Raw genomic sequence first — 51,903 nt, forward strand, 5'->3', positions numbered from 1 at the left:
TAAGGTTCTGAAGCACCAAGTGAATCGGTTCCGTACTATCTGTACTGTCTGCGGCTTCGTCTCCTTGTCCTGATTTAAATTTAATCCACTATAATAAAGCGGTTTGCATGGGGAAAGATTGTGTTACGGATGATGGGGAAAGAGGTCGTCTGAAAAGCTGGATTTTGGGTTTCAGACGACGTTTTTATTTGTTTTTTTAAGACAGGTTGGGCAGTGTTTTTCGTGGGCAAAGCCCACGCTACGGGAGGGGTGTGGATGGAACGTGTGGTTTGTTTGAACGCATGAAGAAAGGTCGTCTGAAAACGGGAAATCTGTTTTCAGACGACCTTGGTTACCATCTGTTTAACAAAAACTTATTCTGCCAATTCGGTTTGCTGGTGCGACATGAGTTCTTGTCCGACATCGGTCAGGAGGTTGAGGTAACGCTCGTACTGCTTGAGGATGTCGGCGATGAGTTCGCGGCGGTTCATGTATTGCACGTCGTAGCCGCTGCGGCCGTCGAAGAAGTAGGTGTAGGGCTCGTAGGTGACGTTGTGGCGGATGTGCGGGAGGTGGCCGTCTTTGATAAGCTGTTCGGACACTTCGCGCTTGATGGTTTTAATGCCGTACATGAAGTCGCGCAGGGACTCTTTGTGGATGGTGAATTCGACGGCAGGTTCTTCGCGGTCGAAGTGGGTTTGGATGTCGACGCTCAGGCCGTATTTGTCGGACAATTCCTCGCCCAGTTCGCGCATGGCGGGCAGGGCGGTGGTTTTGAGGAATTTGAGGATGTCTTGTTCCTGCGTTTGGTTCAGCATACGCTCAAGCCTGTCCTGCCAGTTGTCGCCGCTCCAATAGACGCTGGAGGGAGTGACGGCGGTCGTGAAGTATTTGTGGTCGGCGTTTAATCCGCGCCATAGGCTGAAACACATGATCAGCATGAGCAGGGCGAAAGGCAGGGCGACGATGAGGGTCATGGTTTGCAGGGTGGGCAGTCCGCCGAAGCGCAAAAGGACAATGGCGGCGGCGGACATCAACAGCCCCCACATCACTGCCTGCCAGCGCGGGGCGGCCACGCTTTTGTCGCGGGAGGCGATGTTGTTGAGAACGTAAATGCCGGAGTCTGCGGAGGTGATGAAGAAGAGGGCGATCACCATGAGGCTGACAAGCCCTGTGAGGGTCGGCAGGGGGAGGTATTCGAGGAAGCGGAAGAGGAGTTTTTCGGGCGTGCCGGTCAATTCGCCCAATGCGCCTGCTGCGGTGTGGTCGTTAATCCAGATGGCGGTATCGCCGAAGATGGTAAACCAGATGACGCAGAACAGGGAGGGAACCGCCAAAACGCCGAAAATAAATTCGCGTATGGTGCGTCCGCGCGAGATGCGGGCGATGAAGAGTCCGACGAAAGGCGCCCAAGAACACCACCATGCCCAGTATAAGATGGTCCAGCCGCCGAACCATTCGGTATGGTTTTGTTCGTAGCTGTACGTTTTGAAACTGAGTTGTACGAGGTTGCTCAGGTAAGTGCCGAGGTTGTCGTTGAAGGCGGAGAGCAGGTGGAGGGTCGGGCCGGTAGCGAGGACGAAAACCATCAGTACGAAGGCAAGGGTCAAGTTCATCTCGCTCAACATTTTGACGCCTTTGCCTATGCCGGAGGCGGCAGAGGCGACCGCCAAACCCATGACGGCGAAAATCACGATGGTTTGTACGGAAAAGGTGTTTTCGCTTATCCAGCCGATTTGTGCCAAGCCCGCACCCAACTGCGCCGCGCCGAAGCCGAGCGTGGTAATGATGCCGAACAGGGTGGCGACCAGCGCAAGTATGTCGATGATGTCGCCTGCCTTACCGTCGATTTTCTCTTTCAACAGCGGATAAAAGCAGGAGCGCAGGGAAAGCGGGAGTTTGTAGCGGAAGGCGAAATAGGCGAGCGCCAACGCCATGGCGGCGTAAACCGACCAGGCATGTACGCCCCAGTGGAAGAGGGTGTGGAGCAACGCATCCTGCTGCCTTGCGCCGCTGCCGCCTTCGGTGATGGGGGACAGATAGTGGGTAAGCGGTTCGGCGACACCGAAAAACATCAACCCGACGCCCATACCCGCCGCGAACAGCATGGCGAGCCAAGACCAAAAGCTAAATTCAGGCTCTTCTTCGTTGCTGCCCAGCTTGATGTTGCCGAAGCTGCTGACCGAAAGTGCGAGCAGGAAGAAGAAGAAGGCTGAAAACGCCAAGATGTAAAACCAACTGAAGTTTTTGAAAATGCCCGTTTTGGCGGCATTGAGGACGGTTTCTGCCTGCTGCGGAATCAAAAGCGCGATGCCGATGACCAGCAGCACGAAGGACAGCGTAACGGAAACGACGAAGGGATTGAACGAAGAGCGGTTGCGTAAGAAATGAAATAAAGACAAACCTTGACCTCCTTTGGGATGGTGAGGCAGGCGGATACGGGCGCAAGGCTGTATATGGTTGATTAACAAAAACTAGGAATAAAACATGGTCTGTCGGACAGGGTCCGAGACTTTCCCGATTTTTGGTAATCCACTATAAAACGCAGACAAAAAACGAATGGCGTTTAAACCGTCCTGCCGGATGAAAAACAAGGGAAAAAGAGAGTAAAAACGCACAGATGAATGAGCCGTAATGAGGGCCGGGTGAGACAAAATGGATGATGATTATTTCTTTTTTTGAAGGAATAATAACAAAATCAGGGGATTGTTTCAAATTGGGAAAGATTTGTGTGTATAGTGGATTAACTTTAAACCAGTACGGCGTTGCCTCGCCTTAGCTCAAAGAGAACGATTCTCTAAGGTGCTGAAGCACCAAGTGAATCGGTTCCGTACTATCTGTACTGTCTGCGGCTTCGTCGCCTTGTCCTGATTTAAATTTAATCCACTATATTTGGACAAGAAAGATGGCGGCGATAAAATGGGCAAAGGGGTCGTCTGAAAGGTATTTCAGACAACCCCTCATCAGTTTTATTAGCTATTGCCGCTATCTACTTTCTTAAACGACAACCAAATGCAGACGCCGACCGATATCAGCCAAGCCGCCAGCAGCCAATACGGGTTGAGCAAATGGGCGTAGGGATTCAAATTGGGATTCTTGATGGGCGGCAGATAAACCATAACGCCGAAGTAGGCAGACGATAGGGCAAGGCCGCTCAAAATGCCTTTTTGGTCTTTACGCAGACGCATCAGCATTGCCGTCAAACCGCTTGCCACCATGGCGGCAAAGCCAAAGAAAGTCATCGGGATAAAGTGTGCGCTCCAAGCTTGTGTGTCGGGGAAGGCGGAGTCCGGCTGCATCAGGAAGGCGCAAGTCAGAAAAATCGGCGTACCTGCCAAAGCAAAAGCAAGCGGAATCCACCAGCGGTAAGAAAAAACGCCTTTTTTTTCAGTTGCATGTTCAAAAATGACTTGCCCCGCATGAATGCCCGCCTTCACGGTTTTCACGGCAATTTCCCGCTCCCGTTTATACCCGCTTTCACTAGGTAAAAACACCAGCCCAAAGGGAATAACGGCAAACGCATTCAATAGGCTGAATATCGTTAATCCTTCGAAATAAAAATTAAACAGCATCTCTATATCTTTTGACAAAAACAGCGCAAACAATATCGTGCTTATGTAGGAACAGACAAAGCCGATGAGCATGGCGGTCAAGATATGCTTCAAGTTCCTACGCAAACGAAGCTGCGTCATCGCCATACCGGTCAGTATGCCCCAAACCAGCATATAGCCAAGCATATAGAGTAAACCGTTAATTATTGCAGCCACACTAGTCAGACTGCCGAACACCAGTCCGAAAATACCGAAATGGAGCATAGAGGCAAAAAAAGCTGCCACCCCGCCGGAAGCTACGGTAAGCTGAACGGTGAGAAACACGAGTAAAACGCCGTAACACAAGGCATAAACGGTAAAAAGCAGTGTAAGGTACGGCTTGCGCGGTTTCTTGTCCTTCAGGGCGGTGTTGTCCGACATTATGCTGGTTTCCTTTGGATGATTTATCGGAATTGAAGTAGTTTCAGACGACCTTTGAGCGCGGATACATCGAACCCAAAATCGTCGTATCGGATTGAGGTTAGGGCGTTATGGAAATTTGAATGATTATAATGGAATAGTTTGTGTCGATGATAGCCGTATAACGATATTGCATTTTCGTGAAACCGATAATAAGCAACAAGATTGTCCTTACAACAAAAGGTCGTCTGAAAACTGTTTTTCAGACGACCTTTTACCGTTTTATCACTCAAGAAAGCGACGGATTACTCCCGTACCTGCCCGTCGCCCAACACAATCCATTTCTGCGAAGTCAGTCCGTGCAGGCCGACGGGGCCGCGGACGTGGATTTTGTCGGTGGAAATGCCGATTTCCGCGCCGAGGCCGTACTCGAAGCCGTCGGCGAAGCGGGTGGAGGCATTGACCATGACGCTGGCGCTGTCGACTGTGCGCAGGAAGGTGCGGGCATCAGTGTAGGATTCGGTTACGATGCTGTCGGTGTGGTGGCTGCCGTGGGTGTTGATGTGGGCGACGGCTTCTTCGAGGCTGTCGACGATTTTGACGGAGAGGATGGGGGCGAGATATTCGGTGTCCCAGTCTTCTTCGGAGGCCGTCTGAATGTGGGGCAGGATGGAAAGAGTACGCGGGCAGCCGCGCAGCTCGACGTTGCGGGCGGCGTATTTTTCCGCCAATACGGGCAGAATTTCGGCGGCGCGGCTTTGGTGGACGAGCAGGGTTTCCATGGTGTTGCAGGTGCCGTAGCGCGAGGTTTTGGCGTTGAAGGCGATGTTGACGGCTTTTTCGGCATCGGCGGCGCGGTCGATATAGACGTGGCAGATGCCGTCGAGGTGTTTGATGACGGGCACGCGGGCTTCGGCGGCGATGCGGGAAACCAGCGATTTGCCGCCGCGCGGGATGACGACGTCGATAAACTCGGGGCCTTGCAGCATGGCGCCGACGCTTTCGCGGTCGGTGTTTTCAATCAGGCTGACGGCTGCTGCGGGCAGACCGTTTTCAACTAACGCCTGCGTAATCAGTTTGGAGAGCGCCATATTGCTGTTGAAGGCTTCGCTGCCGCCGCGCAGGACGCAGGCGTTGCCGGACTTGAGGCAGAGGGCAGCGGCATCGACGGTTACGTTGGGGCGGGATTCGTAAATGATACCGACAACGCCCAAAGGTACGCGCATTTTGCCGATTTGCAGGCCGTTTTCGCGGGTGCGGAATTCGTCCATTTCGCCGACGGGGTCGGGCAGGGCGGCAATCTGGCGCAAACCTTCGCACATGGCATCTATGGTTTTTTCGCTCAGTCGCAGGCGGTCGAGCAGGGCGTCGTTCAAACCTTTCTGCGCGGCCTGTTCCATGTCTTGGGCGTTCGCTGCGAGGATGGCGGTTTGATGGTGTTTGATGAGTTCGGCGGTGCGCAGGAGCGCGGCGTTTTTCTGCGCGGTCTCGGCGGCAGCGACAATATAGGAAGCCTGCTTGGCGGCGGACGCGGTGCGGCGGACGTAGTCTTGGATGTTTTGCATGATGTGCCTGCGGGGAAAGTGGGAATGGGTTGATGATAAGGTCGTCTGAACGGGAATTCAATAGGATGCAGGGAGACGGTTCAAATGATACTGGGGAAGGATAACTGAGAAAATCGCAGATAAAAAAAACCATCTATACTAAGGGGAAAAGTATAGATGGCCAAACACATTACGGGGAAAACGTCTTACTCACTTACTCACTTCTCTCGAAGCAAGTGTTACTCAGACACGCGAATTATATAATAGTTCACGAATGATGGCGTTAAGTTTGGTTAATGACATCTTAACACTTATATCATTATGTTTTTAAACAGATAAAAAAATCATAATGGTTAAATTTTTTTTGAAAAAAACTTCAAAATTTTCAAACTGTGATGAATTTCCACTCCCCTGAAGCTAAATTTTCTACCGTTCGTCCGTTGAATTCGTCCCGATGGAGATGTTCGACGCGATTGCCGGCGGCGGCGACCATGCGTTTGACTTGATGATATTTGCCTTCGGTAATGGTCATCAGCAGGGTGGTCGGGTTTTCCAAAACGGCTTCGGCGGCGCGGACGGTTTCGTTGTCGTCGTGCAGCAGGACGCCGTTTTTCAGCGTTGCACACAGGCTTTCGTCGGAAGGATGTTTCAGAGTAACGCGGTAGATTTTCGGGACTTTGTGTTTCGGCGAGGTAACGCAGTGGTTGAACTGCCCGTCGTTGGTAATCAGCAAAACGCCCGTCGTATCGGCATCCAGTCTGCCGACCGCCTGCATATCGATGTTGCGCATATGATCGGGAAAAAGGCTGAAAACGCTAGGGTATTGCTGCGGTTTGTGCGAGGTTTCGTAATCGGCAGGCTTGTTGAGCAGGATATAAAAATAGGGCATGGGGACGACGACGATGTCTTCGCCGTCTATGCGCAGCGTTTGGACTTCAGCGGGATCGATGTCGGCTTTGGCGTCGTTGTAGACCGTATCGTTGATTTCGACACAGTCGTTTTGAATCAACCACTGGCATTGTTTGCGGCTGCCTATGCCTTGGGATTGGAGGTATTTGATCAGTTGCATGGGAATGGCGGGAACGGGTTTCAGACGACCTGATTGTATATCAGGACTTTGTTTTCAAACGATAGAGGTATGTGGTTTCTTGATTGCGGGCGAAGGCGAGCGGGTCGGATTCGTCGGCGGCTTTGCGGTGGCGCGGTTTGGTTTTCAGAATATCGACCACTTCTAAAGAGGTCGTCTGAAAACATTGTTCTAGAAAATCTCGGTCGCGCAGGTGCAGATGTTCTGCCAAATCGGAAATGATTAACCACGCTTCGCCTTGCGGGTTTAAATGTTGCCGCACGCCGTTTAAGAAGGCGGTCAGCATGGCGTTGTCGGGATCGTAGAGGGCGGTTTCGACGGCGGAAGTCGGTTTGGCGGGCAGCCACGGCGGGTTGCAGACGATCAGGTCGGCGCACCCTTCAGGAAACAAATCAATGGCTTGGACGGCGACTTGTTTGTCCAGCCCCAAGCGGGCGAGGTTGGCGGTTGCGCAGGCGATGGCTTTGGGGTTGGTGTCGGTGGCGGTGATTTCAGGAATGCCGCGTTTGGCAAGGATGGCGGCGATAACGCCGGAACCTGTGCCGATGTCGAAGGCCGTCTGAATATGGGGATTCAACGGCGCTTGGGCGATTAAGTCCAAATATTCGCCGCGCAGTGGCGAGAATACGCTGAAGGGGACATGGATTTTGCTGTCAAGCTGCGGAATGTCTATGCCTTTTTTGTGCCATTCGTGTGCGCCGATAAAGCCCAAAAGCTGGTTGAGCGGCAGCAAAAATGGCGCGTCGTTCGGTTCGTCGTAGACATCGGCAAGGGCGGCGCGGACGTCGGGCGCGCGCGGGTTGTTTAATTGAAAACCCGCGCCGATTTCGACAGCAAGCATATTTAACACGCGGCTTTGCTGTGCCTGTTTCATGCGGTGGGCGTGGAAGGTCGTCTGAATATCGGCAGACGCGTTTTTTGTTTTTTCAGACGACCTGCGGACGCGCTTTTTCATCGCTGCCAACACTTGCTTGGCGTTGTGGAAATCGCCCGTCCAAACGGTTGCCGTTTGGGCGTGAGCGTTTTTCAGAATATCGGCGGCATTGCTTTCATGCACATAAACCGCCTGCTTGGGCGGCTTTTGCGTGCTTTCGTTGCGCCATTCGGCAGCGGCGCGGTCGGTGGGGATAATGGGAAACATGGCGGGAAGGAGGAAGGGAAACCGGCGGCAAGTTTACTATAGTGGATTAAAATTGCAATGATACGGCGTTGCCAACGCCCTTATGTACTACCCGTACACGGCGGGCGTTGCCGCCTTGTCTCATTTTTATTTTAATCCACTATATATTTCGGCTTGCGATGTATTGCCGTTATGGTGTGCTAGACAGTCAAAATAAGCGAGCGTAGTTTGGACTGTAATGCCTATTCATTATTTGACGGCAGGTATGTGTCGCCTGCCTTTTTGTACTCGGATATTGAAATAAAATTGGACAAAATGTATAAAATAATTCTGAATTTAAAAAGTAAATCCGTATTTTTAGAAAAATAGATTGTCGTTTTGTCTAAAATGCGTATAATCCCCTTCCAAAGCAAACCATAATTTCGATAAAGTTTGGACAAGGAACATCATGCAATTAGACATTGACCGCTTAGTTGCTTATTTCGGCGGCGTGAATGCACTTGCCGAAGCGTTGAAGCAGCACGATCCCGAAAATGCCGCAACAACCGCAGCCATCTATAAATGGCGCACGCGCGGGTCGCTGCCTTTGGCGCAACTGCAAAAGCTGACCGCGCTGGCGGAAGCGCAAGGCAGGCCGCTGGATTTGAATGCTTTTTTACAAAAAAACGAATCTCTGGAGAGAACAGAAATGACACAGACCAACCGCGTAATTATTTTCGATACCACCATGCGCGACGGCGAGCAGTCGCCCGGTGCATCCATGACCAAAGAGGAGAAAATCCGCATTGCCCGACAGTTGGAGAGAATGGGCGTGGATGTGATTGAGGCGGGTTTTGCCGCCGCCAGCCCGGGCGATTTCGAGTCGGTCAATGCGATTGCCAAAATCATCACCAAATCCACAGTCTGCTCGTTGGCGCGTGCCGTTGAAAACGATGTGCGCAAAGCGGGCGAAGCCGTTTCCCCCGCGCCGAAAAAACGCATCCATACCTTCATCGCCACCAGCCCCATTCATATGGAGCACAAACTGAAAATGAAGCCGCAGCAGGTCATCGATGCGGCGGTCAAAGCAGTGAAAATCGCCAAAGAATACACCGACGATGTGGAATTTTCCGCCGAAGACGCCGTGCGTTCGGATTTAGACTTCCTTGCCAAAATCTTTACGGCGGTTATCGAAGCGGGCGCGACCACCATCAATATTCCCGATACCGTCGGCTACTCCATCCCTTCCGTGTGGTACGAGCGTATCAGCAACATCATCAAAAGCGTGCCCAACGGCGACAAAGTAGTCTGGTCGACCCACTGCCACAACGACTTGGGGATGGCGGTTGCCAACTCGCTGGCCGCTGTTCAGGCAGGCGTGCGCCAGGTGGAATGTACCATCAACGGTTTGGGCGAACGCGCCGGCAATGCCAGCCTTGAAGAAATCGTGATGGCGTTGAAAGTGCGCCATGATTTGTTCGGCTTGGAAACCGGCATCGACACCACGCAAATCGTGCCGGTATCCAAACTGGTGTCCACCATTACCGGCTATCCGATTCAGCCCAACAAGGCGGTGGTCGGCGCAAACGCCTTTGCACACGAATCAGGCATCCATCAGGACGGCGTGTTGAAACACCCCGAAACCTATGAAATCATGACTGCCGAATCGGTCGGCTGGTCAACCAACCGCCTGACCTTGGGCAAATTGTCCGGCCGCAGCGCGTTCCGCAGCAAACTGGCGGATTTGGGCATCGAATTGGAAAGCGAAGAGGCGTTAAACGCCGCGTTTGCCCGCTTCAAAGAACTCGCCGACAAAAAACGCGAAATCTTCGACGAAGACCTGCACGCGCTGGTGTCCGACGAAATGGGTAGCATGGGCGCCGAAAGCTACAAATTCATTTCCCAAAAAATCAGCACCGAAACCGGCGAAGAACCGCGCGCCGACATCGTGTTCAGCATCAAAGGCGAAGAAAAACGCGCTTCCGCCAGCGGCTCCGGCCCTGTCGACGCGATTTTCAAAGCGATTGAGAGCGTGGCGCAAAGCGGCGCGACTTTGCAGATTTATTCCGTCAACGCCGTAACGCAAGGCACGGAAAGCCAAGGCGAAACCAGCGTCCGTTTGGCACGCGGCAACCGCGTCGTCAACGGACAAGGCGCAGATACCGACGTTTTGGTCGCCACCGCCAAAGCCTACCTCTCCGCCTTGAGTAAACTGGAATTCGGTGCCGCCAAACCGAAAGCGCAAGGCAGCGGTACGATTTGAGCTTAAATGGTTTGATTTGATTTTTAAAAGCAAAAAGGTCGTCTGAAAACCGAAGTTTGGGTTTTCAGACGACCTTTTTTATTTTTTCACAGAACTGAACAGGGGGAAAAGGTTAATCAAACACAGTAAAAAATACAAAACGAGTATTAAAATCAGCCATAAATTTTTAAGTTTTATACTTGAGTAAATGATATGAAACAATAAATCTAGGTCGCCTATTAAATGGACAAAAAAATACGCTGTAAGGATGAAACAGAAAATGCCAATAAACTTTCTTCCTAATAGAAAGAAAAGAATAGAAATATTGTTTATTATTAAAAATAATTTAATAATCATGGGGTTGTCGTTTATTTCGCCTTGTAAGTCAGATAAATTATAGACATCCCCATCAATTATATAGTCTATGATGTAAAATTCATCGGTATTAAGGAGAAATGAAAATGAAATAAGTAGCGATAAAATGAGGTAATTAATTGGTTTTATAAATTTTATACTGAAAATACGGTTTGCCATCATGCTCCCATTCGTTTTATTTTTTCTGTGTATTTTTTATAACGTATTCCTGCCTGAAAAGAAGGCAATAGGTAATATACATTGTAAACTAAAAAATCAGTCTATCATAAAAGCTTCAAACATAATCGGCTTCCAAAAGGTGTGCTGATTTAAGTGCTGACTCTTATTGAAGTTTCATCAGTCGGTCTTGTTCGACTGACAACACGCCGTTTACCTTTTGGAAATAAGCAATGGCATCTTGAATATTGGTTTTGGCTGATGGACGAATGGCAATTCCGTGCAGGTTTTTGTATTCGTAAACCAAGCTCGCGCCGGAATCGTTCACTGCCTTCATCAATGGACCTGAGCCGATGTCTTTATCGTAGAAAATAATCAGGTTGCCCGTTGTGTCTTGTGCTTGTCGGGTGAATATTGCTTCAGTCGCTTGGGTTGGTTTGCTCGGGCTTTGACAGGCGCAGAGTAGGGCGGAGAGTAGGATAAATGCAAAAGTTTTGTTCATTGTTGTTCAGAGGGTTGAGTGATTAAAAAAAGGTCGTCTGAAAATGGGGTAAACGAAATCAAATATTTTGTTTGCACCATTTTCAGACGACCTTTCAGATGAATTCGATGGTTATGCCTCGGGCAGCTCCATGTCTAAAACGGTTTGCTCCTGCTTGGCGCGGAAGTCGGCAAGCTTTTGTGCCAGCTCGGGGTTTTCGTTGGCAAGCAGTGAGATGGCGAACAGGGCGGCGTTGGCGGCACCTGCCTCGCCGATGGCGAAAGTGGCGACGGGAACGCCTTTGGGCATTTGCACGATGGAGAGCAGGGAGTCTTCGCCGCGCAGGTATTTGCTGGGTACGGGTACGCCCAATACGGGGACGGTGGTCTTGGCGGCAACCATGCCGGGCAGGTGTGCCGCGCCGCCTGCGCCCGCGATGATGGCTTTGATGCCACGTTCGCGGGCGGTTTCGGCGTATTCGAACATTAAATCGGGGGTGCGGTGTGCGGACACGACGCGGGCTTCGTATTCGACGCCGAACTCTTTGAGAAACTGCGCTGCCTGCTGCATGACGGGCCAGTCGCTGTTGCTGCCCATGATGATGCCGATTTTGGTCATATTTGCTCCTAGTGTATAAAACGTTATTCAATGAATGATTTCAGACGACCTTTGAATATGGGAGGTCGTCTGAAAAGTTATCGTTGCTTGATGCTGACGGCGGCGCGTTTGGCGGCGGCGCTGCCGGGGTAGCTCTGTATCAGTTTGCGCCATGTGTTGCGGGCGATGTCTTTCTGTTGCAGCTTGTATTGGCATTGCCCGATGCTGAAGAGCGCGTCGGGGGCTTGCGGGCTGTTGCGGAAGCGGTTGGCAAAGCGTCCGCCGATTTCGATGACGGATTCGCAATTGCCCATGCGCTGTTGGCTTTGCAGCAGTAGATACATATTGCGTCGGGCGCTTTCGCTGCCGTTGCCGCCGTCTGCTCCTTTTAAGACTGCGGCCGCTGCGGCGTAATTGTTGCGCTGATAGTATTTGAGGGCTTGGTTGTAGAGGCGAGTTTCGTTTTGGTCGGCAGAGTCGGCCTCAGAAGGCGCGGTGCCGCCGTTTGCCAGATAGGTGCTTTTGAGCTTTTGGTCGTCCAAACGCTGGGCGGATACTTTTCTATGGGCGTGGCGCGGGGTTTTGTTTTGTTTTTCGAGTTGTTGCAGGCGCTGGTTGGTGTTTTCCATCTCGCGCTCCAAACGTTCGACCTGCATACCCAAGCGTTCGATTTGAGTCATCGTGTTCAAATCGGGATAGGGAATGGCGGAGGATTCGGCTGCGGCGGTGGGAATATCGGGCAGCATGAAGGTGTCGCCGGATTTGGGTTTGGGGACGGTAGAGGCGCAGGCGTTGAGCAGGAGGATGCCGGCAAACAGGATGGGAAGGGTTTTGTTCATTTTATTTTTTAAGCAGCAAAGTCAGACCGTCGCCGACGGGCAGGGTAATGGGTACGATGCGGGAATCGTCGGGCAGGTTGCGGTTGAAGGACTGGAGTATGTTTAGGCTGGGCGGGGCATCGCGTTCTGCTTCACCCATAACGCGCCCGTTCAGCAGGACATTGTCGATGGCGATAACGCCGCCGCTGCGAACCAGTTGCAGGCAGCGTTCGAAATATTGCGGGGTGGGCGGTTTGTCGGCATCGATCAGCGCCAAGTCGTAGCTGCCTGATTCGCCTTGACTTATCAAGTCGTCCAGGGTCAGCAGGGCGGGCTGGAGGTGGAGGGTGATTTTATGGGCGACTTGCGCTGCCTGCCAGGTTTCGCGGGCGATATCGGTAAAGGTGACGTTGATGTCGCAGGCGGTAATTTTGCCGTGTTCGGGCAGGGCTAAGGCGACTGCAGTACTGCTGTAACCGGTAAACACGCCGATTTCCAGATATTTTTCGGCTTTGAGCAGGCGCGCGAGCCACGTCAGCAAGGCTGCCTGTTCGCGGGCAATCGCCATTTTCCCTAAACGGTGGGATTGCGTGCGCGAACGCAGGGCGGTCAGTACGGGATGCTCTTTTTCGCCGATGCTGTTGAGGTAGTCTTGCAGCGCCGGGTCGATATTGTGTGTCTGGGTGGTCATGCCGTTTGGCCGTCAGTCTTGGTAGTAGGTATAAGGTTTTTTGGCGACTTTGGCGGCTTCGAATTCTTTCTGTTCTTGAGGGTCCAGCTCGACATCCCACAACAGATGGCGGTTTTCAAGGCGTTGTGTTTCCAGCTGCGGATTGTCTTCGATGAGTTTGTCGAGGAATTGGGTGGCTTCGGATTTGTAGTGATACATGATACGGTTCCGTACAGGTTTGTGTCAGTCTTTTATTATAACTGATAACGCCGTTACGGTTTTTAGATATTCGACTATATAGTGGATTAACTAAATCAGGACAAGGCGACGAAGCCGCAGACAGTACAGATAGTACGGAACCGATTCACTTGGTGCTTCAGCACCTTAGAGAATCGTTCTCTTTGAGCTAAGGCGAGGCAACGCCGTACTGGTTTAAAGTTAATCCACTATATTTTCAGGGTTTATGGTGTTTCGGGTATAATGCCGCCTTGTTTTTTAATGCGATACGGCAGGTCGTCTGAAGCCTTTGCATAATATTTTGCCGTATTCCAGGCAGAATATTGTGCAAAGGCTTCGCCGCCGGTTTCAGACGACCTCTTTTTATTTTGGAAAGAGTTTTATGTTGAAAAAATGGTTGCATAAAGTTTTACCCGGAAAGCAGCCGAAGCAAGTGCCTGTGGCGAAGGAAATCCTTCCTTTCGACAGGCACCATATCAGCGCGGATATGTTGAGTTTTGCGGCGGAAAAAGTTGTCCGCCGTTTGCATGACGAAGGTTTTCAGGCTTATGTTGTCGGCGGGGCGGTTCGCGACCTGTTGCTGGGCGTCGAGCCTAAAGACTTCGATATCGCCACCGATGCGACGCCGGAGCAGGTTCATAAGATTTTCCGCAGAAGCCGCATTATCGGCAGACGCTTTCAAATCGTACACGTCATGGTCGGGCCGGAAACCATAGAGGTCACGACCTTTAGGGGTGGCGGTAAAGTGCAGCAGAACGCGCACGGCAGGATTATGAAGGACAACACTTACGGCAGTATGGAAGAAGATGCCATGCGCCGTGATTTCACCTGCAACGCGCTTTATTACGACCCGATTAAAGAAGAAATCATCGATTTTCACCACGGTGTCGGCGATATTGCCGACCGCAAGCTGGTGATGATCGGCAATGCGGCGGAGCGTTATCAGGAAGACCCTGTCCGCATCCTGAGGGCAGTGCGGTTGTCGGGCAAACTTGGGTTTGACGTGGAAGAAAACACCGCTGCACCGATTCCGGAACAGGCAGGTCGTCTGAAACACGAACCCGTAGCGCGCCTGTTTGATGAAATCATGAAGCTGCTGTTTTCCGGTTATGCCAGAGAATGTCTGAAACGATTGAATTCCCTAGGTGTTTCAGACGACGTCCATCCGCTTCTGACTGCGCTCAAATCGGCTGCAAAACCTGAAAACCGCATTATTTCTCTCGCCTTGAAAAATACGGACGAACGTTTGCGCGCAGACAAATCCGTGTCGGTGGGCTTTGTTCTTGCTGCTGTATTGTGGCCGGTTTTGAACCGTCATTGGCAGGACAACATCAAACGCGGTCAAAAGCCTGCGCACGCTTTATCCGAAGCGATGAACACCATGCGCGAAACGGTCGAAAAAGGCTGGGGCGTACCGCAGCGTTTTGCCGCGACCATGCGGGAAATTTGGCAGCTTCAGCCGCAATTCGACTACACACGCGGCGCGCGTCCGCACAAAATGCTGGCGCAAGCGCGTTTCCGTGCGGCTTACGATTTCCTTGTGTTGCGCGGAGAGGTCGGCGAAGTGGAGCGGGATTTGGTCGAATGGTGGACGAAGTTCCAGCATGCGGATGCGGAGGCCCGCGCGGAGATGACGCTTGCCACACAACAGCGTCGGCAACACGGGCAAGGCGATGGCGCGGATGGCAAGCCGAATCGCAAACGCCGCCGCTCGCGTAAGAAAAAACCGGCTGCGGATAAGCCGGAATCATGAATCGACGGATTGCAAACGGTTTTGTCTTATTTTTATAGTGGATTAACTTTAAATCAGGACAAGGCGACGAAGCCGCAGACAGTACAGATAGTACGGAACCGATTCACTTGGTGCTTCAGCACCTTAGAGAATCGTTCTCTTTGAGCTAAGGCGAGGCAACGCCGTACTGGTTTAAAGTTAATCCACTATATTAGTTTGTTGCAGGACTGAAGTGTTGGTTTGAATGCCAAATTGTTTCTGCCGTATCTATCTTAGTAATGAGGTCGTCTGAAAATTTTCAGACAACCTTTTTGAATGGTTTAAAGAATCAAGAGGGAAACATTCACCCTTTACAAACCCGCAAGCAAACGACGGATTTTGCCGATGGCAAGCTCGGTTTCCAAGCCGCATTCCGTCCCTTCCGCTCCGCTGCTGAGGCAGCGGATGTCGGTGATGCCACAGAAGTGGGCGTATTGGATGCCCAGTTCGCGGGCGAGGAAGGCTTCGGGCATTCCGGTCATGCCCAATACGTCCACGCCGTCGCGGCGGTAACGTTGGATTTCGGCGCGAGTCGGCCAGCGCGGGCCTTGCAGGCAGCCGTAAACGGCTTGGGTGTATAAGGGCATTTGGTGCTGTTGCGCGTGTTCGGCAATTTTTTCGCGCAGTCCGGCGGTGTAGGGTTCGAGAAAATCGGTGTGTACGACCGGTTCTTCCTGTCCTTCAAAAAAGGTGTCCTTGCGGCCGTAGGTGTAGTCGATCAAGTCGTCGGGCAGGACGAGCGCACCGTTTTCAAAGCGGTTGTTGATGCTGATGACGGAGGAAACGGCGACGATGTATTCCGCACCTATGGAATGCAACGCCCAGATGTTGGCGCGGTAGTTGATTTCATGTGGCGCGACGGTATGGCCGAAGCCGTGCCGCGCGAGGAAGAAAATGTCCTGACTGCCCAGTTTGCCGCTTAAGACGGGGCTGCTGGTCAGTCCGTAGGGGGTGCGGACGATTTTGCGGTCGGTGATGCTCAGTTCTGGCAGCTTGGTCAGGCTGCTGCCGCCGATGATGGCTAACATATGGTCCTTTGTGTAAGTGATTTCAGGGAGTGAGTGTCGGAAAGAAAAAGGTTTGCAAAACAGCCATGATGATGGAAAACAGGATTAACACCTTCATTGTTCAACATGGCTGTCGAAAAAGGGCTGGGAGGTCGTCTGAAAACCCATATCTGTTTTCAGACGACCTTTTTGTCCTTTTACTTGTGTTTGTAAAAACGGCTGTGGAAATAAGCATTCACGCCTTCGCGCAACAGGACTAAGGTTACGGCAGCAAGCGGCAGGCCGGCGAGCATGCCGACGAAGCCCATCAGTTGTCCGAACGCCATCAACGAGAAAATTACCCAGAACGGCGACAGGCCGATGCGGTCGCCGACGATTTTCGGGGTAACGATAAAGCTCTCGAGGAATTGTCCGATACCGAACACGACCCACACCATAACCAGACCATGCCATGTGCTAAATTGCAGCAAAGCGGCGACGGTCGCCAGCAAAAGTCCGGTAAATGCGCCTAAATACGGGATAAACACCAAAATACCGGCAATCATACCGATGGCGAAGCCCGAATCCAGTCCGACCAGCATCAGCCCGACCCCGTACACCAGCCCCATAATCAGCATCACCATCAACTGCCCGCGCAGGAACTCGCCCAAAACTTCATCCATATTGCTTGTGATGCGCGTATAAGTGTCGATAAAGCGACGCGGAACTAATGCGCTGATGCCGTAAGACCAGCGTTTCCAGTCCAAAAGGAAATAATACAGCAGTAGCGGCAGCAGTATCAGGTTGCTCATGCCGCTGATGACGTTGCCGCTCTGGCGCATCAGCGTCGGGACCCAAGCCTTGAGCGTGTTGCTCAATTCGCCCGTATGCGACTGCAACCATTTGACTACCGAATCCTGATCGATATGCACATAATTGCCCGCCACATGGTTCAGCCAAGGCAGCAGCCTGTTTTGCGTAAAATCGACGATTTGGGGAATGCGGCTGACCATATTGTTAAACTGGTTGATCAGCATAGGCACGATAATCAGCATCAGCGACAGCAGCAACAGCAAAGCGAATACCATCACCATCATGGACGCGGGGCCGCGTTTAATCTTTTTCTTCTGCAACCATTCCACCAGCGGATTCAACACATAAGCCAATACCGCCGCCACAATAAACGGCGTCAGGATGTCGCCCAGCGCGTACAGCAGCCAGACAAAAGCTGCAATCACGCAGCCCATAATGATCCACGGCTTCATGCCGCGCGTTTTTTTCTGATACATAAAGCCTTTCCATGTGTGTTTCAGCGGGAGCCGCCGCAATCGTTTTCAGACGACCCCTGACCGTCCAGTATAACAGAATAAACGGGGTCGTCTGAAACCTCAGATTGTTTACAAAATCACCGAAAAATCCAAGCCCGCGCCTGCAAAATAAGGTAAAATACGCCCCATCGTTTTTCCGTCCCAATCACGATAAGGAACCCATTCATGAGCACTTCACTGAGCTACCGCGACGCAGGCGTCGACATTGACGCAGGCGACCAACTGGTCGAAAACATCAAACCTTTTGCCAAACGCACCATGCGTCCCGAAGTGTTGGGTGATTTGGGCGGCTTCGGCGCATTGGTCGAAATCAGCAAAAAATACAAAAATCCCGTCCTCGTCAGCGGCACCGACGGCGTGGGCACCAAGCTCAAACTCGCCTTCGATTGGGACAAACACGACACCGTCGGTATCGACCTTGTCGCCATGAGCGTCAACGATATTTTGGTTCAAGGTGCTGAGCCTTTGTTTTTCCTCGACTATTTCGCCTGCGGCAAACTTGACGTCGCCCGCGCTACCGACGTGATTAAAGGCATCGCCCAAGGCTGCGAAGAATCCGGCTGCGCCCTCATCGGCGGCGAAACCGCCGAAATGCCCGGCATGTACCCCGAAGGCGAATACGACTTGGCAGGCTTTGCCGTCGGCGTGGTCGAAAAAGAGCGCGTCATCAACGGCCGCAGCATCAAAGCGGGCGACATCGTGTTGGGTCTGGCTTCCAACGGCGCCCATTCAAACGGCTACTCCCTCGTCCGCAAAATCATCGCCCGCGACAATCCCGATTTGGATGCCGAGTTCGACAACGGCAAAACCCTGCGCGAAACCATCATCGCCCCGACCCGCCTGTATGTGAAACCTATCCTCGCCGCTTTGGAAAAATTCACCGTCAAAGGCATGGCGCACATCACCGGCGGCGGCATTACCGAAAACGTGCCGCGCATCCTGCCTGAAAACACCGTCGCCCAAATCGACGCCAAAGCATGGGAATTGCCCAAGCTGTTCCAATGGCTGCAACAGGCAGGCAATGTGGAAACGCAAGAAATGTACCGCACCTTCAACTGCGGCATCGGCATGGTGGTCGTCATCGCCGAAGAAGATGCCGACGCGGTGCAGGCATTCTTAACTGAACAAGGCGAAACCGTTTACCGTTTGGGCAAAATCCGCGAACGCAACGGCGATGAGCATCAGACCCAAGTGGCTTAAATCACAAGCCTGAATCTAAATAAAAGGTCGTCTGAAAACTGAACTGCACCTTGGTGGTTGGATACCCCCCAACCACCAAGGTGCAGTTTTTTATAGTGGATTAACTTTAAACCAGTACAGCGTTACCTCGCCTTAGCTCAAAGAGAACGATTCTCTAAGGTGCTGAAGCACCAAGTGAATCGGTTCCGTACTATCTGTACTGTCTGCGGCTTCGTCGCCTTGTCTTGATTTAAATTTAATCCACTATAAGACCTAATCCACGATTACTGTTTTAAGGAATCGAAATAACATCTGCAATGCATCTTGGACCATCAAAAATTTTAAATTTCGTATCTAATGGTATTTTTTCGTTTTTTCTTATCAGGAACCAAGCGTTTGCATAACTGATGTTTTTATTTGGTATATACTCGTAAATGTCTAAAACTATACTTCTAGGAAAATTTTCTTGAAAAACACCATCTTCAAATTTACTTACGGGATAAAAGAGACCAATGGGAGGAATCGTCTGACAACCTCCGTCTTCTCGTAACTTCCAAAAAATTTGAATATTAGCAGTATTTTCAGCGTTTATCATTGAATCCTCCCAGTGTTCTAGTTTCAAAAGGTTTAGGTTATTTTATTAGGATTTTTAATTCATCCGGTAGCTTAGCACCATTTTCATATGCTTTTTTAGCCCAAAATGTGGCTTTTTCTTTATTTCCTTGTGCTAAAGATAAATCAGCTAAATTGGATTGGGCAATAGGATGTCCATTTTTTGCCGCTATCTCTAGCCATTTAAATTCTAAATTTTGATTTAGAGATACAAACATATGGTATTGATATAATTTGAATGATGAATTTTTATCTCCATGAGAGGCTTTTTCTTCCAGAGTATGAATTTCTTCATCCGAAATCCAATAAGTACTACCTGTTGATATGGAGTCAGCTATTTTTTCATTTATTTTCTTTGGGTGCTTTAAAAATTTTCTTAAGTTTGTAGATAAAATTATATAAAAGAAATATATTTATAAAAAAGCTAATTAACCCGTAAGTAAAGTGTATTATTCTTCGATAAAAGATATTATCAGCAGTAGGATTCAGGTTTAGTCCAAAATAAGTAATAATATCTTCTTCAATAATGGACCATGGAAGCGTTATGGTAATATTAATTAATTCTAAAATCCAAGGGTTTATTATAAATAAGATTATATATATAAATAAATATAATAAAAAATATTTACAGATTTTCATAAAATTACATATGGTTTGTAGATGTTTTTTAATGGTTTTATTGGTAGATAGTAGATTTTGGCAAGTTCAGGTCCCAACGCTTTATAGAAAAATCAGGATGAAGAATTAGGATCATGTTGGATATTTTTAGATGTATTCATAAGAGTGTCGTCGCACCTTACCATACAGTTATATTTTTCTAATTCTGAATATGAGAATTGTTCCCTACATTTAACATAGCAAATATCATGTTGTCTACAATCTATATCCAATACTCCCATTGGTTCGACATAATATCCATTATTTTCTCGAAGCTTACTGTATTGTTCTTCCCCCTTTGTCCAGTCTGGTCCACATCAATTCCCATAATGTCTAAACCAATCTAATATATCTATTTCGTAGTATCCGGTGCAAAAGCATAAAATTAATATCCCAAAATAACCCAATCAGATACTGCCCCAAAACCGGTCTGCATCAGGTTCGTAATACTTGAAGAAGTTGTAATATAGTCCTGATTCACGGTCGGCATACTGGTTTTGCAGGCGGAAGGGTTGATAAGTGATATCCGTTACCTTTGCTGCCTTGCTCAGGGGGGGATAATTCAACCTAAAGAATCAAGTTCGTAGTGGCTGACGAGTTTAGCTTGAATACGATAGATTTAGCGATGCAGTTTATCTCGTTCGGTGTCGGTGATAACGGGTGATTTGACTGTTTTCGTTGTAGTTGAAGTAGGAGGAGACATGGGGAAAGGTCGTCAGGCAATTTATTTCAGACGACCTTGGTGTTTATTGGGTCTCGACCCAATCTACGGCCACTATTAGGTTATAAAGAAGATTCTAAATATAAATAAACACGCTATTATATCTAAAAACAAGCAAATTATAACTAATAATAATAATTGAATAGTTTGACTTTTTGCTATCAATGATGCTAAGTATTTTGATAAAAAAATAATACTTAAACTTAAAAAGGAATAGAATAAAATCTCTACTATTCCTAAAATATAATTGCTTATATTTCCATTACAAATGTTTAGAATGAAGCTAATAAGTCCTTTCAGTTCTCTGGTTAAGTACAAAATAAATAATAGGTTTAAAAATGATGAGATAAATAATTTCAACATATTATTTTATAAGGAAACACAACGTTGTTCACACAACAGGTTGAGAAAAATAAGCCTGTAAGACCTCAAAAGGTGCAAACTCTTCTGTGGCTTTACCGTATTATAAAAATTCATAAAGCGGCACAACTCCTTTTTCCAATGTTCCGAATCTATAAAGGGAAATTTATCATACCAAATTTCCATCAAGATGAGAGCACTCGATCTAATCTACAGCTTAAATCAATATTTGCAACTTTCGAGATTAACTTAAGCGACAATATCTACGCTTACTTGGCAGTTAACCATCCCAACGAATATTACCGTAATTGCTTAATAAGACATTTATAAACTCCTCTCCAAACTCTCTTATTAATACCTTCTCCATAGCCTTAAATCTTTCAATGTCTACAAACCAATCTCGATCCATCATATGGAATAATCTTATAGATTCTTTTTTTGAACTTTGAAATGCAAAAACACCCCAATTAATAGGTATATCCTGAACCGCAACCCAATTTAAATCAGTATCTGCCATAATAACTCCACCGTCACCATAATCATTCGTACAGCTTATTATTCTTTGTATATTTTTTAGTGAATTATCATGTTCAAGAATCCAGTTTTCCAACATAATATTAAAATCACAATCTAAAACATTAACTTGCTTATTAAAGCCACCTAGATCTAACAAGTCAGAAAATTCTCCAAGAAACTTTAAATCCATTCCAAGCACAAAATCAAAGAACAAAAAAGTATCATAATTTGGTATTAAAAAATGGTTAGGTAAAGAAAAATTCTGCCCAATAAAAATATCATTTATGTTTTTCATAAATATTTCCTCTTGTGGGATAGGGTCGTCTGAAAGATGAATTTGGATTTTTTCAGACGGCCTTTCTGGGTTGTTGGGTATTGACCAAACCTAAGCGTTTCAATACATATGTTACAAAATTCGCTGTCTTACCCCATTGCGGAAAACCATTGCTGATGGCTGATCGACTTTCCCATCGACACCTATTCCGATATTTTTTGGATGAAAATTATAAGGAGAGGTCATCTAAAAATTAATTTCAGACGACCTTGATGTGTTTTGTCGGGGCTTGACATAATCTGCGCAGGCTAATCATCTTCTATATATAGACTTGCTATAATAGTAACAATCCTGCTATTTTTCTCCCAAACTTGCAACCCTATTGTTTCAAATTCATAAACAAATTGTGGTATGCCATCATCTTCAAAATCCAATTCATCTATTTTACCTATAAAATTACTCTCAGTAATTATTTTAAATTGCTCAATAGTTAATCCAATTAAATTAGTGTCTTTATAAAATAGTTCTTTATAGCAAAATATAGAATCAATTTTATTTTCTCTCACAGTAATAAAAAAACTACTATCTTGAGATTCATACTCACATACTCCAAATTCATCCGGTGAGCTGTATTTAAAAAATTGTAGGATAGAAATATATTTATCAACATTTTCTCCAAACTTAAATGGACCTACAGATTTAAACGGAGATAGATTTAATTTCATCGTTTTGATCCTTTGCTATGTTCTACACCTTTTGCTTTTTGTTCCGCAGTTTTCTTAATATTACTTATTTTTTTCTCTCAACTAAGCTTATCTCTTCTAGGCATTCTAGGTTTAATCTGCTCTTGTAATTCCTTAATCCGTTTTTCAGCTGCTTTAAATGATCTACACCATCTCCATGTTTCTCATTTTTAGAACTATCAGAATTTCTAGAACCTTTTTTCTGTTTCCTATTATCTTGCTACGCTTTATATTTTTTACACTTTATAAATAATTTGGAGTAAGAAACCGCGTATGAGCCTTGGGACACGCAGCCTACATATGGGCTACGGTTTACTAGAGGTTTAATTCACTTAAGGTTTGTTATTCATACCAAATACCATTTCCATCACTTCCATAGTCAGGATTGAGAAGCAAGAAATTAACAATATCCGATATTAGTAATGGAGAGGATAAGTCATCATATTTTTTTATTATATGTGTTGCTTTTCCATTGGAATAATCACAAATAACTCCTCCCTTTTTTACGATGTTAGTCATTACATCCTTTAATATTTCAATAATCTCGCAATTTGATAATTCAGGAAAATCATCTTGTATTCCGGCCTTGGTTCTCCATAGCCAAACTTCATCATCTAATATTTCGTTACTCCTTTTATCAATATAATCGTTTAAATCGCGGTATCCTTTAGCTTTTAACTTTTTATCAATATATATATGTTCTCTAGTATTATGCATAATAAAAATCTCCTAATGTTATATCATTTTTGATGGATTTTAAAATCTCGTGGAAGCCCTTTGACATTGAAATCCAGTGTTTCACCATGTCTTGACGAGTGCCTAATACCAAATTTATCTCCATTTGGTAATCCTGCCCAGTTTGTTGTACTCGAACTTGGTCGTGCCCGTCCGCTGGTCGGTGCTGTGGGTCAGGTTGCCGGTGCGGTCGTAGCCGTAGCTGCGTTTGACGGCGGTTTGGCCATAACCCGCCGCTACTTTGGTTTTGCCTTTGCCGCCTTCCGTCAGGTCATTGAGGGTGGCGATTTGCCTTTCAGACGACCTAAAGGGTCGAGTTCGTAGCGGCTGGCGAGTTTACCCTGTGTGCGGAAGATTTCGCGGTGCAGCTTGTCGCGTTCGATGTCGGTGATGACTTCGTCGTCGAGGCTGATTTGGTGCAGGTGGCCGCTGCCGTAGTACAGGTAGTTGATCTGTCTGCCGTCGGGCAGGACGGTGGCGGTGCGGTTGCCGTTGAAGTCGTAGTGGTAGCGGACGGTTTCGGTAACGGGCAGGTACAGCATGTCGTACTGCGCATCGCGCCAGTCGGTGTCGGGCAAGCCGTTTCGGGCGTTCTCTTCTTTGCTCGGCACCTTCCATTGGTGTTGGGCGATGAGTTGGCCGTTTCCGTTGTAGTCGAAGCAGGTGATGCTGTGGCAGTTGGCGGCGCGGACGAGGTTGCCGTTCAAGTCGTATTGGTAAGCGGTTTCCTGAACCTTGTCGTTATCGCGGGCAAGGGTGTGGATCAGCCGTCCCAATATATCGCGTTTGAACTCGGTAATCCGCAGCGGGGTTTGGCTGTCGAGGTCGTCTGAAAGCGGGGATACGTCTTTTTTGGGGACGGGCTGTCCGCCCAGTTGCGCCATCAGTTTGGCGGCGAGGGAGGCGTCGTCACCGAATTCGCGCTGCTCGACCAGCTCGTTGCCGGCGTTGTAGCGGTAGCCGGTCAGTTTATGGTCGAAGCCGCTTTCGGCAATCAGACGGTCGAGGACGTCGTAGGCAAAGCGGTAGCGCGCACCGTTTTCATTGGTGAGGCCGACCAAGCGGCGGGCTTTGTCGTAATGGTAGCCGAAGGTGTGTCCCAAGGCATTGGTGCGTCGGGTCGGCAGACCGTCTTGGCCGTATTCGTAGGAAGTGGTATGGCCTTCGCCGTCGGTATGGGTTTTCAGACGACCCGCGGCATCGTAGCCGAAGGTCTCTTTGCTGCCGTCGGGATAGAGGGCGAGGGTAAGGTTTTGGTCGGCGTCGTAATGGTATTCGGTGTGCTGTCCCAGCGCATCGGTAATGCGCGCCAGTTGCCCTTCGGGGGTGTAGGCCAGTTTGGTTTCGTAACCGGAACAGTCGGTAATGAGGTCGGGCTGGCGGTTTTCATTATAGTGATAAGCGGTACTGCTGCCGTTCGGATCGGTCACCGACAGCAACAGGCCGTTGTCGGCGTATTCGAAACGGGTGGTATGTTTCAGCGGGTCGGTATGGGTCAGCAGGTTGCCCGCTTCGTCGTAGGTATAGCCGTCATAACGGCCTTCCGCATCACTTTTACGGATCAGGCGGTAGCAGTCGTCATAGTCGAAATGCAGGATGGCGCCGTCGGGGCGGACGATGGCCTCTACCTGCCCTTCGTTGCTGTACTGATAACGGGTAACGCGCCCCATCGCATCGGTGTGGCTGAGCAGACGGCCCAAACCGTCGCGTTCCATCAACACAGCGCTGCCGTCGGCAAACACCCGCTTGGTCAACTCGTTGTTGTAATCGTAATGATATTGCTCGGTACGGCCCAACACGTCGGTCACCTCGGTATAACCGTCGTGATAGGTAAAACGCCATTCCTCGCCCAAAGACGTCCAGTTGCGCAACACCTTGCCGGTCGGGGTGTAATGGTCGTATTCGTATTCCGATACCAATCCTGCCGCATCCGTGTGCGACACCATCAGATTGTTTTTATAGCCGAAGCTGCGTTTGACGTTGCCGTCGCGGCCGATGACGCGGACCAAGTCGCCGCTGCCGTTGTATTCGTAGCGGACCAGCGGACTGCCAACCCGGACCGTTTCGCCGAAGACCGGCAAACCCTCCAACAGCGACACCGACATCAGCCGCATTTTGGGCGACTGTTCGTCCGCCACATTGCCGAAGTTCAGCGAGAACACTCGGCCGTTGCCGTCGATGACGTATTGCGGCAGACCGGTCAGCGGATGATAGACGAAACGCTGATGGTTGCCGTTGGCGTCTTCCACCGCCACCAGCGGGAAGAGGGTGGAATCTTCGTCCGAACCGTCTTCCGCGACGACCAAAGGCGCAAAACGCAGCGCTATCGAACCGTCCAGCGACGCGATGACATAATGCCCGTCCGGATTTTTGCTGAACCAGATCTGTTCGCTCTCAAACAAGACCGGTTCCTCATCGTCTTCATCGACTTCCGGCAGCGGGAACAGACGGCCCTGATCGTCGATATAGGCCAATCCCGCCGCATCGCGGATGATGCGTTGGCAGCCCGGCACGCTCCAGCCCTCGCCGAGCCAGCCGATACCGTCTTGATCGGAATAATAGCTGCGGCTCCAGACCAGCGGCAGGATGCCTTCAAAGGCAAAGTCGGTTTCATCCTCTAAAAACTTCAGCCCGTGTATCGGATTGACCGGGCGGCCGGCAGCAGCGGCGGCTTTACAGGAAATACAGGGTTTTTTTCCTAGTTTTCCTTTGAACTTGTTGTTCATGTGGAACATATCGCCGGCGCGTATGATATAGCGTTTGCGGATTTTAACCGAAGAGGAGTGCATCATCGGCCAGGCCGGTTTGGTGGCGGTGCGGGACAACACACCCTTGCGGCCCGGAAGGGCGGGTTCGTCACCGGTAGTGCGGTTGGTTTTACTGGCCTTGAAGACGAAGGCGGGCTTGCGGTTGAGGCGGACGTCTTTGGCAACGGTTTTGGCGTTGCCCAGGTCGGCGAAGAGCGGGAAGGGGATGGGCGGTGTGATAGGAGGAGCGGGAGGGGGTGCCCAGCAGAAATCGGGGAGGGTACAGATTACATAGAAGTCGCTGTCTTTACGGGCGATTTTATTGAATGCCATGGCGGCTTGCTCCTGTTGGGGATGGGGTCGTCTGAAATATGGATGATTACAGGTTTGGGATTTCAGACGACCTATGTGTGGTTTATGCGTGTGCTGCCAAAGATGGCGGGATTGGGATAAATTCATCCTGTGAATCCCGACAAGCTTGGGCGGCTGCGATTTGGTCTGCCCGTTCGTGTCGGGCGATGAATCTGAGCTGGCATGCCGCGATTTCCAGTTCCTCCGGAAAAGATGTGCGGTAGCTGCAATCAATGCGGCGTTGTTCTACATCGACGAGAATGGTGTCCAATATCATGTCTTTGCACAATGACGAGTTGGTTGCCGTATGGGCGTGGACGAACACGGTTTCTACCGCCAAATCAACGGTAAAGCGTTGGTTGGGTGCTTGGAAGGAATGCACCATGCCGGTAAAAGTCAGTTCGTAAATATGGTTGGGTTTCAGATGGGGAAGCTGCAGCGAGGGATGGGCGCCGTTCCAATAAGCCATAGAAAAATCTTCAGGCAGTAGCGGGGCACGGTTGGCTATCCATTGCGCATCGGCAGTGCCGGTATGTTTGGCTCGCAGTGCAAAATAACGGGGCATAAAGCCGAAGCCTTCGGGCGCGGCCTTATCGGACGGATCTCGCACGGGGTGTGCGGGGTCGTAGATTTGATGCGCTTTCAGCGTCCGCTTAAACCCGTTTTTTTTGAGTTCGGCCTTTGGATAGTAGCCGATACCGATGGCGTTCTGCTGATAGCCTGTGTGGTCATCTTCGACTGCGCTGCCGCCAAAGGCAAACTCATAGCGGATAGGCAGGGAAAGGATAGGGTCGGGTTCGCTCAAAGACCATCCTGCCGCCTCCCGCACCCAGTAACGTTCCCCGGTAAGCGCCAGGCTTTTTTGGTAATCGCCGATACTTACAGATACGGTAAATTGCCGAGAGGGAACGTCGTCGGGCGCATAGGCGGTGGCATTGATGACCAAGTCGGTTTTGGGCTTGTAGAGGCTGAAGTCGCTTTCAAACTGAGTTGAGGTTTGCGAGGGATCGCCGTAATAGGTATCGGCAAACGTGAGCGGCGTTTGCTTACGGGCAAACGCAAGCTCCGTTTTTCCTGTTTCCGGGTCAATTTCAAACTCGTAGCTGACTTTGGCGACGACTACATCATAAGCCCGATCTGTTTGGTCGATGTTTTTAAACTGCTGCGTATGAAAGCAGGTAAAGTTCTGCAACTCAAACATGGCGTATCTTCTCTAGTTGATATCGACTTTTTTGCCGTCGATGTCCACTACTTTGGTGCCGACGATCTTGATCGTTTTGCTGACGATGCTGATTTTGTTTTTATCAATCAAAATCATGGAACTACCGACTTGTATGGTAATTTTCTTGCCTGCGGACAGGGTGATGTTTCGACCTGCGTTGAGGCCGATGTTCATACCGGCGTTGAGCCCCATCACCAAGCCGACGCTATGCATTTCTGCACCGACGACATTGGTCATCCAGCCTGCCCCGACGTTCAGCATATAGCCGGCACCGATGTTGGTCATCTGTCCGATGCCGACATTGTTCATACCGTTCAGGCTGACGGTTTCCTGTTTGTTGCCGCCGATACTGCTGACTTCGTTGGCAACAACGGTCTTGTTGCGGTTTGCACCGACGGTCAGCGCTTGGTTTTTGCCGACAGCAACGTTCTGATCTTGTCCGACAGTCAACGCTTGGCTCTGACCTATGCCTACTTTTTCGTTCAAGCCAACAGAACGGCTGCGATTTTTACCCACATTGACGCTTTGGTCTTTACCTACGCTGGTACTTTGGTTGTCACCCACACTAATGCTTTGGTTTTGGGTAATGCTGGAGGTCTCGTTTTGACCCACCGATTTTGTGCGGTTTTGGGTAATCGAAGCCGTTTCGTTTTTTTGGACGGTTTTCGCCCGATCGCCTACTACCGTAACCGTTTCGTTGTTACCGATCGTGGTGGTGCGGTCGTTGTTGACGTTGCGGGTTTCGTTGTTTTTAACCAGGGAGGTCAGGTCTTTTTGCGCTTGGAAATTGACCATCTCGGAACCGGCAGTATCGTTGAACATCAATTCGTTGAAGTTGGACAATGGCGAATTGAAACTCTTGCTTTTGATACCGGATTGCTTGGCCGCGGCAGGAAAGCCCCATGGCGGCGACATTGCGCTGTTGTACAGACGACCCAATACAATCGGTCGGTCGGCATCGCCGTTGATGAAGTCAACCAGCACTTCTTCACCGATACGCGGTGTGTTGATAGAGCCGTATCCCGCTCCGGCAGAACCTTGCGTTACCCGAACCCAGTTGGAGCTATTTTCATCCATTTTGCCGTAGCGGTCCCAATGGAATTGGACTTTAATATCGCCATACTCGTTGGTATAAACCTCTTCTCCGGCAGGACCTGTTACCGTAGCCGCCTGTGTACCCAATACTTTGGGTTTCGGCGTTTTAAGGGGAGGGCGGTATGGGTAGGATTTGGGCAATACGCGAAACGAAATTCTGAATTTGCCGATACGGTCGCCGGTAGTATAGCCGGCTTCTTCAAAATCATAGTCTGCTTTCAGAATGGTGTATTCGGTATTGGATGAGGAATGCGGGTGTTTGCTCAGGGTAAACCTATAACCCGGAGCTACCGTCAAGGCAGTACCCGAACCGGTAATGATCTTGGTTTGGCTTTTCAGATCTTCACTGCGCACCTGACTGTAATTTTGTGCTTCGGATACATCGCTAAAGCCGGTATAAAAATCATAATGTTCCATAGGAACAGAACTGAAATCGTGAACCGAATCAGAAGATTTCATTGGGACTTTGGCGTTTTTATAGTTGTATTCTTGAGTCACGAACTGACTGGATTTCAAGGCATCCCGTTCTTCCCATACATCGATATAGGCGATGTTGGGTGCGCCGGGCGCAGTATTTTTGGAATGGTAAGGAATGTTGGGAGAAGGGATGGCTTCTAGAGTACCGACATCATCAGCGATAACCAGCTCATGCGAACCGTTGCTGTGGGTAAAATAATAGTAGATGCCTTCCTGTTCAAACAGGCGGTTTAGGAAATTAAAACTGTTTTCCTGATATTGGACACAAAATCCTCTGGTACGATAGCCTTTTTGGCATTTTACCTGGAAGGGGAAGCCGAACGGCGACAAGACTTCATTGGCAATATCCAGAACGGACTTGTCGACAAATACCCTGCTGTCCGTATTTTGGGTGAGATACCACATAAACGGACGGGCTGTACAGGTGTAGGCGTGATAGTCTTCTTCGTCTTCATCTTCGCCAATGTAACCGAAGTCGGTAACCAAACCGTTCAGATAGCGCGGGCTGCCTGCTTCTGTGTCAATTTCCAATGTTATAGGCTGACCGATAATATCCTTGCCTTGTAAATTGGAATCTTTGGAAACCAAAGTAATATTAAATTCAAAAAGGTTGGAAACAAATTCTGTTCCAAGCATTTTTTTGAATAAAAGTTGTGATCCCAAAGGTGTATAAGCAACGACTGTTCTATTCATTTCGGGAAATTCCTTGTTGACATTAAAAACCAATTTCGCTTGAGTGTCGGTTTTTCTATTTTCAATCATGCATAGGGTTGCGGCAGCAGCATGTTGGAATGAGCGGTTTCAGACGACCTGCTTACATTCTCATTATGACCATCAAACGCACTGAAAATTCCTTAATTTGTTTAAATTAAAGGGATTGAAGGCTGTGGAAGTAGTAAATTCAAGTACAACGTTTTTGCCTTGGATGTTGTATTCGACAACGGTAGTGTTTCCTGTCTGGCGAATGATTTTCCCTTTTTCAATCAGGCGGAATATTGACCACGGTCCGGTTGAACTGATACCCGCACTATTGATTTGAGGGGAGGAAATATCTATTTTTGCCAAGGCGTTTTCTTCTTTTGAAGGCCAAGTAAAGGTTGCAGGATTGACTGGACCGTGACTGTATACATAGCTTTTCCCTGCATAAGAAACATTCACGCTTTCCAAGCTGGAGTCAAGAATCAAGACTTTGACTGTAAAGTCAAAAGTGGGTGTTTCCGAGCCTTTGTCAAAATATCCTTGCCGGATTGCCGCTATGTCGTTCAGCCTGGAGAAACGGTCTTTAAATGCGCTGTTTTTAGCAGTCAAGGTTTCCAGTTTTTCTGAACGTGCCAATACGGCGGCTTCACCTGATAAATTGGTAAACTTGCTGTACATACCGTTTGGACCAAATATGTTGGTGAAGCTTTCTAAGGCAACATTGTTTTCAGAACCTCTGTCAAAAGGGTAACCCTGTTCGTGTATTTCTTGGCAACTGTTTGTTACGGTTGCCAACTGTTTTTCCAAGGTGGACATGAGCTTTTCATCAACAATTTTGTCGGTGTTTTTCAAAATAATCTCAGAAAAGCTGTCCAACATCGGACGGAAGGGCATAGGAAGACGGTTTACTTCAGCTTTGTATTTCACAAACGGATCATCAGGAGGCAAATCTACCCCTTTTTCGACTGCGACATTAACGGCAACCAGATAAACGTACAAATCATTAATGGCTTCAGTAACACTGTTAATTGCCGGAGGTTGATCATTTGTGGTTTCAGTTAAACTATGGAAATCCGCAAAAGCATCATCAACGGGAGTGGCCAGTTTTAAAGCAGACAATTCATTTTTTACATTTGCCTCTCCTTCAGCATCTAGGAGCTTTGACAGTCCTGCTCTATTTAACCAGTCGGCAATTTTACTGTCTGCTTTATCCGTTATCTTTTTATCAATGGTAAGCGTCGTATTGTCGCTGATACCTTTGATAATATTGACTAAAGGAGAATTTTTCTCTGATAAAAGCTTGGCAATCTGAATACTTTCTCGAGATGACTTGGGCGTAACCAATGACAAATCAGACAAATAGTTATTCCATGCCTTGATGTAATTGCCGAAATAAAGCTTTTGAGCATCTGAAAGAACAGAAGCTTTGCTTTGGCTTTGTGATGCATAACTACCCAATACCCAGTTGTCTTCATTAAAAAACTGTTCTGCCGACTTGACCATAGTAGGCAAGACTTTGGTAATGTAAGCCTCTTTGGTATAAATGAAGTTAATCGGTTCTTTTAAAGCTCCGCCGGTTTTGCGACGAAACAATAAGTGGCTTTGTACGCCGCCCATGCTTGAAAAAGAAACAGGTGTGATTCCTTCTTTGCCTGAGAGAGCAACTGTGTTGATGGTATCTTCCAGTACCATAGTGGCAATATCTCTTTGTGCAATTTCTTGCCTGCGGCGTTCTACCAATTCTTCATCATAGGGTACGCTGGGAGTAATGCTTTGTTTGGAAAGTATTTGGTTTAAAGCTTTCTCAAGAGATTTTTTCTGTTGCTCACTCATGCCTGAAGATTCTGCTTTAGACAAATTAGTCATCAGCCAGTTTTGCATAAAAGCGGCATCAAAATGCTCTTTGTCGTACATCATTAGATAAGCTTTTAAAGCATTGTAACCATTGATGCCGTCTGAGCCGCTGGTTGTACGCAGAAGTTCATCTAATTTGAAACTGATTAACGGCATCACATTGTCTTGAAGGATTCTTCGGTAGGCAGATTCACCAACGTCTTCCATTTGCCCGCCTTGATAAAGGCCCATACGATAGCTGAGGGGAGGGGAAGACAGATCGGGAATCTCTCTACTGCTGGTTGTATCTTTGACATGTTCTGCAAATGTTACTGCTTTAAGCAGGTCGGGAGCTTCAGTGTATTTCTTCGCCTCTTGACCCAGTTTGGTTGCTTTATCGCCAACCTGCTCAAGATATGAGCGATTATTCGAATAACTGTTCAGCATCATGGCTAAGCAGGCAGCGACTATGGTGACAATAGCTCCAATGCCTAACCAATAGAGCATTTGTTTTTTGACAAACCAAGATTTATTTTCTCCCGCCAGGTTTGCTTCACTAAGGATGACGTCAGAGAACAGTCTGTGCAGGAAAAAGCTTCGCTCGTTATTTTGAGTTTTGGTTCGATCCGAATCCAAGTATTTTTTCGATAATTGGAAATCGTTTTGCAAGCCATCCAAGATGGGATTGAAATGTTGTCCCGTTTGGGTACCGCTTGAGAAATAAACACCTCTCCACGAGATAGGTTGCTCAAATTTTGAAGATTTAGATAATTCTTTAAATAGAGAAAGTACCGCCTGATTAAGACGTTCAAATTCTTCAGGGAAAGCAAAAGCCGCTGCTTTATCTTCAGAAGATTCCAATTGATGGATGGTGCCCAACATAGAAGAGCGCAGTTTATCAACAACTTCCGATAAAGCATTGGAAGCAGTGGCAATTGGAGTTTCCATTCCTTCGGTATCAGAAAGAGAAATACCCAAATATTGGTTTCTTTGTTCTTCCGTCAGATGATCGAAGAATTTGTCAAAACCATGCAGCAAATCCAGTTTGGTTATCATAAGATAAACAGGGAAATGTATACCTAATTTGGTATGCATTTCGTGGATTCTTTTGCGAAGTTCTGCAGAAATTTCGGTAATATTGGTTTTACCGCCTAAAAGGTCGTCCACTCCTACGGTAACTACTACACCGTTGATAGGTTGTTTAGGACGGTAGCGCTTCAGCAGGGATACAAATTCCTCCCAGTCGCTGGAGTCTTTATTGCTGTGGTTGTCATGTAAAGACAATCTGCCTGCAGTATCGAGAAGTACGATTTCATCGGATAAAAACCAATCACAATCGCGTGTCCCTGCCAAGCCGCTTACAGATGTTCCTAAAGTGCTTTCTAGAGGGAAGTTGAGACCAGAGCGTTTTAATGCTGTTGTTTTACCAGAACCGGCAGCACCTAAAACGACGTACCACGGCATTTGATAAAGATATTGCCCCTCTTCCAATCTTGCCAATAAACTATTTTTAGATCTGGAAAATTTTGCGTTTTTCAGTACTTTATCCATTTCGGCAAACTGACGGCTCATTGAGCTGACATCGCTTGCATTTTTTAAAATGGGTTCTTGTGCTGCACGAATTTCCTTCAGTAAGGCAGCGTTTCGACGTGATTCACGATATTGGCGAAATATGGCTTTGGCCAACCAAATGCCGATAATGGCTGCACACACGGCAAGGCGAATGGTCTTGTTTGCTAAAGGACGGATTTCACCTATGGAAATCAGTGGACCGATAAACCATACCAATATAATCAGACCGGTGATACCCAGCATTACCCATAGGGAACGGGAGCCTAGAAAATAAAGAATTTTTTTCATATTTGTTTTTCCGTATCAATCCAATTTCAGATTATTGATGTGTACTTACATCACTGCTTGGCTGAGTAGTGGAAGTATTGGTTTTTACTTCTACTGCACTACCCAGTTTGGGGCCGGTTCCAGTTGTGAATAGGGTAATTTCAACCCTTCGGTTTTTGGCTCTATTTTCCAAAGTATCATTTGGAGCAACAGGATCGGTCGAACCACGTCCCTCTGAACGAATACGAGCTCCGCCATTTTTGATGTAATTCAATAAAATTTCTTTTACTGCATCTGCACGAGCTTGAGAGAGATGCCAGTTAGATGGGAAGTTCAAGCTCTGAATGGGCTGATTGTCAGTATATCCGGTCACTACGATTTGCCCTTCTACACTATCCAAAGCTTGGCTGACTCTTGCCAAAACAGGGTAATATTGGTCTTGAATTTGTGCAGAACCAGACTCAAAGAGACCGTCACCCAAAATAGTGACTGTACTTCTATCTTGAAAGTCTTCTACAGAGACTAGCTTTCTAGCAATTTCATTTTCCAATAAAGGACGTAGTCGGACAGTACTTTGTGTTTCTTGCTGTTTAGCCGTAACAGAAGGGAGTTTGAGATTGTTAACTTTTGTACTGGCAACATCAAAGTCATCACCTAAAGACCATTGCATTGCAAAATAGCCCACCCCCAAGACGACTGCCCCTAAAACACCTACAACCCATAAAGGAATAGAAAGCCTTTGTTTTCGTTGGATAGTATTTGTGATTATTGGATTGTGTTTGAAAAGATCGGCAGTTTGATCCGGTCGTTTACTATGAATTAAGGCGAGCAAATCTCTTTTGATTTTGTCGATTTCGAGTTCGCCGCTATTTAACACTTGATATTTGCCTTTGTAGCCAAACTGCAAACACAAGTACATAAACTCTAATAAATCAATATTCTTATCCGGATCCTGTTTCAAATTTTGAATAATCTCAAAAAAACGTTCCCCGCCCCATGTTTCGTCATAAAAAGATACCAACAGACTGTTTTTTGACCAGGTTTCATCTGCCCAGCCTGCACGAACAGCCAATTCATCTACGAATGTACATAGACAGTATTTTGCAGCTTGGATAGCGTCGTATCTTGCTCCATTTTTTTCAGCATTTTCTTCAAAATTATTGATTAAGAGAGAAAATTTGTTGATCAAACTGTCCGTAGACAATTGACTGGTAGTCTGCTGCATCGCATTGACTAAGATAAAAACCGGTTTGGCCGCCTCAATCAATGGGTTATAAATATTTGTGGTGCTGTGAGCAGCATTATTCTGGTTATCCATAATGAAATTCCAAATTGAACCAAATTAACTTAAAGACTTGATTGCCCAAAATTCAACATCTAAATTCGGAAAATTACCGGCTAAATGGAAGGCCATGCCTGATGAAGTATCAAACATGTCCCACAGCTCGTGCTTTTTGTCCAATTCAAAATAGACATAACCGCTGTGGTATGGCAATTCTCGGGGTGCTACAGACAAAGCATGAACCCTGATTCCAGGTAGGTGGTAAGCAACCAATTCTTTTACTTTCTCCACAGTACCTATTTTTACTACGCTCGGAATTTTTTGGCGCAATGCTTCGTTCGGCATATCGGCTTTGATAGCAAGGACAAATGAGGCTTTATCCAATAGGCTTTGATCTGGTGTTTGAGCAACGCGAGTGGCTTCATCACGCATATCCAGCGGAATCCTAATCGCGCGTTGTTCAAGAACGATGGATAATGATTTACGCAGATTGAAAAATAATTTGCCAAAGCATGAGGCTAGGTCATTATGTTCATAGACAGGGATATCGCCTACTTTGCGAGAAGGCAGGAAGGTCATTAAATCAGCACATAGTTTGGATAAATTAATGAATAATTGTTCAGGGTGCGTTTGTCGTGCCCCTTCATTTTCATGATGCAAATATGCCAAATAACGATTAATGGTTTGAAGCATCATGAAATCCATAACTTCAACAGAGCCGCCGGTATTAGGATCGTTCACTGCATTGGCCAGACTATTGCTTTTTTGCATCAATAAACCATAAATTTCTGAAATATAAGCTTTCAGGTGTGGTTGTTTTTGGCTTCCGAGGCAAGGCGGGATATATGATTCATCTAAAATAATTTCAAAGTCTGCAGAGCTGGATCGGATAAGCGCAATGGGCAGGGCAGTTTGTCCACTGGTTAAGTCATTTTCTAAAACCAACATCGGATTAAGATCTGCCAGTATTACTTGGCGACCATCTAATTCAGTATTTGTAGTGTCTGCTAGAGTTTTATTAAAGGCTTTGTAGCGACATGAGTCTGAAGAATCCTGATCTGGGAAATAAATTTCATTATTTACAGAAGAAGGCAGGGTAACGGCAAGGCAGATTTTGGTGTCTTTAATATTTGCAGGGACTTTTAAACTCAAATTTTCAAGCTGTTTTTGAGAGAATAAAAATACAGAACCATCAGGAAAAACACCTTCTGCTTCATTAATACCGATTACCCCCCGTTTGAGGCCGTCTGAATTTAATACCAGCGAAGAGAATCCCCAAAAATGACCCTCTTGAGAAACGGCTAATTGGCGTAGACCGGATTCAAGGTAACGTTCAAATTGTTGGAAATGTTGAGGGGTAATAAAGATACCCTCCGACCAAACTACTTTTGCTTCTATTGCCATGCCTTTTATCCTTAATCTTTTAGTTATTATTTTTCTTCACGGAAAACGCCTTTACTAAGGTCATTGCCGTATTTACGAGTTTTTCCATTTTCTTTAATTTTTTTATCGTCAGGGTGTCGTTCTTTATATTCTTTCAACAAGTCCTTCATTTCTGACTTTGATAACTGGGTTAATTTATTTTTGCCGACATTTACATAGAAATAATGTTTGCCAAACTGATACCATTTTTTCTTCTGCTTCAATAATACCAATTGCCATTGACTGTTATCCAAATCTCGATAACTTGCGACTACACCCAGATATTTCAGGTGGGAATCCAATTTAATCGGCAATATGGTAACTGTATCAGGATGCAGCATGAATTGGTTTTGCTGGATTAACTTCTCACCTAAATTTTCTTTGGCGTTGTTGGTAAGTTCAAAATAGTTTGATTTTTTGAACTCCCCGTCAGAAGACAACTGATATAAATCCAATCTGATGGGAGAAGGTTGGCCAACTATATTAGGATTCGCATCAGGGGAAACTATGATTTGTACATCAATTTTTTCTCCGCTCTCATCAGATTCTTTAGGCGGTTTATGGTCGGAAGCACATGAGCTTACCATTAAAGATATCATTAAGAATGATATATATTTTATTAGTTGTGTATGCATCTTAATTGCCTTCAAGTTCATCAGTATTGATTACGTCTGACAACAAATACTTCAATCAGTCATGCAATATATGACTACTGGAGAAATAAATAGGTTCGTTATAATTAATTAGAAAGACTAAATTTTTTTAATATTTTCTAAAATTATAAAGTATTTTTCTTGCGAGGTTTATATTTATATTGATAAGTAAAGTCATGGTTACTTGCATCAATATTTACACTTAAAACTTGTTTGCCTTGAGTTGCACAAGTAAGCAGTTCACGACTGATTTGCGGTAAAACTGTATTGGTCAGAATCGCATCAATCATGCGGCCACCTGACTCAACTTCTGTGCAGCGCGAAGTAATCAGCTTGAGCACTTCTGGCGTGTAGTGAAGGTCGATACCGTGGTTATCTTTAATTCGGTCTACGATACGACCTAATTGCAATTCCACAATTTTTGAGAGCATATCGTCAGATAACGGATAGTAGGGAATCACCTGCATGCGGCCTAGTAGTGCGGCAGGGAAAGTTTTCAGCATGGGAGCACGTAAGGCTTTAGTTAATCCTTCCGGGGTAGGCAGCATTTCAGGGTCATCACACATATCCATAATCAAATCCGTACCTACATTAGTAGTTAGGATAATGATGGTATTTTTGAAATCGATATAACGGCCTTCACCATCTTCCATCCAGCCTTTGTCGAATACTTGGAAAAAGATTTCATGCACGTCTGGATGTGCTTTCTCCACTTCATCAAGCAAGATGACGCTATAAGGTTTGCGTCGAACGGCTTCGGTCAGTACACCGCCTTCACCATAACCGACATAGCCCGGAGGCGCGCCTTTTAGGGTGGATACGGTATGAGCTTCCTGATATTCGCTCATATTGATGGTAATTACGTTTTGTTCACCGCCGTACAATGTATCGGCTAGAGCCAATGCTGTTTCGGTTTTACCCACGCCTGAAGGGCCTGCCAACATGAAAACACCGATAGGTTTGTTGGGGTTATCCAGATTCGCGCGTGATGTTTGGATACGACGGGCGATTGCATCCAAGCCGTGACGTTGGCCAATGATGCGTTTGTTTAAAGTATCGGCAAGTTGCAAGACCGCTTCAACTTCGTCTTTCATCATTTTACCGACGGGAATACCTGTCCAGTCAGCTACAACGTCAGCAACGGTACGGCTATCCACTAAAGGCATAACCAGCGGTTGGATACCTTGCAGTTTTTTCAGTTTGTTAACCAACTCTTTTTGGCGGGTATGCAGCTGCTTGGTTTCTTTCTCAGCCGTTCCTTCTTCCGCTTGCATGATTTGTTCACGTACTTCTAACAGCTCAGTAACCAAGTCTGCTTCAGATTTCCATCTGTCTTCTAATTTTTTCAGACGACCTTCGACTTCAGTTAATTCTTTGCCAATATTGGTTATCCGTGTTTCAGAATCGAAACTGAGTTTTTTCTCACGTTCCAAATTTGCTTGTTCAAGTTTTAATGCCTCGGATTTCTTCCGCAAAAATTCAATACTGCTGGGAACAGCATGCTGGCTGACAGCAACACGTGCGCAAGCGGTATCAATCAAACCGACAGCTTTATCAGGAAGTTGGCGTGCAGGTATGTAGCGGTGGGAAAGTTTTACGGCTGCCTGAATTGCTTCATCAAGAATAATCACGTTATGGTGTTTTTCCAAAGAAGCGTTTAATGCTCTAAGCATGTTGATGGCTTTGTTTTCATCGGGCTCATCCACTTGCACCACTTGGAAACGGCGGGTCAGGGCAGGGTCTTTCTCAAAGTATTTTTTGTACTCTGCCCATGTTGTCGCGCCAATGGTACGGAGTTTGCCTCGGGCGAGCGCAGGTTTGAGCAGGTTGGCTGCATCGCCCGTACCGGCTGCCCCACCTGCACCAATCAAGGTATGGATTTCGTCGATAAAGAGCACAATGGGGGTCGGGCTGGATTCCACTTCGTCCATAACCGCTCTGAGTCGTGATTCAAATTCTCCACTGACGCTAGCACCGGCTTTAAGCAAACCGATATCCAGCAAAATTAATTGAACGTCTTTCAATCCGGGCGGAACATCTCCGGCTGCCAAACGCAATGCCAATGCTTCGACGACGGCTGTCTTACCGACACCGGCCTCACCTGTGAGAATCGGATTGTTTTGACGGCGGCGCATCAGGATGTCAATCATTTGTCTGATTTCGGCATCGCGACCGGTAAGAGGATCTATTTCGCCATTTTTGGCTTTTTCAGTGAGATTGCTGCCGTATTTGGCCAAGGCACTTTCTTTGTGGGTAGCGTTAGGCTCAGAAGATAAGGCATTTTGGGTAACTTCAAGATTTTCTTCAGAGTTTGCAGTAATAGCGATGATATTGTTCGCCAATGTTTCAGGTTTGATTTTTAGGAACTCGGATGAAATATTGGCCAAAATGCTCTGCAACGTCTTATTTTCAAGCATGGTGTAGAAAATATGAGCAGTACGGATTTTGTCGGTACCGAATTTGAGCGAGCTGTATGTCCAAGTTTGTTCGACAAGGGTTTGGATATGTTCGGAAAAATCGATAACGGCAGTAGAACCGGCAGGAAGTTTTTCAACCGCTGTCAATACATCTTTACGGACTCTGGATTCGTCTAAATTAAAACTGTTGATCAGGCAGAAGATATCGGTTTTTTCGGTTTGCAGCAGAGAATGAAGCCAGTGAACCAACTCAACGTAGCTGTTTTCACGAAGACGGCAGAAGGTGTAGGCATTTTCCAGAGTTTTATACAAGGTGGTATTCAACTTGCCAAATAATACGCTGCGGCTGATGTTTGACATGATGTGTCCTTAATTAAGTTATTCCAAGTATGTCTAAAAATAGTTTGAAAGAAGCTTTTCTCAACAAAGGGGTCGTCTGAAAAAGCTGTTTAATGGTTGCTGACGATCAAGTCTTCGGCATCACGGGAAACATTCCCCAGCCAAGTTGTTAAGCCGAGTTGTGTTTGTCCGCCTAAGTCCATGAGCGGTACTTCTTTTTGCATTAAAACAGGCTGTATATCCCATTCATATTCATCTGCGGCAAACAACCTTACCCACTCCCGTAGGCGGGCGGTATTGATACCGTCTTTGAAGAATGATCGGTAAGCGGGTAGGGTAAGCGGACCGATAATAATGCGGAATTTGCTTTGAACATCGTAAAGCTTGTCGCCCAGCAGCAGGCCATCTCCCAGCGTATAGTTACCCATGATGCCGATTTGTGTTTTTTCTTCCGCAACCTCAACCCAATACCCAACATTGGTTTGAATGGTAACGGGGACTTTGAAATAACGGTTGAGTAATTGCTGAAGATTGGCTGCCGAACGGCTTTGCTTCATCAGCAGGCCGGCAAAATAACGCTTGGCAAATTCGTGGATTAAGCCTTTGTTATGTATGGCCGGTGTATCCAGCCCATTAAAGCTGGCGATATATTTCCCGAAACGGTCTTCAGCATTTTTATCTAAAGAAATAATGCTCTGAGCGTTGGCCCATGCCCGATAGAACAAGACAGCCAGACGGTGTTGCAACATATTGGCAAAACCGGTCCATGTCCGGTCGCCGTGTTGGTGTTGACGCTCATAGGCATATTCGGTCAAATGCAGGGGCAGGGGGCCGGATGGGCCAAACAAACCGAACCCATTAATGGAAATTTCCACATAACGCGGCGATAAGGCAACCGATTGGATGTTGCGGGGAGCAAAAATAAGCGATGGCTCTTGGCGAATCCTTATTTTTTCCATTTTCGGGCTGACGGCTTTGCCCAATAATTTCCCGCCGGTAACAAATTTGACGGACTCAAGCTGGCGCAAGAGTGAAAAATAATCGTATTTATAGGACTGGGAGGCAACTTTGTTTAAAAAGCCCGTCAGTTTTTCATCCCATGTATCGTCCAATGCGTCGCCAAAATCTGTTTGAGCGTTAACCGGACTCATACGATTACCCTCTCTCCAACAGCAGTCGGCCAAGTAGCCATATGTCCTTGTTGGAGCGTGTCAATTTGAAGCTGTATGAATGAGTTAATCGACACCAAACGTTGGAAGTAATGGTTCAGAACCGAGCCGAACAGGAAGGGATGGATACCGCCCAATTGCGCTTCATCCAGTGTAACCGTGATTTTGATGCCTCGAACAGGCGCTGCAACTCCGTAATGACGGACCACCTTGTTCACGGTGGAGGTCTCAACACGTGTAATCGACTCAATCTGTTTTTTCAGCAAATCATTTTCGGAAGAAACAAACACCATTAAAAGCTCTTTTAAGGTGACGGGTGCATCTTCCTGATCGATGTTTAATAATGACAGATAGTTTAAGCTTAATTGGTTTAAAAACGACCAAAGCGTTCGATCCTCACTCACAGCCGCTTGAGGACGTGTTAACTTAGAAATCAGCTTAATAGAGTTAACCGGCAGGAAACCTTCAATCAGGAAATCGGACTCTCCGTCACGCGGCATCATCAGCGGTAAATCCCTACTGGTACACCAGGCATCTACGGAAAGATGCTGTATGCCGGAATTGAAAGCGTAATCCCGATTGTCGGCCAGAGACAAAAATACTTCACTGCCCAAGTAGGAAGAACGGAAGCCGTTTTTGACAGAATTTTCCGATGGGACTCTGTCTGCACGCCGTGCTGAAAAATAAGCATGCTGAGTTTGGGCTTCGGGGAAGAGCCCCATATCCGGCGCTTTGTACATCGGTGAAAATGCAACGGTTTGACGGTTGTTGGTGTCAAAACCTTTTACTTGTTCGATGGCGTAGATTTCATAATTTAAAGGTTGTGTACGGTCGATGATAACGTGGTGTTCCTGGTCTTGGATGTTTACAGGGAAGCGGGAGCTTTTTTTTCTGAAAAGGTTTACCACAGGCACCGCATTGACGGAAAAATCCTCTACACCAATCAATTCTGTCAATTCAGGTATTTTGTTGCTGAATAAAAATGAAAGACTGAAATAACGTTTGCGATAGGTAATGATTTTTTTATTGACACCCTTATCGTTTACGATTTCTTCCAAATGTTCGGGTACTTTGGGCAAATGTCCGTCATTCTCAGCCTGACGGACAGCTTGTTTGATATCTTTTTGAGCGACAAACAGGAATTTTTCCGGTAGTCGCGCGTATTCTTGCATAATTCGGAATGCGCTGACGGATTTGTCCAAATTAAACGATAAGGCTTCATCTTCCCGAAATCCCCGATGTTCCGGTTTGGAGGACAACGGGTAATACCATTGTTTGGGGTTCTCATAACTGTGGCAAACGATGCCCACGCATTCGGAGGCCAGTAAAAACAGCAGTGCAGATGACTTAGAAAGTTCCGTACCTAAAAACACAGACAATTCATCCGGCAACATTTCCGAACATGAGCCAGGTACGCTGAGTGAGAAGTCCAAACGCAAGGCAGATTGCACTTTTTTCCCGGCAGATGCCTTGAGCGCGGGAAGCGTACTTGGTAAATAGCCGAGCGAATCGGTATATTTGGCTTTTTCTATGCGTAAAGGTAGGATTTCAGTGGTTTTGGTTACGGAAAACGGGCAACTTACTTTGAATTCGTCGATGGGTAATGAGCGCAATACTCTGCCACGTTCCAGTAGATTGATCACGTCGGCGTTGTATTGACCGGTAGGTTCCAAATTGACAATCGCTGCTGCCGGTTTCTGATTGATGAAGTCGGGGTAAACGACTTCCAAGATTCTTTGTACGAAACGGGGATATTCCGCATCCAGCTTGAGTTGGGTGCGGGCAGTGAGAAAGCTTACACCTTCCAATAACCTTTCGACATAAGGGTCGGGGATGTCGGTTGTATCCAGTGCTAATCGGGAGGCGATTTTGGGATATTGCTGTGCAAATTCCCTGCCCATTTCCTTCAGGAAGGTCAGTTCTTTATTGTAGTAAGACAATAACTTGTTGTTCAAGACCTATTTCCCCCATCTAACAAGTCAAACAACCCGGTCTCGACATCCATACTGGTTCGTAGCAGGAACTCTTTGGGATAAGGATTGAGTTTCAGGTAACCTTTGACTTCAATAATAAGTTTGTTGTGTAAAGCATCGTCATCATCGTCTACGGTATTCACGATAACTTGCAGGGTTTTGCTTTCAAGGCGTGGTTCGAAATCGATGATGGCTTGTTTGATGTTTTGTTCTACATCCTGCCATTCTATATCGGAGAAATTCACTCCCGACAGGGGCGGAATGCCGTAATTGAGTGTGGACGAGCGCACGTTAACAGGCAGATCTTTCTCCATGGTCTCCGCTTGCATGTTGCAGGTATTCAGCAGGTAAAGAATATCGCGCAGCACTGCCTGCCGATATTGGTCAAGATTGATGACCTGATCGGGGCGTGCCTCTTTTTTTTTGCGCGGCTCTTCATCTGTCAGTCTGTCAAACAAAGAAGGCAGCAGTTGGTTTCTGAATTGCGACATGATTGATTGCGATAGTCGGAGGATGGATAAGGTTTAACGCTGTTGTCCGAATTTAATATTGCGAATATCCAAGAGACCAAAATCATGGCTGTCGGTATACAGGGTTTTTTGACCCATGCCTGTAAAGAGCTGTTCGGCTACTTCTATCCAGTCTGTTTGTGAGCAGTTCATCAACATATCCGACCATTTGGTTTCTGCATCCGGTAAAACAGCATAGCGGGCAGGACTGGTACATTGGATACATTCGCCGTCGGTAAATTTGATTTCAGACGACCTCCAGATGATGTCGAGCAATGAGCTGGGTGCTTTGAAAGCTATACTTTCAATAGAGTCCCAAGTTTGCCAATAGTAGTGGCCTTGATAGAAGAATTCATAAACAAAAGCAGTACGTACGTCGCCATCCATAATCCAGTTGCTGTCGGTTTCGGCAACCGATTTATCTGCCAGAAGATAAGTGATGTGTGCCGGTGTACCGTCGATACAGTCGGATAAGGCTTCGTAGTCGGCAGTGAGGGCAGAGCTTTTTTTCTCTGCAACATGAGCAACTAAAGAGAGTTGTTTTTGAAGAATATCGAGTTTGCTTGCGTGCTGTTCCAGAGTTTTGGGTTTTTGCTGTGTTTCCAAGACTGCTTGACGACGCATTTCGGCAGAAATGTTTTCAATAAGGTAGAGCATCAGAGGCTTTTGAGTATCGGGAAACAGTTTTTGGTATTGCCCGATTTGCTTTAAAGCCTGTTCCCATTTGGCACTCAGACAGAGGTATTGAATCAATGCCAAACGGTGTTCCTGATTGTCAGGATTTGAACGTACAAGCCCAATCATGTCCGTTAATTTAGTCTTCAAATCCATCCCAGCAACTCCTTATTTATTTGTATAAAGTGTGTAATAGTCGAAACCCGATTAACTTTTCAGGAAGACAGAGGTCGTCTGAAAAGTAAATTTATTGTAATAAAGCCTGACTTAAAACGCCTTTTAAGCCAGGCTTCTGCAGTTAAATGCGCATAGTGGTTATGCGGATTTGTTTTCTTTGATGTTGAAGGCCATTTGAACTTCAGCGCCTTTAGAACCTTTATCGGTTTGTTCCCAATATTGGTTTTTCACTTTGGCAGCTTGGAATGAATAACGCATTTTCAGCGCATCGTTGTCTTGTACACCGATGAATTTCACCCCGGTTACCAAGACATCTTCCAAAGTAGTGCGCGAATATTCGATCTGTTCGCCACCGGCTTTGCATACAGAAATTTCTACTTTGCTCAAGTGTTGGCCGGTAGCACAGTTTTTCAGAATGGTCGGAGCGGCTTTGTCAATAGCGGCAACTACGGTCAAGTCATTGAAATTGACTTTACCGGCACCACCGCCACCACCGCTGGTCATCGAACCGGGTTGCTCGGCACCCCAGTCAAAACTTTCGATGTTGGTCCAGTCTTTGTGGTTAGAATCTTTTGATTCGCCGTTAACACCTTCAACTTTCATGAACATATCAATAGCCATGTTTTTACTCTCCTTGTTAAAAGGTTAAAAAAATTAAGGGATTTAACAACAGGGCATGAGCATGCCCACCTAAATAAACCAAACCCGACTATTCCTGTTTAGCCGAAGGCAGTTTGGAAACCAAGCGCAATGAAACGGTAAGGCCTTCGAGTTGGTAGTGCGGACGCAGGAAGAATTTGGAAGTGTAATATCCGGGATTGTCTTCAACTTCTTCCACAACCACTTCAGCAGCGGCCAACGGTTTACGGGCTTTTGTTTCTTGAGTGGAGTTAATCGGGTCTCCATCTACATAATTCATAATCCATTCGTTTAACCAGCGTTCCATGTCTTCACGCTCGCGGAACGAACCGACTTTGTCGCGTACGATACATTTCAGATAGTGCGCGAAACGACAGCACGCAAACAGGTAAGGCAGACGCGCAGACAAACGGGCGTTAGCGGTAGCATCAGGATCATAATATTCAGACGGTTTATGTAGCGATTGAGCACCAATAAACGCGGCCAAGTCGGTATTTTTACGGTGAATCAACGGCATGAATCCCAATGCTGCCAATTCGGCCTCGCGGCGGTCGCTGATGGCGATTTCGGTTGGGCATTTCATATCCACGCCTCCGTCATCCGTCGGGAATGTGTGGCAGGGAAGGTTTTCAACGATACCGCCGGATTCCACGCCGCGGATTGAGGTACACCAACCATAATATTTGAATGAACGGTTAATATTTACCGCCATTGCATAAGCCGCATTGGCCCATGTGTATTTGTTGTGATCCGCGCCTTCAGTTTCTTCTTCGAAGTCAAACTCATCGACAGGGTTCGTTGTGGCACCGTAAGGCAGACGGGATAAGAAACGTGGCAGGGCCAAACCGATATAACGCGAATCTTCGGAATCACGCAGACTGCGCCATGGGGCATATTCGGCATTTTGGAAAATTTTGCTCAAATCACGAGGATTGGCCAACTCTTGCCAAGATTCCATCTGCATCAGTTTGGGGGATGCGCCGGCGATGAACGGACAGTGTGCGGCGGCGGCAATTTTTTCAAGACTATTGAGCATTTCCACATCGGGTGCAGAGTGATCAAAATAGTAGTCGCCAATCAAACAGCCGAAAGGCTCGCCACCAAACTGGCCGTATTCTTCTTCATAAATGCGTTTGAATAGGGGGCTTTGGTCCCAAGCGGTGCCTTTGAAGCGTTTTAAATTGCGGGCAACTTCTTTTTTGGAGATGGGCAATACTTTGATTTTCAACAAAGTATCGGTTTCGGTATTGGTAACCAAATGATGCAGGCCGCGCCATTCGCCTTCCAGCTTTTGGAAATCTTCATGATGCAGAATCAAATTGATCTGTTCGGAAAGTTTTCTGTCGATCTCTGCAATAATCGCTTCGATGGTTTGATAAGTGTCGTCTGAAATAGTAATGGCGTTTTGCAAAGCTTGCTGTGCCAGTGTCGCTACGGCATTATTGACAGCACTTTTGGCTTCTTCAGTTTTGGGTTTGAATTCTTTTTGCAGCAGCTGTTCAAATTCATTTGCGGCAAACACACTTTTCGCGCCGCTGTCCCCTTGGATGTCTAATTGCTTTTCAGTCATGATTCACGCTCACTTTATTGATTTCATCTGAAATTACTGCTCGTCTTTGGTTGTTGCTTTAGGTGCGGCTGCAAGGCTTTTCAGCAGCTCGCTGTCTCCCAAGACTTTTCCGATTAATTCTTCAGCACCGCTCTTACCATCCATATATGAAAGCAGGTTGGCAAGCTCTGTACGCGCTTGTAGGAGTTCGTTTAAAGGACCTACTTTTTTGGCTATTGCTGCCGGAGAGAAATCATCCATGCTTTCCAATTCAAGCTCTACATTCAAGTTGCCTTCCCCGGTAAGCGTATTTTTGACATTAAATGCGACACGCGGTTTGAGGGCTTTCATGCGTTCATCGAAATTATCTACATCAATTTCCAAAAATTTACGTTCGGCCAATTCAGGTAGCGGCTCTACGGGTTTCCCGACCAAATCTGCCATCACCCCCATAACGAATGGAAGCTCAATTTTTTTCTCAGAACCGTAAAGTTCTACATCGTACTCAATCTGTACGCGAGGCGCCCGGTTGCGGGCAATAAATTTTTGTCCGGATGATTTGTTTCGTGACATATTCAATGACCTTTAAATGATAAAAGTTGTTTATTTAAACGAACTTTAAATATTGCGGATAGACTAGCTTATTCGTTGGAAGTTCCCGTTTCTTCGTCCTGCTTCCCGATCAAAACTTCCAGATTGGCAATGCTTTCAGGACTGATATCTTTCATGATGTCGTAGAAGTTCATATTCATTTGCCGCTGTACCCTGCGGATAAATAACGGGGCAGGGTGGCTGGGTTCCAGCGTTTCAAAGTAGATGCAGATTTTTTCCAAAGCCAAATCGACATCAGCCCGATTTTTGATATTCAGACGACGCCATGCATCCGCTTCTTGAAGGGTCGATTGCTCTTGAGCAATGGTCGAAACGGGCGTTTCAGCGGGTTGTTCTGTTTGTTCAGCCTGTTGCAGCTGCGGGGTACTTCCATCGTTGTAATTGATGGCTTTGTGGATCAGGGTGAGCGGTTTTTGAATCACTTCAAAATTGAGTGAGTGTTCGTCTTGCAGCTGGGTCGAGAAAGTGTTTTGAATATCTTTCAGATGGTCTAATGCCTGGATTAAGGCAATCAATTCCGGTTTGCCGGTATCGGCACTTACCCTGATATCGAGCATCAAACGTTCTTTGCCGCCCGGATAGCTTTGCGGGTCATTGCCTTGCAAGACGGAAACTGCTTCTTTAACGGTAATAGGCTGTTGGGTCAGTCCGTTTACTAATAATTTGGCTGAAAATACTTCTTTGGCGATGCCGTCATGCGTAGTGAATGCACTTAGCGCATTGATTCGATAAAACGGGTCGGGTTCGCCGTCTTCATCTTCGAGCTTGGGATATAGGGATCTCCAATACAAATCTACATTGGTTTTGATGGCTTCACAACCGGCGCAAAAGCCAACCAGGCCATGTTTTGCAGTGAGCGCCTGTGTGTAATAGGACAAAACATGAAGGTCTTTCGATTCAGCCAGCAATTGATTGCACAGCTTCTCTACTGTTGCCCAATCAGGCTCTTCAGCAGGGATGATGGTGTCGCCATATTGCCTTTCCGGTTTCCCTTCGGCAGCGCTTTGAAGCTCTAAAAAGCGGCTGTCGTATTCAATATTTACCCCTTCGGGGGTGTCAGCGGAAATAGGTTCTGCCCATAAGGGAAATGTATTCATCTATTTATAATCCAAATATTTTATTGAACAGAGAGCAGGTGGGCTCTCCGTCTCTTTCTATATGGTAACCGCTTTCGCAGTCCAGCCAAAAGCTGCCAATGTTATCTGATTTAGATAAGAAATTAAGGAAAGGCTCGGGTAACGGATGGTCAGACTTATAAAGTGTACCTAAACAATTTGTTATAATACATTTACCATTTATTAATGTTTGGTTAAAAAAATCTATGTTTTGAGAGAAAAAATTAATAGACTTTAACTGTTCTAGAAGAGAATAAGGTTTTTGGAACAGTACAAAAGGATATTGTCGACCTGTTTGGTCTGAGCTGAGTGCCGTTAGCCCAATATAGGTAATGCTATCAGGCAGTTTAATGCAAAACAGCCAAATCCGCGATACAGAAAGCGCTTTTCGGGTAAACGGAATGAGTTTGTCTTGGTTGTTGCAACGATCAAACCATCCGTCCCAAAAGTTTTTATCATTAGTTTGGAGATTTTCAGAAACAATAAAATCACGAGACTGATTTAGTTTTCCGAAAAAGTAGATTTCGCTTTGCTGCATAAATAACAATCACATAATGTAAAATTAACAAATGATAAAGTTACTTAAGGTATCGATTATGCTTTGGCTATGAGTTATGTCTGCCATAGCCACTGTATATATACTTTACCATAATTTTGGTTTATGTATTAATATATTTTTTTCCTTATTAAAAGAATAACTAAAGTAATATTTGTATGATAAAGAAGTATTTGTGGAACATTTTTTATTATTTTAGTGTCTTACTTTACAATTTATTTGCAGTTTGTTGTTTGTTATAATCTTCGCGTTGTGTCATGCTATTTTCAAAATATAGTGGATTAACTTTAAACCAGTACAGCGTTGCCTCGCCGTAGCTCAAAGAGAACGATTCTCTAAGGTGCTGAAGCACCAAGTGAATCGGTTTCGTACTATCTGTACTGTCTGCGGCTTCGTCGCCTTGTCCTGATTTAAATTTAATCCACTATATATTCAAAAGCAATTTTGATTCAAACTTGTAAATCTGTAAGCAACTTAGGTTTTCCATTTCAATATCAATAAAATCTCGACGGAGGGAGTAAACCCATGGCCTCTTTCGGTAATACTTTCGGTATTCTCATCCCCAAACCTGAAGCACCAGCCATGGTGTCTCAAGGCTCTGCCAATCCACCTGAGCCGCTGACCAATGCAGCCGGACCAGTGGATGTGATAGAGATGGTTGCCGATGTTGCTTCCACTGCCCTTTCCATAGTTGCGCCTGATTCTGCTGCAGCCGATGCAGTTGATGCCATATCCGAACTGGTTTCCCTTGCGTCCATGATACCCGGTCAGCCGGGCCCCAAGCCGCCTTCCCGTAAAATGGTCAGTGGTTTTAGCGGCGGCATGGGCATGGGCTTCGATGGCGGGGTAGTTACCTCGGGTCATGGCCACTGTATTCCTTGTAAGGTAGCTGCTGCTATCGGTAACCCCGTAAACGCAGTGCTCGGTATCAAAGTCCTATTTGACGATACCGAGACCGACTTTGCCTTCGATTCCCCGCTTCCCCTTGTTTGGCAGCGCAGCTACTATTCCGACCAAATAGGCAACGGCTGGCTGGGACAAGGTTGGTCGCTGCCGTTCTCCATGCGTCTTGTCCGGACTGCCGACGGTTTCCTTTATATTGATGAGCAGGGCAGGGAAATTTCGTTGCCGGATATCAGCGACGAAGCGGAAGAGCCTTATTCCGCAGCCGACGAAGATGAAGACGATCTATATGAGGAAGAGGCCGCACCAAGACCTGCTTCCGCTGAGGAAGACCCCTACGGTCTGGATGACGCCTATTTTGATCCTTACGAACAAATCTTCTTTTCACAGATTTCAGACGACCTCTACCAAATAGCCTCCCCCGACGGCGGTGCACGGCTGCTGTTTGCCGAAGTCGATTCCGGCTGCGGCATTTTCCAACTGGTCGCCCAACTCGACCGCAACGGCCGCCATATCCGCCTCTGCTACGACGACAACGGGCTGCCGCACAGCATTTACGACGGCAGCGGCCGACACTTCCAACCCGTATTCTCCTCTATCCGTCTGAATGACAACGATCCCGACTTCGACCCTGCCGGAGAACGGGACGTCTTCGTTTCCGAAGACGAGCGTTTCTACGTCAACCGCCTCACCTCCGTCACCTTCAACGGCAAGGAACTGGTGCGTTACGACTATGACGGCTATGGCGATTTGACCGCCGTTTACGGACGCGACGGCAAAAAACTGCGCGGTTTCGCCTACCGCAACCACATCATGGTCGAACACAGCCAGCCCGACGGACTGGTGTCCCGCTACGAATACGACCGTTACGACACCGACGGCAAAGTGCTCAAAAGCAGCAACAACCTCGGCGAAGAATGGACGTTCGACTACCGCAAAGACCATACCGTCGTTACCGACGCATTGGGACGGACGGAAGTGTACGGTTTCGACGAAAACCGCGAACTCGTCTACCGCATTGATGCCGACGGACAACGCAGCGACAGCGAACGTGACAGCTACGGCCGCATTACCGTAGAACGCGACCCCCTCGGACGCGAAACCCGCTATCTCTACGATACCGAAGGCAACGTCATCGCCATTACCGCGCCGGACGGCAGCAGCACCCAAATCGACTACCACGAAACCCTCAACCTGCCGGTTGCCGTCAACGATCCCGCAGGCAGGATTACCGCCTATACCTATGACGGACGCGGCAACCTCGTCAGCATTACCGACCCCGCCGGTTACACCACCAGCTACGGTTACAACGCCCGATGGCTGCCCGAAACCATTACCGACGCCTTAGGCAAAACCCGACACCTACACTACGACACCCTCGACCAACTCGTCAGCTTCACCGACTGTACCGGCGAAACCACCCGCTTCGGTTACACCGAATACGGCGATCTCGAAACCGTTACCGATGCGTTGGGCCATACCACCCGACACCACTACGACGCAGCAGGTAACCCCGTCCGTACCGACTATCCCGACGGCAGTCACGAAACCTTCGAATACGACCGCCTCAACCGGCTGACCGCCCACATCGACGGACTCGGCGCCAAAACCGCCTACGAACTCGCAGTGGACGGACTGCCGCTCAAACGCACCAACGCCCTGGGCCATACCTTCGCCTACGCCTACGATAAAGCCCGCCGTCTGACCGTCCTCACCAACGAAAACGGCGAAACCTACCGTCTCGATTACGATCCGACCGACAACCTGATCCAAGAAACCGGCTGGGACGGCAAAATCACCGCCTACGGCTACGATGCCGCCGGACAACTGATTCAACAGACCGAATACGGTCAAAGCACCGATCAAGGTCGTCTGAAAGACCGTCCCGAGACTTGGCACATCCACCGGTTCAAACGCAACATCCTCGGCCAACTGATCGAAAAACAAAGCCGCAAAGTCTCCGGCCGCAACGGACAAAGCAAAGACGAAGGCATCAACCGCACCCGTTTCGAATACGACCCCGTTACCGGCAACCTGACCAAAGCCCGCAACCAACACAGCAGCGTCGAACTCGCCTACGACGAACTCGACCGACTCATCGGCGAAACCACCGTCCACAACGGCCAAAGCGCCACCGTAGGCTACCAGTACGACCCGCTGGGCAACCGCATCCGCACCATCCTGCCCGACGGCCGCCATATCGATTACCTTTACTACGGCAGCGGACACCTGCACCAAATCAGCCTCGACGGCGAAGTCATCACCGACATCGAACGCGACAAACTGCACCGCGAAATCCAAAGGACCCAGGGCAGCATCAGCAGCCTGTACGACTACGACCCCATGGGTCGTCTGAAAAGCCAGCGTACCGTCTGGAGTGGCACACCAACACCCCGCGGCAAACAAAACCCGCTGGCCGGCGGCGCCGTCAACCGCCGCTACGCCTACGACAAAGCCGGCAACCTGATCCAAAGCGCCGACCAAAGAAGCGGTGTCCTTAATTACGTTTACGACAAAATCGGACGCATTCAAG

At 47.3% G+C, this 51,903-nt stretch carries 37 protein-coding genes and 2 pseudogenes; 4 read left to right on the forward strand and 35 right to left on the reverse strand.

Going from position 1 to position 51,903, the window contains the following annotated elements; translation table 11 throughout:
- Window positions 1-353 precede the first annotated feature (353 nt).
- From HMPREF1051_RS02680 to HMPREF1051_RS02700, 5 genes are all read right to left on the reverse strand, one after another.
- Window positions 354-2,381, reverse strand: a complete 2,028-nt coding sequence (locus HMPREF1051_RS02680; protein ID WP_003764122.1) for a BCCT family transporter — start codon at window positions 2,379-2,381, stop codon at window positions 354-356.
- 570 nt (window positions 2,382-2,951) lie between these two features.
- On the reverse strand, window positions 2,952-3,950 hold the full coding sequence (locus HMPREF1051_RS02685) for a hypothetical protein (RefSeq protein WP_003764138.1): 999 nt from the start codon (window positions 3,948-3,950) through the stop codon (window positions 2,952-2,954).
- 284 nt (window positions 3,951-4,234) lie between these two features.
- Window positions 4,235-5,494: a glutamate-5-semialdehyde dehydrogenase gene (locus HMPREF1051_RS02690; protein ID WP_003764189.1), complete on the reverse strand. Its 1,260-nt coding sequence runs from the start codon at window positions 5,492-5,494 to the stop codon at window positions 4,235-4,237.
- A gap of 364 nt (window positions 5,495-5,858) precedes the next feature.
- Window positions 5,859-6,542 (reverse strand): 16S rRNA pseudouridine(516) synthase, encoded by a 684-nt coding sequence (locus tag HMPREF1051_RS02695; RefSeq protein WP_003764175.1) that lies wholly within the window; start codon window positions 6,540-6,542, stop codon window positions 5,859-5,861.
- Between the two features lie 40 nt (window positions 6,543-6,582).
- Complete coding sequence (locus tag HMPREF1051_RS02700) at window positions 6,583-7,701, reverse strand: methyltransferase (protein WP_003764134.1); 1,119 nt, start codon at window positions 7,699-7,701, stop codon at window positions 6,583-6,585.
- A gap of 427 nt (window positions 7,702-8,128) precedes the next feature.
- Here HMPREF1051_RS02700 and HMPREF1051_RS02705 point away from each other — a divergent pair, with 427 nt between their 5' ends.
- Window positions 8,129-9,922 (forward strand): 2-isopropylmalate synthase, encoded by a 1,794-nt coding sequence (locus HMPREF1051_RS02705; RefSeq protein ID WP_003764131.1) that lies wholly within the window; start codon window positions 8,129-8,131, stop codon window positions 9,920-9,922.
- Window positions 9,923-10,598: 676 nt separating this feature from the next.
- Here HMPREF1051_RS02705 and HMPREF1051_RS02715 read toward each other — a convergent pair.
- From HMPREF1051_RS02715 to HMPREF1051_RS02735, 5 genes are all read right to left on the reverse strand, one after another.
- On the reverse strand, window positions 10,599-10,934 hold the full coding sequence (locus tag HMPREF1051_RS02715) for a hypothetical protein (RefSeq protein WP_003764179.1): 336 nt from the start codon (window positions 10,932-10,934) through the stop codon (window positions 10,599-10,601).
- 111 nt (window positions 10,935-11,045) lie between these two features.
- A complete protein-coding gene (gene purE, locus HMPREF1051_RS02720) occupies window positions 11,046-11,531 on the reverse strand; it encodes a 5-(carboxyamino)imidazole ribonucleotide mutase (RefSeq protein WP_003764126.1) in 486 nt (161 codons plus the stop codon).
- Window positions 11,532-11,608: 77 nt separating this feature from the next.
- Window positions 11,609-12,349: a tetratricopeptide repeat protein gene (locus HMPREF1051_RS02725; protein ID WP_003764152.1), complete on the reverse strand. Its 741-nt coding sequence runs from the start codon at window positions 12,347-12,349 to the stop codon at window positions 11,609-11,611.
- 1 nt (window position 12,350) lies between these two features.
- Window positions 12,351-13,019 (reverse strand): class I SAM-dependent methyltransferase, encoded by a 669-nt coding sequence (locus tag HMPREF1051_RS02730; RefSeq protein WP_003764187.1) that lies wholly within the window; start codon window positions 13,017-13,019, stop codon window positions 12,351-12,353.
- Between the two features lie 12 nt (window positions 13,020-13,031).
- A complete protein-coding gene (locus tag HMPREF1051_RS02735) occupies window positions 13,032-13,217 on the reverse strand; it encodes a DUF3460 family protein (RefSeq protein ID WP_003761287.1) in 186 nt (61 codons plus the stop codon).
- A gap of 400 nt (window positions 13,218-13,617) precedes the next feature.
- Here HMPREF1051_RS02735 and HMPREF1051_RS02740 point away from each other — a divergent pair, with 400 nt between their 5' ends.
- The gene (locus HMPREF1051_RS02740) at window positions 13,618-14,988 is read left to right on the forward strand and encodes a polynucleotide adenylyltransferase PcnB (RefSeq protein ID WP_003764158.1); all 1,371 of its coding nucleotides are present in this window, start codon (window positions 13,618-13,620) and stop codon (window positions 14,986-14,988) included.
- A gap of 329 nt (window positions 14,989-15,317) precedes the next feature.
- Here the strand turns inward: HMPREF1051_RS02740 and HMPREF1051_RS02745 are convergent, their stop codons facing one another.
- Both HMPREF1051_RS02745 and HMPREF1051_RS02750 read right to left on the reverse strand, forming a co-directional pair.
- Complete coding sequence (locus HMPREF1051_RS02745; protein ID WP_003764149.1) at window positions 15,318-16,034, reverse strand: S-methyl-5'-thioinosine phosphorylase; 717 nt, start codon at window positions 16,032-16,034, stop codon at window positions 15,318-15,320.
- Between the two features lie 176 nt (window positions 16,035-16,210).
- On the reverse strand, window positions 16,211-17,281 hold the full coding sequence (locus tag HMPREF1051_RS02750; protein ID WP_003764144.1) for an AI-2E family transporter: 1,071 nt from the start codon (window positions 17,279-17,281) through the stop codon (window positions 16,211-16,213).
- Window positions 17,282-17,485: 204 nt separating this feature from the next.
- Here HMPREF1051_RS02750 and purM point away from each other — a divergent pair, with 204 nt between their 5' ends.
- A complete protein-coding gene (purM, locus tag HMPREF1051_RS02755) occupies window positions 17,486-18,520 on the forward strand; it encodes a phosphoribosylformylglycinamidine cyclo-ligase (RefSeq protein ID WP_003764184.1) in 1,035 nt (344 codons plus the stop codon).
- 271 nt (window positions 18,521-18,791) lie between these two features.
- Here the strand turns inward: purM and HMPREF1051_RS02760 are convergent, their stop codons facing one another.
- The 23 genes and pseudogenes from HMPREF1051_RS02760 to tagF form a co-directional block, all read right to left on the reverse strand.
- Entirely contained in the window at window positions 18,792-19,121 is a 330-nt protein-coding gene (locus HMPREF1051_RS02760; RefSeq protein WP_141758449.1) for a hypothetical protein, read from the reverse strand.
- 10 nt (window positions 19,122-19,131) lie between these two features.
- On the reverse strand, window positions 19,132-19,329 hold the full coding sequence (locus HMPREF1051_RS15060; RefSeq protein ID WP_003764191.1) for a hypothetical protein: 198 nt from the start codon (window positions 19,327-19,329) through the stop codon (window positions 19,132-19,134).
- Window positions 19,330-20,880: 1,551 nt separating this feature from the next.
- A pseudogene (locus HMPREF1051_RS15550) lies at window positions 20,881-21,038 on the reverse strand (IS481 family transposase); the annotation flags it as partial.
- A gap of 91 nt (window positions 21,039-21,129) precedes the next feature.
- Complete coding sequence (locus HMPREF1051_RS02775) at window positions 21,130-21,660, reverse strand: hypothetical protein (protein WP_003764124.1); 531 nt, start codon at window positions 21,658-21,660, stop codon at window positions 21,130-21,132.
- Window positions 21,661-21,947: 287 nt separating this feature from the next.
- Entirely contained in the window at window positions 21,948-22,364 is a 417-nt protein-coding gene (locus tag HMPREF1051_RS02780; RefSeq protein ID WP_003764181.1) for a hypothetical protein, read from the reverse strand.
- 360 nt (window positions 22,365-22,724) lie between these two features.
- Window positions 22,725-23,099, reverse strand: coding sequence for a hypothetical protein (locus HMPREF1051_RS02785; RefSeq protein ID WP_003761246.1), 375 nt, complete (start codon window positions 23,097-23,099; stop codon window positions 22,725-22,727).
- Between the two features lie 114 nt (window positions 23,100-23,213).
- A pseudogene (locus tag HMPREF1051_RS15070) lies at window positions 23,214-26,197 on the reverse strand (PAAR-like domain-containing protein).
- Between the two features lie 82 nt (window positions 26,198-26,279).
- Complete coding sequence (locus HMPREF1051_RS02795) at window positions 26,280-27,416, reverse strand: DUF2169 family type VI secretion system accessory protein (RefSeq protein ID WP_003764192.1); 1,137 nt, start codon at window positions 27,414-27,416, stop codon at window positions 26,280-26,282.
- Between the two features lie 12 nt (window positions 27,417-27,428).
- Window positions 27,429-29,771: a type VI secretion system Vgr family protein gene (locus HMPREF1051_RS02800; protein ID WP_003764185.1), complete on the reverse strand. Its 2,343-nt coding sequence runs from the start codon at window positions 29,769-29,771 to the stop codon at window positions 27,429-27,431.
- Window positions 29,772-29,843: 72 nt separating this feature from the next.
- A complete protein-coding gene (tssM, locus tag HMPREF1051_RS02805) occupies window positions 29,844-33,401 on the reverse strand; it encodes a type VI secretion system membrane subunit TssM (protein ID WP_003764139.1) in 3,558 nt (1,185 codons plus the stop codon).
- Between the two features lie 31 nt (window positions 33,402-33,432).
- Complete coding sequence (gene tssL / locus HMPREF1051_RS02810) at window positions 33,433-34,698, reverse strand: type VI secretion system protein TssL, long form (RefSeq protein WP_003764120.1); 1,266 nt, start codon at window positions 34,696-34,698, stop codon at window positions 33,433-33,435.
- 24 nt (window positions 34,699-34,722) lie between these two features.
- On the reverse strand, window positions 34,723-36,066 hold the full coding sequence (gene tssK / locus HMPREF1051_RS02815; RefSeq protein ID WP_003764162.1) for a type VI secretion system baseplate subunit TssK: 1,344 nt from the start codon (window positions 36,064-36,066) through the stop codon (window positions 34,723-34,725).
- A gap of 26 nt (window positions 36,067-36,092) precedes the next feature.
- The gene (gene tssJ, locus HMPREF1051_RS02820; RefSeq protein WP_036491479.1) at window positions 36,093-36,719 is read right to left on the reverse strand and encodes a type VI secretion system lipoprotein TssJ; all 627 of its coding nucleotides are present in this window, start codon (window positions 36,717-36,719) and stop codon (window positions 36,093-36,095) included.
- Between the two features lie 143 nt (window positions 36,720-36,862).
- Window positions 36,863-39,514: a type VI secretion system ATPase TssH gene (gene tssH / locus HMPREF1051_RS02825; RefSeq protein WP_003764150.1), complete on the reverse strand. Its 2,652-nt coding sequence runs from the start codon at window positions 39,512-39,514 to the stop codon at window positions 36,863-36,865.
- An 89-nt stretch (window positions 39,515-39,603) separates the two neighbouring features.
- Window positions 39,604-40,644 carry a type VI secretion system baseplate subunit TssG gene (gene tssG / locus HMPREF1051_RS02830; protein WP_003764176.1) on the reverse strand — a complete coding sequence of 347 codons (1,041 nt, stop codon included), beginning with the start codon at window positions 40,642-40,644 and terminating at the stop codon, window positions 39,604-39,606.
- Window positions 40,641-42,617 (reverse strand): type VI secretion system baseplate subunit TssF, encoded by a 1,977-nt coding sequence (locus HMPREF1051_RS02835; protein ID WP_003764142.1) that lies wholly within the window; start codon window positions 42,615-42,617, stop codon window positions 40,641-40,643. Before HMPREF1051_RS02835 ends, tssG begins: the two co-directional genes overlap by 4 nt.
- Entirely contained in the window at window positions 42,614-43,126 is a 513-nt protein-coding gene (gene tssE / locus HMPREF1051_RS02840; RefSeq protein ID WP_003761733.1) for a type VI secretion system baseplate subunit TssE, read from the reverse strand. The genes HMPREF1051_RS02835 and tssE overlap by 4 nt, the downstream gene beginning before the upstream one ends.
- A gap of 33 nt (window positions 43,127-43,159) precedes the next feature.
- On the reverse strand, window positions 43,160-43,975 hold the full coding sequence (locus tag HMPREF1051_RS02845) for a type VI secretion system accessory protein TagJ (protein ID WP_003764196.1): 816 nt from the start codon (window positions 43,973-43,975) through the stop codon (window positions 43,160-43,162).
- Between the two features lie 159 nt (window positions 43,976-44,134).
- The gene (locus HMPREF1051_RS02850; RefSeq protein WP_003761730.1) at window positions 44,135-44,617 is read right to left on the reverse strand and encodes an Hcp family type VI secretion system effector; all 483 of its coding nucleotides are present in this window, start codon (window positions 44,615-44,617) and stop codon (window positions 44,135-44,137) included.
- A gap of 88 nt (window positions 44,618-44,705) precedes the next feature.
- Window positions 44,706-46,205 carry a type VI secretion system contractile sheath large subunit gene (gene tssC, locus HMPREF1051_RS02855; RefSeq protein ID WP_003761727.1) on the reverse strand — a complete coding sequence of 500 codons (1,500 nt, stop codon included), beginning with the start codon at window positions 46,203-46,205 and terminating at the stop codon, window positions 44,706-44,708.
- A gap of 33 nt (window positions 46,206-46,238) precedes the next feature.
- Window positions 46,239-46,757 (reverse strand): type VI secretion system contractile sheath small subunit, encoded by a 519-nt coding sequence (tssB, locus tag HMPREF1051_RS02860; RefSeq protein ID WP_003761725.1) that lies wholly within the window; start codon window positions 46,755-46,757, stop codon window positions 46,239-46,241.
- Window positions 46,758-46,825: 68 nt separating this feature from the next.
- Window positions 46,826-47,893 (reverse strand): type VI secretion system protein TssA, encoded by a 1,068-nt coding sequence (gene tssA / locus HMPREF1051_RS02865; RefSeq protein WP_003764169.1) that lies wholly within the window; start codon window positions 47,891-47,893, stop codon window positions 46,826-46,828.
- Window positions 47,894-47,897: 4 nt separating this feature from the next.
- A complete protein-coding gene (gene tagF / locus HMPREF1051_RS12935; protein ID WP_003764194.1) occupies window positions 47,898-48,449 on the reverse strand; it encodes a type VI secretion system-associated protein TagF in 552 nt (183 codons plus the stop codon).
- A gap of 543 nt (window positions 48,450-48,992) precedes the next feature.
- Here tagF and HMPREF1051_RS02870 point away from each other — a divergent pair.
- On the forward strand, window positions 48,993-51,903 hold a 2,911-nt coding region (locus HMPREF1051_RS02870), incomplete at its 3' end, for a DUF6531 domain-containing protein (protein ID WP_003764182.1).

The sequence above is a fragment of the Neisseria sicca VK64 genome, assembly GCF_000260655.1.
Taxonomy (GTDB): domain Bacteria; phylum Pseudomonadota; class Gammaproteobacteria; order Burkholderiales; family Neisseriaceae; genus Neisseria; species Neisseria sicca_B.

Excerpts from the sequence above, each read along its gene's own strand:
- HMPREF1051_RS02685 (WP_003764138.1), bottom strand. The coding sequence starts at position 3,950 with ATGTCGGACAACACCGCCCTGAAGGACAAGAAACCGCGCAAGCCGTAC.
- HMPREF1051_RS02690 (WP_003764189.1), bottom strand. The coding sequence starts at position 5,494 with ATGCAAAACATCCAAGACTACGTCCGCCGCACCGCGTCCGCCGCCAAG.
- HMPREF1051_RS02695 (WP_003764175.1), bottom strand. The coding sequence starts at position 6,542 with ATGCAACTGATCAAATACCTCCAATCCCAAGGCATAGGCAGCCGCAAA.
- HMPREF1051_RS02700 (WP_003764134.1), bottom strand. The coding sequence starts at position 7,701 with ATGTTTCCCATTATCCCCACCGACCGCGCCGCTGCCGAATGGCGCAAC.
- HMPREF1051_RS02705 (WP_003764131.1), top strand. The coding sequence starts at position 8,129 with ATGCAATTAGACATTGACCGCTTAGTTGCTTATTTCGGCGGCGTGAAT.
- HMPREF1051_RS02715 (WP_003764179.1), bottom strand. The coding sequence starts at position 10,934 with ATGAACAAAACTTTTGCATTTATCCTACTCTCCGCCCTACTCTGCGCC.
- purE (WP_003764126.1), bottom strand. The coding sequence starts at position 11,531 with ATGACCAAAATCGGCATCATCATGGGCAGCAACAGCGACTGGCCCGTC.
- HMPREF1051_RS02725 (WP_003764152.1), bottom strand. The coding sequence starts at position 12,349 with ATGAACAAAACCCTTCCCATCCTGTTTGCCGGCATCCTCCTGCTCAAC.
- HMPREF1051_RS02730 (WP_003764187.1), bottom strand. The coding sequence starts at position 13,019 with ATGACCACCCAGACACACAATATCGACCCGGCGCTGCAAGACTACCTC.
- HMPREF1051_RS02735 (WP_003761287.1), bottom strand. The coding sequence starts at position 13,217 with ATGTATCACTACAAATCCGAAGCCACCCAATTCCTCGACAAACTCATC.
- HMPREF1051_RS02740 (WP_003764158.1), top strand. The coding sequence starts at position 13,618 with ATGTTGAAAAAATGGTTGCATAAAGTTTTACCCGGAAAGCAGCCGAAG.
- HMPREF1051_RS02745 (WP_003764149.1), bottom strand. The coding sequence starts at position 16,034 with ATGTTAGCCATCATCGGCGGCAGCAGCCTGACCAAGCTGCCAGAACTG.
- HMPREF1051_RS02750 (WP_003764144.1), bottom strand. The coding sequence starts at position 17,281 with ATGTATCAGAAAAAAACGCGCGGCATGAAGCCGTGGATCATTATGGGC.
- purM (WP_003764184.1), top strand. The coding sequence starts at position 17,486 with ATGAGCACTTCACTGAGCTACCGCGACGCAGGCGTCGACATTGACGCA.
- HMPREF1051_RS15060 (WP_003764191.1), bottom strand. The coding sequence starts at position 19,329 with ATGTTTGTATCTCTAAATCAAAATTTAGAATTTAAATGGCTAGAGATA.
- HMPREF1051_RS02775 (WP_003764124.1), bottom strand. The coding sequence starts at position 21,660 with ATGAAAAACATAAATGATATTTTTATTGGGCAGAATTTTTCTTTACCT.
- HMPREF1051_RS02780 (WP_003764181.1), bottom strand. The coding sequence starts at position 22,364 with ATGAAATTAAATCTATCTCCGTTTAAATCTGTAGGTCCATTTAAGTTT.
- HMPREF1051_RS02785 (WP_003761246.1), bottom strand. The coding sequence starts at position 23,099 with ATGCATAATACTAGAGAACATATATATATTGATAAAAAGTTAAAAGCT.
- HMPREF1051_RS02795 (WP_003764192.1), bottom strand. The coding sequence starts at position 27,416 with ATGTTTGAGTTGCAGAACTTTACCTGCTTTCATACGCAGCAGTTTAAA.
- HMPREF1051_RS02800 (WP_003764185.1), bottom strand. The coding sequence starts at position 29,771 with ATGATTGAAAATAGAAAAACCGACACTCAAGCGAAATTGGTTTTTAAT.
- tssM (WP_003764139.1), bottom strand. The coding sequence starts at position 33,401 with ATGAAAAAAATTCTTTATTTTCTAGGCTCCCGTTCCCTATGGGTAATG.
- tssL (WP_003764120.1), bottom strand. The coding sequence starts at position 34,698 with ATGGATAACCAGAATAATGCTGCTCACAGCACCACAAATATTTATAAC.
- tssK (WP_003764162.1), bottom strand. The coding sequence starts at position 36,066 with ATGGCAATAGAAGCAAAAGTAGTTTGGTCGGAGGGTATCTTTATTACC.
- tssJ (WP_036491479.1), bottom strand. The coding sequence starts at position 36,719 with ATGCATACACAACTAATAAAATATATATCATTCTTAATGATATCTTTA.
- tssH (WP_003764150.1), bottom strand. The coding sequence starts at position 39,514 with ATGTCAAACATCAGCCGCAGCGTATTATTTGGCAAGTTGAATACCACC.
- tssG (WP_003764176.1), bottom strand. The coding sequence starts at position 40,644 with ATGAGTCCGGTTAACGCTCAAACAGATTTTGGCGACGCATTGGACGAT.
- tssE (WP_003761733.1), bottom strand. The coding sequence starts at position 43,126 with ATGTCGCAATTCAGAAACCAACTGCTGCCTTCTTTGTTTGACAGACTG.
- HMPREF1051_RS02845 (WP_003764196.1), bottom strand. The coding sequence starts at position 43,975 with ATGGATTTGAAGACTAAATTAACGGACATGATTGGGCTTGTACGTTCA.
- HMPREF1051_RS02850 (WP_003761730.1), bottom strand. The coding sequence starts at position 44,617 with ATGGCTATTGATATGTTCATGAAAGTTGAAGGTGTTAACGGCGAATCA.
- tssC (WP_003761727.1), bottom strand. The coding sequence starts at position 46,205 with ATGACTGAAAAGCAATTAGACATCCAAGGGGACAGCGGCGCGAAAAGT.
- tssB (WP_003761725.1), bottom strand. The coding sequence starts at position 46,757 with ATGTCACGAAACAAATCATCCGGACAAAAATTTATTGCCCGCAACCGG.
- tssA (WP_003764169.1), bottom strand. The coding sequence starts at position 47,893 with ATGAATACATTTCCCTTATGGGCAGAACCTATTTCCGCTGACACCCCC.
- tagF (WP_003764194.1), bottom strand. The coding sequence starts at position 48,449 with ATGCAGCAAAGCGAAATCTACTTTTTCGGAAAACTAAATCAGTCTCGT.